Genomic DNA, 55,179 nt, shown 5'->3' with positions numbered 1-55,179 from the left:
CCCTGGCCGATGGAGGCAATGACCGTCTCGCCATCGTACCAGCGAGTGCCGTGCCGCTGCTGTTTCCACTGGCGATCGGGGATCAGCCCGGTTTTTTCCCCTTCGAGGGCGAATCCGAGGGGAATGCCGAGGCCGAAGGCGCGGGCCATGGCGGCGATGCGGTCGATGCCGAGATCGAGAGAAACCTTGTAGAACCAGACATCACAACTCTCCTTGAGCGCCCGCTTCAGATCGACCCGGCCGTGACCGCCCCGCTTCCAGCAGCGGAACCGTCGATTGCCGTGGCTCAGGGCGCCGCCACAGTCGACGGTGGTTGAGGGATAGGCCACTCCGGCCTTGAGCGCCGCCAGGGCGGTGATCATTTTGAAGGTCGAACCCGGCGGATACTGGCCCTGAATGGTTTTATCCTGCAAGGGATGACGGGGGTTCTGCAGCAACTCGATCCATTCCTTGCCGGAGATGCCCCGGGCAAAGAGAGCGGGATCAAAGGCGGGGCGGCTGGTCAGGGCGAGCACCGCGCCGGTTTTGACATGGATCACCACCGCCGCGCCGGCTTCCTCGCCGAAGGCGGCCTCGGCGGCCGCCTGCAATTTCCGGTCGATGGTCAAAAAGACCTTGTTTCCTGGTTGCGGCTCCTGGGTTTTCAGGATGCGTAGCTCCTGACCCTTGACATCCACCTCCAGCAGCCGTTCCCCTTCGATGCCGCGCAGATACTTTTCCAGCAGCTTTTCCAGCCCGCGCTTGCCGACAAAGTCGCCGGGCCGATAGCCGCTGCTGAAGGGCTTGCTCTGCAGCTCCTTCTGGGTGATTTCACCGAGATAGCCGAAGAGATGGGCGCCGAGTTCGCCGTGGGGGTAAGAACGCAAGGGACGCACCTCGGTCAGGACTCCCGGTAGGTTCACGGAATTTTCCTGGATGACTTCAAGGCGTTCGCGGCTCACATCCTCGGCCAGGGGAAAGGGGCGGTAGCGGGGAAAGCGGGAGCCGCTCTGCCAGCGCTTTTCCAGTTCCGCCGGATCTTCCCCGAGAATTTGAGCGAGACGTGCCAGCAGGGCGTCCTTGTCTTCCACCTCTTGGCGCAGCACGGAAATGATGAAGGAGGGGCGGTTGTCGACCAGGATTTCGCCGTTGCGGTCGTAGATCGGACCGCGCGGCGCGGCAACGGGGATGTAGCGGATGCGATTTTTTTCCGAAAGCTCGCGATAGCGGTCGGCGCCGATGATCTGGAGATACCAGAGACGCAGCACTAGCAGCAGGAAGATCAGAACCACCGCCAGGGATAGGAGCATGAAGCGTTTTTTTAGGCCGGGGTTATCTTCCCAGCCGCCGTTGAGGCTCATAGCGAAAATCCGCGGGAGAGGCTTTGCCGTCTGCTCCGCCCTTCCCCGTGGCGGCGCGGCAGACAGCACAGGAAAAGAAGAGCGAAAAAGGTGTTGAGGACCGCTTCAGGCAGGATGATGTGCAGCAGCAGCGGCCATTGCCGTCCGGCATCGGCGAAGAGCAGCAGCAGGACGCTGAGCAGTATCCCTTTTACCATCGTCGCGAAAAAGGCGAGCAGCAGCAACAATAGGGGGTTTTCGGTGTTGAAGCGCCCCGCCCCGGTCTTGACCAGGAGAAAGATGAGCAGAAAGGTGATACCGAAGAGGCCGAAGTCGCTGCCGGCGAAGACGTCTTCCAGGGAGCCCAGGTACCAACTGCACAGGCCGCCGCGCAACCAGTTCTGGGTCAGCCCCAGGTAGGCGACGACCAAAAGGAGCAGGTCCGGTTTAAGATGGTCCGGCAGCAGTCGGGGCAGAACGGCCACTTGCAGAAAGAGCAGCAAGAGGCTGAGCAGAAAAAAGCCCGCTCCGCGCTTCACGGATTCTCCTCCAATAACACGAGCACCTCTTCGAGCCGGGAGAAGTCGACGGCGGGGGCAACCTCGACCTGCTGGAACATGCCGTACTCTTCCCGCTCGACGCGCACTACGCTCCCGATCGGCAGGCCCTTGGGGAAGACTCCGCCATTGCCGGAGGTGATGACCTGATCGCCGACCTCGATATCCTCCTCACGCAGAGCAAACTCGAAGGTGAGGCCGGTGCCGCTCCCCCGGCAGACCCCGCGGCTGCGGTTACGCTGGATGAGGGTCGCGACCGCCGAGGAGGCGTCGGTGATCAGCAGCACCCGGGCCTGGTTGGGGGCGGTGCGGATGATGCGTCCCGCCACCCCTTCGGCGACGACGACCGGCATCCCTTCACGAATGCCGGCGTTGCTCCCTTTGTCGATCATCACCGTGCGAAACCAGCTGGTCGCATCTTCGGTGATGACCTGGGCGGGGAGGGCGGTGAGCGCTTGCCGGTCGCGGAAGTCGAGGAGTTTGCTCAGGCGTTCGTTGGTCAGGCGCAATTCCTGGAGGGTGCCGAGTTCGCTGCGCAACAGGCGGTTTTCTTCTCGCAGGAGCAGGTTGTCCGCTTCGGCTTCGACCAGCCAGAGATACCGGTCCCAGATGCCGACGATACGGTCGATGGCCGTTTTTAGGCCGGTCTGGGCCGGGGCCATGATTTGCAGAATCAACCGCTCGAAAAGATTGGTTCGGTCCTCGACTCGCCGCAGATTTTGCGAATAGAGCAGGAGCGCGGCCAGGACCATGACGGCGACCAAGAGAACGGTTCGGTATTTTCGCAGCAGATCAAACATCCGCGGAAACTTTCTCTACCATGCAAAAGAGGGCCGATGGCCCTCTTCGCGTCAGGATGGATGTAGAGCGGCTTGCGGCCGGATCAGGAGGGGACGGTCACCCGCCGGAGCAAGTCGAGTTCGTCGAGGACCTTGCCGGAGCCGAGGACCACGCAGGAGAGGGGATCTTCGGCGATGACCACCGGCAGCCCGGTCTCATCGCGCAGCAGGGCGTCGAGGTTGCGCAGGTTGGCGCCGCCGCCGGCAAGGACGATCCCCTTGTCGACGATGTCGGCGGCCAGTTCCGGCGGAGTCCGCTCCAGGGCGATGCGTACCGCCTCAACGATGGCGTTGACCGTTTCGGAGAGGGCGTCGCGGATCTCCGTGGAGTTGATTTCCAGGGTCTTGGGGATGCCGCTGACCAGGTCGCGCCCCTTGACCTCCATGGTGTGGACCTCTTCCTCGGGGTAGGCGCTGCCGATCTCGATCTTGATCTGCTCGGCAGTGCGTTCGCCGATGAGCAGGTTGTACTTGCGCTTCAGGTACTGGACGATGGCCTCGTCCATCTTGTCGCCGCCGACGCGGACGCTCTTGGCGTAGACGATGCCGGCCAACGAGATGACTGCGACCTCGGTGGTGCCACCGCCGATGTCGACGATCATGTTGCCCGAGGCCTCGGTGATCGGCAGCCCGGCACCGATCGCCGCCGCCATCGGTTCTTCGATCAGATAGACCTCGCGGGCGCCGGCCGATTCGGCCGACTCCTTGACCGCGCGCTTCTCGACCTGGGTGATTCCCGAGGGGACGCAGATGACGATGCGCGGCCGCACCAGGGTCTTGCGGTTATGAACCTTCTGGATGAAATAACGAAGCATTTCTTCAGTGATGTCGAAGTCGGCAATGACGCCGTCTTTCATGGGGCGGATGGCGACGATACTGCCCGGGGTCCGGCCGAGCATCTTTTTGGCCTCTTTGCCCACGGCCAGAACCTTACGCCCCCCCACACTGTCCTTCTGCACCGCCACCACGGACGGTTCGCTGACGACGATGCCCTTGCCTTTCAGGTAAACGAGGGTATTGGCGGTTCCCAGGTCGATGGCGAGATCATTGGAAAACATCCCCCAGATGGCATCAAATAGATTGAACATAGTGAAAACTTGAACTCCTTTCGGGCGCAGGCGTGCAGCTGGACAAATGGCGTTCACCCTACCAAAAAGCCCCGGGCATTTCAAGCTGGAAAAAGGAAAAAGATATTGCATTTGCGCAGTTGATTGTCTAACATGTTGCGCTGTTTCCAAGCCCTTAAACACACGCAAAGGAGTCATCACCGGCATGCTGGATCTGATCCGGAAAAAGCAAAAATCGGTCTTCATAAAGCTGGCGTTCGCCATTATCATCCTCAGTTTCGTCATCGGCTACGCCATGCTCACTTCGCCCGGCGACAGCGGCGATGCCCAGGGCAACAGCGTGGCGGTGACCATTGACGATGCCGCGATCAGTTTCGCCGACTATCAAACCGCCTACAGCAATCTTTACAGCCTCTACCAGAACATCTACCGGGAACAATTCACCCCAGAGCTGGAAAAACAGCTGGGCCTGCGCCGCCGGACGCTCGATATGCTCGTCGAGCAGGTGCTGCTCTCCCGCGAGGCAACCCGTCTCGGGCTGAAGATCGGGGACAAGGAACTGGTCAGCGCTATCGCCGGCGTTCCTGCCTTCCAAGAAAACGGCGTCTTCAACAAGGACCGTTATCTGCAGGTACTCGCTTATCAGCGGCTGACACCAGAGGAGTTCGAAGGTCGCCAGCGCCAGCAACTGCTGGCGGAAAAGGCGCGCGAGGCGATCATCGGTCAGGTCGAAGTCGGCGATGGCGATATCAACGAAGAGTATCGCCGGCAGAATGAGCAGATTAATCTCGCCTTTGTGCGGCTGACGCCGGCTCGGTTCGAAGATCGGGTGCGGATCGACGAAGAAGAGCTCAAAGCCTTCTACGAAAGCGCCAAGGAAGGCTTTCGCCTCCCCGAAACAGTCGCCCTGCGCTACCTACTTTTCGACCCGGCCCGTTATGCCGGAGAGGTTACCGTCGTCGACGAGGATCTGGAAAAGTACTATCGGCGCAATCTCGACAAATTCGACATTCCCGAGCAGGTCAAGGCCGCCCATATCCTGATCAAGGTCCCCCTTGATGCCGATCCGGCGAGCCGGGAGAGCCAGCGCCAACGCGCCGACAAGGTGCTGGCCGAGGTCAAAGAAGGCAAGGATTTCGCCGCCCTGGTGCGGCAATATTCCGATGACCAGGGGACCGTCCCCAAGGATGGCGACCTGGGCTTCTTCCCCCGTGGGGTCATGGTTCCCGAATTCGAGCAGGCCGCGTTCGCCATGAAGCCCGGGGAAACGAGCGAAATCGTCACTACTCCCTTCGGTTACCACATCATCCGCTGCGACGGTTACATCGAGCCGGGAATCAAGCCTCTGGAGGAGGTGCGGGACGAGGTCCAGGCCGAGGTAGTCGCTGAGAAGAGTCGACAGCTGGCCCTGGAAAAGGCCATGGATGCCTACAATATCAACCGCAAGACCGGCGATCTCGAGAGTGCCGCTCAGGCCAATGGCCTGGAGATTCAGGAGACCGGCTTCTTCAAGCGTGACGGCGCGATCGACGGCCTCGGCGCCTCGCCGGAGATTTCCTCCGCCGCCTTCGCACTCGGGGAAAAGGACCTGGCCCGGCCCCTCACCCTGTCGCAGGGAGTGGTGCTTTTCGGCCTGAAAGAGCGGCAAGCGAGTCGCGTTCCCGAGTTGAGCGAGGTGCGCGGCGCAGTCGAAGAGGCCTATCGCAAGCAGCGGTCCCAGGAATTGGCCCGTGCGGCGGCGGATGAACTCCTTGCCGCCCTGCAAGCCGGTGGTGCGCTGCAGGATCAGGCCGCGGCCGAGCGGCTGAATGTCGAAGAAACCGGTCTCTTCAGCCGGGCCTACGGTGAATTCCTCCCCCGACTCGGCAATGCGCCGGAACTGGCCCAAGCCGCTTTCGCGCTGGAGCAGGAGCAGGCGGTGGTGCCCGCCGTCCATGAAGTCGACGGCACGTTCGTGGTCGCCGTACTCAAGGAGCGGCAGGCCGTCGATCCGGCAACCATCGACGCTGCCGGTCGCGAGGAGCTCAAGGGGATGGTGCTGACCCGCAAGAAAGAAGAGTTGTTCAAAGAGAAGATGGCCGCCCTCAAATCAGAGGCGAACATTGTCGTTTCCCCCGCCATTCAAGCCTCGATCGAAAAGGACATTTAAGGCATGTCAACGACACTGACCCAGAGCACTTTCAGCGATCTCAAGCTCGTCAACCGGGGCAAGGTTCGGGATATCTACGACCTGGGCGAATACCTGCTGCTGGTGACCACCGACCGCATCTCCGCCTTTGACGTCATCATGAACGAAGGTATCCCGCACAAGGGCTTCGTGCTGACCCAGATTTCCAAATTCTGGTTCGAACAGATGGCCGACATCATCCCCAACCATATCGTCGCCACCGAAGTGAGCGATTTCCCCGCCGTCACTCATCAGTACCGCGATCAGCTCGAAGGGCGCAGCATGCTGGTGAAAAAGGCCAAGCCGCTCCCCGTCGAATGCATCGTGCGCGGGTACGTTTCCGGCTCGGGCTGGAAGGAGTACCAGCAGACCGGCAGCATCTGCGGCATTTCCCTCCCCGCTGGGCTGGTGGAGAGCCAGCAGCTCCCCGAGCCGATCTTCACCCCGTCGACCAAGGCGGAGCTCGGCGAGCATGACGAGAATATCCCCTTTTCCAAGGTCGTTGATCTTTGCGGCCAGGAGATTGCCGAGACCATCAGCAACACGACCCTGGAGATCTACAAGCGCGCCCGCGCTCTGGCCGATACCAAGGGGATCATCATCGCCGATACCAAGTTCGAATTCGGCATATTCGAGGATCGGGTGATCTGGATCGACGAAGCCCTGACCCCCGACTCCTCGCGCTTCTGGCCTAAGGATCTCTATCGTCCCGGCGGTCCGCAGCCGAGCTTCGACAAGCAGTTTCTGCGCGACTATCTCGAAACCCTCGACTGGGGTAAAAAAGCTCCGGCGCCGCCGTTGCCGGCGGAGATCGTGCGCAAGACCGGCGAAAAATATATCGAGGCGCTTTATCGCATCACCGGGATGAAGCCCTGACGGAAAGTGATCGAAAAAATCGGGCCGGGGCCATGCTCCGGCCTTTTTTGTTGGAGCGGCCCGTGCCGAGAAGCAAGATTCACCGAAAACTTATTTCCGCCGTGGTTGTTGGCCTGCTGCTTTCGGGGTGTGCTTGGTCGGCGGGAAGCGGTATGACCGTCGAGCAACATCTGGCGCGCGCCGATGCCCTGGTCGAGCAGCGGGATTACCTGGGCGCGGCCGAAGCGGTGGGGCGTGCCTCGCGGCAGCGGCCCGGTGCGATTTCTCTCGTTCTCCGCCAGGGGGAATTGCTGGAAGCCGCCGGTCGACCCGAGGCGGCGCGCAAGGCCTATCTGCGTGGGTTGGACGAGGAGAGCGCCGATCTTGTTGAGAAACAGGAGTTGCACTATCGCTTGTTCTTGCTGCTGACGCTGAAGCTTGCCGATGCGGCGGGCGCCAGGCCGCTGCTGACCCAGTTGCCCGCCGGCTCCCCCCGCCATCTCGACGCCCAAGGGGTGCTGGCTTATGCGGACGGTCGTTATCAGGAGGCCCTGGTCCTCTTCGAACAGGCCCGGGATGCCACCGCCGACCAGGATCTGCGCGCCCGGGTTCTCTATCATACGGCCCTGGCCTATGAGCGGGCCGGGGATGCCGATCTCGCCCGTCTGGCCCTCTTTCACGCCGTCAACCAGGCCCAGAGCCTGGGGGTGCGCAAGGACATCGAACGTTTTTTCTCCCGACTACAAGCCCATAACCCCTGACCCCGCGGAATTCCATGCTCGAACGCCTCTTTCAGTTGCACCGGCACGGTACCACCCCCCGCACCGAAGTTGTCGCCGGCATGACCACCTTTCTCACCGGCGCCTACATCATCTTCGTCCACCCCTCGATGCTCGCCCTGACCGGTATGGACCAGGGCGCCCTGACCACCGTCACCTGCCTGGTCGCCGCGTTCGGCACCCTGCTGGTGGCGCTCTGGGCCAACGCCCCGTTGATGATGGCGCCGGGCATGGGGCTGAACGCCTTTTTCACCTACACCCTGGTTCTCGGTGAGGGGGTGCCCTGGCAGACCGCCCTGGGCGTCGTTTTTCTTTCCGGCCTGTTTTTCCTGGTGCTCACCTGGCTGGGGGTGCGGGAACGCCTGGCCCGGGCCATCCCCCTGACCTTGCGCCTCGCCGCCTCCGTCGGCATCGGCCTCTTCATCGCCTTTATCGGCTTGCAGAATCTTGGCCTGGTGGTCAAAAGCGACGCGGTGCTGGTGCAGTTGGGCACCTTTGACGCTCCCGCCCGCCTCGGGCTTTTCGGGCTCTTTGTGGTCATCCTCCTCGAAGTCAAGCGGGTGCGCGGCGCCATGCTGCTGGGGATTCTCGGCACCGCCGCCCTGGGTATTCTGCTTGGCGTCTCTCCCTGGCCGCAGGGGATTGTCGCTCTGCCGCCGTCGCCGGCGCCCATCGCCCTGCAGTTGGATATCCTCGGCGCCTTGCAGATCTCCCTCTGGGCCAGCATTTTCTCCTTCATGTTCGTCGATCTCTTCGACAGCCTCGGCACCCTGCTGGCGGTCTGCCGGGAGGCGGGCATGGCCGATCCGCATGGGGAAATCCCCCATCTGCCGCGGATGCTCACCGCCGATGCCCTGGCCACGGTCGGCGGCGCCCTGCTCGGCACCAGCACCACCACCACCTTCGTCGAATCGGCGAGCGGCGTCTCCGACGGCGGCCGCACCGGCTTGACCGGGGTCGTTACCGCCGGACTCTTCCTCTTGGCGGCCTTTTTCACCCCGCTGATCGCCGCCGTTCCCGCCTACGCCACCGCCCCGGCCCTGATCATGGTCGGCATCTTCATGATGCGCGGTATCGGCCAGATCGATTTCTACGACTTCGAAGAGGCGGCCCCGGCCTTTCTCACCGTGCTGCTCATGCCCCTGACCTATTCCATCGCCAACGGCCTGGCCTTCGGATTCATCTCCTATGTGGCGATCAAAGTCGCCTTGGGCAAGGCGCGGGAATGCGATCCCTTTCTGCTCGGAACGGCGGCATTTTCCCTGGGCAGTCTGCTTATTTGACGGCACTTCGCGAGGCGGATTATTTTTTCGCGAAAAAGCGTAAAAAAACCTGTTGACACCCTCGCGCCGACTTTGCTATAAGTTGGCTCCGTTGCACGGGGCTATAGCTCAGCTGGGAGAGCGCTTGAATGGCATTCAAGAGGTCGGCGGTTCGATCCCGCCTAGCTCCACCAAACAAAAGTAAAAGGGTTGGCTGATTTCTCAGCCAACCCTTTTTTGTTTGCCCAGCGTAGCGGGCAAACCCGGCCTGTTGCAAGAGACAGGCGTCACCCCGGCCAGGGGGAAGACAATCCGAATCGCAAGGGCGTTGCTGGTAACGGCAGGGTCTGAAGGAAGCGATAGGAAGTGAACTGCACATAGCGCAAGCGAACCTGATTCGGCGCTGCGGGTGGGTGAGCGTGCAAAATAGCGCGAAGCCCGATACCTGGTCAGACCCGTGGCGTGATTGAGGATGGGGTAGTTCACAGGGAGTCCGAGGTAACTGGGGAAGCCTTGCATCGTTTCAGATTCCGAGCGGTGGGACTCTGAATAAGGAGGGGCACAAGGAGAGATCCGAGGCCCGACCGACGCGGTGTGAGGTGGCAGATGAATCCGTAGTAGTGATGAAGTCCCGGCCTGTGAAAGCTGGTAACAGTCTGGAGGGTAAAACCGGGACGACTCACCGCCTGGTCGGTGGGGGCCGCTGCGAGCCAAAAGCCGTATCGGAATGCGAAGGGAGGAAGTTCATTCGAAGGTTTTCGGACACTGCTTTCGAACGTCAAGCCGGACACAAGCCGCCCGACGGGGCGGGACACGTTATTGGCGGTAGGCCGTGAAAGGAATCTGCCGATAATGGTCGTCCACCGAAGTAACCGGGATACGCCGTCGTAGATTGCCCACAGGGATAGAAGGCGAAGGTCTCCCGGCCAAGACCGGAGGCGAGGCGAACGGGGCAGGGGAAGGAAACGCAGGAGCAAGTATGGCGAAGATTTACTACAGTCTCTACGACCGCATGCTGAACGAAAGTGGACTGCTTCAGGCATTTGCCAAGGTGAAATCCAACAAAGGGGCTCCCGGCATCGACGGGCAGACCATCGCGGATTTTGCCGAACAACTGTCTGAAGAGATCGCCCAACTTGCAAGCGAATTGCGGACCAAGAGTTATCGTCCCCAACCGGTCAGACGGGTCGAAATCCCGAAAGACGGCGGCGGGATTCGGTTGCTCGGCATTCCCGCAGTCCGTGACCGGGTTGTACAACAAGCCCTGCTGAACATTCTGCAGCCGATATTTGACCCGGAATTTCATCCATCAAGCTACGGCTACCGGCCAGGGCGAAGCCCGCAACAGGCCATCGCCAAGGCCAGCCTGTTCATCCGGCGTTACGAGCTCAAATGGGTGGTGGACATGGATCTGTCGCGGTGTTTCGACACCCTGAACCATGCCCTCATCCTCAAGAGCTTTCGCCGGAGGATTGCCGATGGAAGCATTCTGGATCTGCTGCGGATGTTTTTGCAGAGCGGGGTGATGACCGGAGAAGGTTGGCAGGCGAGCGAGGACGGCAGCCCCCAAGGTGGGGTCATCAGTCCTCTTGTCGCCAATGTCTACCTTGATGCTTTCGACCAGTTCATGAAGGGTCGCGGGCATCGTATCGTCCGTTATGCGGACGATATTCTGATCCTCACCCGCTCAAAGAGCGCAGCGCACAATGCCCTCACTGTGGCCGGAAACTACCTGGAAGGGGAGCTTCTCCTCACCGTCAACGAGCAGAAAAGCAGTATCGTTCATAGCTTCAAGGGCGTGAATTACCTTGGGGTTACGATCCATACCGGCTACACCCGGATCAAGAGAGAGAAGGTTCGGGAGCTCAAGGACAAGGTGAAGGGAATCACCCGGCGCAACTCACCGGTGAATCTGGAGAAGGTCATCGCCGACCTGAATCCGGTCATTCGGGGATTCGCCAATTACTTCCGCGTAGCGAACTGCCAGGAGGAGTTCAGGGTGCTGATGCAGTGGATCAGGAGGCGCCTGCGCGCCAAGCAGATGAGTAGGCCCAAACGGCTTCACCGCAGGCTGAGACAACTTGGTTACCAGGGGGAGTTCATGGCGATAAAAATGAGTTCCTGGCGAAACTCTGCCGGCAACCTGGCCCATTACGCCATTCCCAACATGTACCTACAGGAATTGGGTCTTTTTGAGATGAGTTCAGTGCAAACCGGGTACCTGCCTCAGACGTACTGAGGGGAAGAATGGACAGGAGCCGTATACGAGGCCCGTACGTACGGTTCTGTGAGAGGGATGAGGCGAGCGTGATCTGCTCGCCTCACCCTACTCGATTGCCCAGAGAAGCGGGTAGCTTTCGCGGAGATTTAGTCTGCTGCTGGTCGTAGCAGGCGGATTTCGTCGGCGGTGATCTTGCCGTTTTCGATTGAACCGGTCACTAGAACCCGGTCGCGCTTTTTGAAGGTGGACAGGTTAATTTCTTTGTCCTGCGCATCAATAAACCGGGTATCCCACACTTTAATCCCTTTCTCGATGTGCGATTTCAGGTGAATTTCCTTTTCGGCAATAATCGCCAGATTATCGTCTGGAACAATGTACATGACTCCTGCGTCCAAGCGGTAAGGTTGTTGACTCGCGGTTTCAGCGGCCATTAAAAGATTTCCTCTTGCGACAATGAGGAGGAAAGCCCCGAGAAACAGGATGAAGATATTTTTTTGAATTTTATGCATGCTGTCTCCTTGATGAAAGTGTGAGTTAATTAAGGTTTAACTGCCGCCAGAAAAATCGCTCAACTACATTTTTCTTCAAGTCTGGCCAAGGGTCAATATCGTCATCCTCATCATCATCTGAGGGGCCTTGTGTTCCGACTAAAACGATCGGCCCCTCTTCTGTCACGATTAGTGTCGGTGCTGGTGGAATGCCGGATTTTGCCAAGGGTAAACGTCGTTCTTCAACGAGGTTAAAGGCGTCTGCGCCGGTAAGATAATCCAACGCATAAAGATAGCCTGTTCCACTGCTGCCTGGGCTGGCACAGGGATCATTCCCGGCGTCACAGCTTCCATCGGCATTTGATTCAGGGACGAAGGTAGTGAAAAGGACAATACCAGAGAAAATAAGAGGTGATGAAACCAGCTTTTCACCTACAGAACTGCCATTTTTCTCGATCAAGCGCAGGAACCATCCCCTGTTGTTTGGTTTCTTAAGAGCAGTCTTTACGAAATTATTAAAATCAATACGCACTTGTTCATCTACTTGCTGGTCATGGATCCGATTGTCAGTGACATCAAGAATGAAATATTCTTCATCAGTAATTATGTGATTGTCGGATTTTGCTTTTACTGTACCATTGTCATTTTTATCGACATAGGCTTCGATGATTGTGGGTGAATTGTCAGGCCACTGCCAGTTGTTTTTTATGGCGTAGAAAACATTAACGGTGCCTGTTTCATTCGGGCGCGAACGGTCGCCGGTGCCAAAGAATACGAAGTCGCCTACTCGGTATTCGGTACGAATCTCTTCGCTAGAGCCGCCGGTTTCGTTGGCGGGGTAGGTAAAATTAACCGGATAATATTCGTAGGTAATTTCTGGAGCGTACCAGATTTTCTTGCCTGGGGCGCTATACAGTTTCAATTTCTGCTCCCAGTTCCCATCTTCTTGGCCGTCGTATTTGCCCTCAAAATCAGCGCTTTTGCTGGCATCACGATTACGATGGAAGATGTCATCTCGGAACGCGAAAAGATTTCCATTCAGATCACCGGCGTAGATGCGGGTGCTGGTTCCTGTGTATGGGCTGGGATAAGCGGCGGCGTCAATAATGGAATGGGTCATAGAAGCATAGTTAGAGTGACTGAACAGGCAGTTACTGAACAACGCGCCCGTCTGTGCGTCAATGGCAAATACGGCGCGGCCTATGCTGTCTTCTGTTGCTTTTTCTTCCCCTTCCTTGTCTTGGTTGATGTCGTAACCGCCTGATAGGAAGAAAACATCCTTGGTTTTGTAGGTAGAGTTATCCATGTAGCCCATGCGGCACGGTTGGGGTTCTGCCCAGGATTGTCCCAAAACCTCTTGGCCACTACCGAGGTGGTCCGCATCGATACTGTATTTATATAGCGGTGCACTGTGATTGGTCACATCCAAAGTGGTGTAGCTGAAACCGCCGCGCCGCTGACCGAAGATGAGTAATTTTTTGTCAGGGGTATTGGCACTACCATCGTCGTCATAGTGATACAGACTGGCGTTGCCATCGACAAAGTAGAGCAGATCATCTGCACTGCTCAGCAGGTTGATATTGGATAACAGATCAGGCGGAATAAAGCCCCAAAGCTCTTCGCCTGTGCTGTCATCAAAACAATGCAGCAAACCATCGTTGCCACCGACAAAAATGACGGATTTGTCGCCGGAACCATCGTAGGCGCCATCGTTGTCGATATCGTAATGTTCTACCAAAGGCTGAAAGTGCAACAGGCTGCCCAAGGGCCAGTCTTCAGCCACGCCTCGATGCACGGCATTGATGTCATCGAGGCTGAGGCCTAAGCCCGGAGGGTCAGCGTCCGTGGCGGCTGTTAAAACCGTGTTGGTGGCCGTGAACATGTTGCTGCTGTGGTTAAGGGCGCTGTTGCTGCCCGTGTAGGTGTACAGTACCCGTTCTGTTGCGCGGTCGCGCAGCAGTTCGCCGGCGCCACCGGCTGCTACATTTGGCCCGTCGGCTGCTGTGCACCAATAGGAGGTGGCGCTGTCGAAAATGGTGCCCTTGTCATTGGCTGCCGGATTACCAAACTTGTCCAAAATGGCACCGTCATCGGAAAGGCCAAATTTTTTCAGATTTCCAAGCCAGTTGCTCTGATTGGTGGGTTGAAACAGGCCAAGATAGATGTGATTTCCTGAAAATACGCCGTCCGCAGTGCTTACGGGCACCGTGGAGGCCGTAAACATTTCATTAAGCTGACCAATGGTATCGATGATATTGGTCAGCGATTCTCCCAGTTCAGCGGCGCTGGTGGCGGTATAGTACTCGCCGCCACCACGGCTGGCGGTGCTTTCCAGAAGATCCTGGTCTGTCTGAAAGCCAACCGTGTAGGTTGTAACTGTCTGATCGGGGAAATCTCCAGCTGAACCGAGTTCTGGTAGAAGATCGTTGGCATTTAAAAATTCGGCGACATCATCCAAATAGCTGTTGTTACCATCAGTTCCACTTTCAGTCAAGTGCTGGTTGATAATGTAGTTTAAGATGTCAAGTTTGTCATCATCGTGCGTTGGCTCTCCATCGGTAACCAAAATAATATAATTTTTCTGACATCGAAATTCGATGGGACTGCTCGCGTTGTAGTTTTGACAACCATCATTGTCTTGTGTACAGGAATAGCTGTATTTCCCAAGGGGATAGCTGCTGCCGGTAGATGTTCCATTGAACCAACTTTGTTTTCCGGCGAAGTAGAGACCCGCTTCTGCCATGGTTTCAGATAACGGTGTCCAGGTTGTGGAATAAAGAGTTCCGACCGCGCCAAAATCATTCTGTTCCTTATCAAGCATGACGGAGGTTCCGGGAGTATATGAACCGATCAGGGTCTGCAACTCTGCACCGCATTTAGCCACGATGTAGCCGCCATTATCGGCGTTGCCCCCTGTATTGAATGCCATCAGACCAAAATTAACTTTTTCATGGTTTTGATAAATCAGATTGGCGACTACCTCTTTGGCCACTTCCATGCGGATACGATAAGCACCGCCTGATGCCAAAAAGTTGCGATAATTACCAAGCCGGTAATCATGGGCTGAGCCCGAGTTTGTGCATGTAACAATTCCTTTTTTTAGGCGGAGCTTTCCTTTCCAGGAACCTGTGGTTTTAAGTTGTGTACGAGCGGGTTCACAGGTCCAGTTCGCCGAGTCAATATCGGAAAAATAGAAATCCCAACTTTTTCCATCCTTTTCATAAACCCGGTTGGTTTCATAGTTCCCTGAATAGGTTACATTGGGATCGTAAGGTTCTCCTGGAACGTCGTTTTCGTCCATGCTGCCTGAATTGTCCAGGATAATCAGCACGTTGGGCTTGAGGCCCTCACCAATGCCGGAAACCCCGTAGATGTCGATATCGTCTGCTTGGGCGGTAAGAGCCATCAGCAGCAGACTGACCAGAAATAAGAATCGTGAGAGTTTCATAGGGTACTCCTTGTTCGGGGTAACGCCTGCCGATGGCAAGGCAGTAAAAAAACCTCATGGTTATGGTGTCTTATTGTGGAAATGCGCGAATCAGGCCCTCTTGAAGAATGACATTACGATCGTTTCTGGGTGAATAAGCGGTTAAAGCATAGCGCCTTAACACATTACCTGCTCCGTAGCCGCTTCCAGGAACTTTGGATGCGTCGGTTTTATGTTCAAGTACCGGAATCTGATTTGCCGGATGATTGGCTGCACTGCCAAATTTGTCCGCATCTTCCCACGTGCTTATAATTGCTGCTGGAGAGTCAATTTTACGAGCTTTGTAGATGGCGATAACCTCCCCAGCGCTGTTGGTGATTTCACTGCGATCATCAATGCCGTTTCCGTTAGCATCTGTACTCAGGGTGCCGGATTCTGGGAAATAAGCGGCCGTTGTACTGTCTTTAACAAACTCACTGGTCATCCAATCTTGGTAATTTATTTTTGCAATCGTCAAGCCCATTTCCTGGTTGTAAAAGTCTTCTCTAGTGATGCGGTCATTGGCGGAAATCTGCAATTCCACCGTGGTCATGTTGGTGGCTAGAATGCCAATCGTGGTCAGGATGATCAGAAACAGCATGGCGCTGATCAGTACAAAGCCTTTTTCGTTGGTTTGTAGACGGTCGTTCATGAAATCCTCGTTTGGCGGAAATGCCATTATGGGGTCTTTATAGTGGACAGGATGAGTGCCTTGCTCTGCCCCTTGTCAAACCAGATGACGGTGACAGCTACAGTTTTGCTGTCCGCTACCGGGGTATTTTCCTGAACATTCCAGATGATGTCATAGTTGCCACCGGCATCCAATCGATGGCCGTCGGCAACTTGATCTGCGCCATTGGTGAGGGTATAGGTGCCGTTCGTGTCTTCTTCAAGGCGGTTGTCGTTATAATCCCAGCTGAAAATCTGTTCGATTTGATCACTGGCGATGTTGGCTGCTTCTGTAACCCGGTTGGCAACGGAGTTGCCCTTGATGGCCGAAATCTGCATCAGGGCCAGCCCCAGAATGCCGACGGCAAAGATCACCAGGGTGATGAGTACCTCAATCAGGGTGAAACCGGAAGAATCGGACAAAAGTTTTGGGTACATGATTCATCACTCCATGTTGCGGCATTGCACCGTGATGATTTGGAAGCGTCGGCGGAAGTTGTCGTTGTATGGCCCCCAGACGGCGCCGGATGCCGTGGTATAGGTTTGGGTATTGGTGAACTGCATGTCAGGCCGATCTGCGCGGGCCAACACTGAAAGCTGGACACTGCGGATGTCGCGCTCATTCGCAGTTACCTCGCCATCTTCGTCTAAATACCGAAATTCCAGTTGATCGATATTTTCGGCAATGGCTCGTTTTGTATTAGAGTCGTTGCCGACTTGTCGGCCAATATCGGTATCACCATCGTCGTAGGCATCGTAGAGTTCGAAGGTTACACTTTTCAACTCACCGACCTCATCCGCACCCGTCGAACTTTCATCATCATTATCTGCGTTGTCATTATCAATGCCATCATCATCGGCGACCTGGGTAAAGGTTATACTTGTCGCTTGGGCATCCGTAATGCCAACGTTGCCTGATCTGTACGGATCATATCCCGCCATACGTAGTTCCTGAATCAGCGAGCTTATTCCGGCGCGAATATTTTGCTGAACTTCCGCAACCTGGTCTTGGGTCAGGTAGCTCTTCTGCTGCGACTGGAAGGCCGCATAAACTGCTGTCAGCAACAGGCCGGATATGGCCAGAGCGATAAGAACTTCAACCAGAGTGAAGCCGCGTTGTTCCATGTGCGAAATTAAGGGTTTATTCTTCATGATATTCATTCCTGTTTTGGTTATTGCCAGCTGCCGTCAACCCCTGTGGAACTTCGTCTAATTTTGGGATAGCCAGAGGTCGAAAAATCCATTCTGAACCAGCGTGACCTGTCGTTTCTTATGACGGCATGGCCAATCCTTCCCCCTAAAGGAAGACCTTGGGAGTTGTAGCCCGCGCTTGCAATGCCACCAAAGGTTGCAGTAACCAGCGAGCATTTGGGCGGCATGGTGACTTGGAACAGCAATCGTTCACCGCCGTCTTGAACGGCATTAGCGGGGGTGCCTCCACCTTCACCGTCATCGATAAAAACGGTGTAGCCGCCGCCCGTAGCCGGAAACACAACGGTGGTGAATGCGATGCCGACACTGGTGTTGCGTTTGACGGCCTCAGATTTTGCTTTCTGCATGTTGGAAAATAGTTCGCGCGCGGCGCCACTCAACCGGTAGTTCGGCAGCCAGTTCATGATGCCAGGAATGGCGATGGCTGCGCTGATGGCGATAATGGCGACCACGATGATCAGTTCCATCAGCGTGAACCCGGCCTGTCGGTTGTGTTGTTTCATGGCTTGTGTCCTTTTTGAATCGCTCATCATCACAAGAGGGCTGTGGCCAACTTTTATGAAAGTTTTGTGCCAGCGGCCAAGTTGCTGATTTTTTTCGTTTTGGGGTGCGCGAATCGTGCAATTACTGCATAGTGTGCGCAATCTTTGCACAATAAGGCCTGTGCCGGTTCGGGGGTTTGCGGAATTTGGGGATTTTGAGACGGGAAGGGTGAAAAGCGCAGTCCTGCCTCAGGCATCCACGCACTTCGTCCCTTAGGTAACCTCGGCGAGCAAATTTATACGCCGTGACGGTGATCGCCCTGGGGTTACCAAAAGGGCTTTTAGTCCTTCAGATAAACGCCCAGGGCGCTTTGAGATCAGAACAGACTGGGAGGTCTGTGGAGGGAGCAACCATGAGAGCGGATTTTGTGTTACTGCACCAATTGCAGCCAGGCACGCCCGCTGCCATTTTCCTGTTCATTGAGCAACAGAAGAACGGCTAAATCTTTTCCCGAACGTTCGACCAGAGCAAAGTCGATGATAATGAGGAAAAGAGGGGACGCCCTTAAGAAATTAATTTGACTGCCGATGGCGCTGTTGAACTGCCCGTCCCCTGCCAAAATCCATTCACACCCGTAAGGAAATTCCCCGCAATGGACATCCCCCGCATCTTCAACATCACCGAAAGCGCTCACCGCATCCACAACCCGATCACCCCCGAAAAGCTCGCCACTCTCGGCGAGGCGCTGCGGCTGGAAGCGGGTGCTCGGGTGCTCGACCTCGGCAGCGGTTCGGGGGAGATGCTGTGTACCTGGGCGCGCGATCACGGTATCGTCGGCACCGGCATCGACCTGAGCCGGCTCTTTACCGATCAGGCGAAACACCGTGCCGAAGAACTCGGCGTTGCCGATCAGGTCCGGTTCATCCATGACGATGCCGCCGGCTATGTTGCCGACGAGAAGGTCGAGGTGGCGGCCTGTGTCGGCGCCACCTGGATCGGCGGGGGCGTCGCCGGCACCATCGAGCTGCTGGCGCGGAGCCTGCGCCCCGGCGGGATCATCCTCATCGGTGAGCCCTACTGGCGGCAGTTGCCGCCGACGGAAGCGGTCGCCCAGGGCTGTCTCGCCCACGCCATCTCCGACTTCCTCTCCCTTCCCGAACTCCTCGCCTCTTTCTGCTCCCTGGGCTGCGACGTTGTCGAAATGGTGCTGGCCGACCAAGACGGCTGGGACCGCTACGAGGCGGCCAAATGGTTGACCATGCGCCGCTGGCTCGAAGCCAATCCCGACGACGAGATGGCCCAGGAAGTTCGCACCCAACTGACCTCGGAACCCGAGCGCTACGCCGCTTACACCCGCGAATACTTGGGCTGGGGCGTGTTCGCACTGATGCCGCGATGAAGGGGGCTGCTGAGGATCGGCGAAGGTCGACTTGGCAACTTGGATGCTTGGTCATGGTTATGAGTCCGTAGTTGAGACCTGATCCTTTTGTGCCCTTTCGTGATAAATAGGCAAAACGGGGTCGTGTCTGTGGAGACACGACCCCGTTTGCGTTGTCCCTGTAGATTTTTAAATCACATAAAGCTAAGCCCAGATTTCTTCGTCGGTTGGAATCGGTCTGTTTTTCTGGGGATAACCGACTCTTGAAATATTGATCAAATGCTTGTAATCGAGATTTTCCGAGATGGAATTGTTTCCCCAGGAACCGCAACCGAGCGTCGTGGTCGGCGCAAAACCATTATACAGGCTGCCGCCGGCTGTGGTCGAACTTGGCTCATTGACGACCAGACGGCTGATGGGGAGTTCAATGCCGGCAGCTTCGATGTGGTTATTATTATTTGAATGAATGGCTGCCGAGTGACCGGCCCCTTCAATAAATAGATTCTTTTTGGCGATGGCAAGGCCTTCTGCAAATGAGTCATATTTGAATGCGACCATGACGGGGAACATCTTCTCTTTGCGCAAAATATCATCATCTCTATCGTTCGAACGCAGCATAATGATTTTTGTGTTTTCAGGGATTTCAACCCCCGCAAGCTCACCCATTTTTGCCACGCTCTGTCCAACCGCATCGGCGAATAGATGTCCGTCTACAAATAGCGCATTTCTGAATTTATCGACGATGGCTTGATCGTCGACATAGAAGGCGCCATTCGATTTAAATGCTGCGATAACTTCTTCATATCGATCCGCCGGGGCAATAATCGACTGTTCCCCAGAGCAAATAATCCCATTGTCGAATTTTCGCCCATAGATGATCTTTTGGGCCGCATCGTTATAGTCGATATCGATGTCGATCAATACCTGAACGTTTCCGGGGCCGACGCCATAGGATGGCTTGCCACTGCTGTATGCGGCAGCAACCATTGCGGGCCCGCCCGTTGCTACCAGCACATCGACCGACTTCATAAGTTCTTGAGTTAACTTGATTGATGGCTCTTCGATACATTGGATAAGATTTTCAGGACCGCCGAGTTTTGCGATTTCTTCTTTGATCAGGCGGGTCGTTTTACAGGTGACGGCTTTTGCCCGTGGATGCGCTGCGATAATGATGGCATTACGCCCCTTGAAAGCCAACATGGCATTGCACATGAGGGTGACAACAGGATTTGTGGTGGGCATTATCGCGCCCACAATCCCCTTGGGTTTGGCGACGAACACCAGACCGCGGCTCTCATCTCGGCCGATGATGCCGACGGACTTTTTATCTTTCAAGTGGTTCCAGATGACTTTCGATTTGCCGATGCATTTGGCCACCTTATCTTCATAAACGCCCATTCCGGTTTCGGTTGCGGCGTCGTAAGCAAGTTCCTCCGCATGGTCATAAACAATCTTCGCAACGGCTCTGACAATTGCATCCACACCCGCCTGATCAAAAGGTTCAAAGGCCTGTTGGGCAATGCGTGCCTTTTTCATCATTTCTTCGATTTGGATTTTTTCAGACATCTCACACATCCTTTCTTTAGCCAGCGTCTGTTTCGAAACGCGTCCAACGAAAACGCACACTCACGTTTACTTTTCTCTCCCTAAAATCACTAATGTGATAATTATTACCATACCCTAAAGTGCAGGGGTGGTAAATATTCTGGTTGGCAAGAAAAAAATAGAGATGGTCCCCATCTTTAGGAAGGAAATGAGGGACGCTCTTAGGGAAGGAAATGAGGGACGCTCTTAGGAAATTAATTTGACTGCCGCCGACGCTGTGCTAGTCTTCCCAAATGCCACGAACCGCACGCCTTGACGCGCCCGGGGTTTTCCATCATGTGATGATCCGGGGCATAGAGCGTCGCAACATATTCCGCAACAAAGCCGATAGGGACGATTTTCTCCAGCGCCTGGAGAAATTACTTCCGGAAACCAGAACCGCCTGTTATGGCTGGGTTCTGTTAACCAATCATGCGCACTTTCTTTTTCGGACCGGCGATGTCCCGCTGTCCAATCTCATGCGCCGATTACTGACCGGCTATGTCGTCGGATTCAACAAACGCCACTCCCGCAGTGGCCAGCTTTTCCAGAACCGTTTCAAATCCATCGTCTGCCAGGAAGAGGTCTATCTCAAGGAACTGGTCCGCTACATCCATTTGAACCCTCTCAGGGCCGGCTTGGTCGCCGATCTGGCCGGATTGCAACGTTACCGGTATTGCGGTCATGGTGCGCTGATCGGCGTTGCTGAAGTGGCGTGGCAGGATGTGACACATGTTTTAGCCTTTTTCGGCAACAGAACGTCCACCGCCAGGCAAGCTTATTTTGCTTACATGGAGGAAGGGCTTCAACAGGGAGAGCGTAAGGATTTGACCGGGGGAGGGCTGATTCGAAGCTCCGGCTGCTGGGCGGAAGCAAAGCACTGTGGCCGGGGCCATGTGATGAGCGATGAGCGTATCTTGGGCGAATCGGATTTTGTGGAGACTATTCTTTCGCGGGCCGGCGAGTCGCTGAATCGGCAGTATGTCTTGAAATCCTCCGGTTACGACCTGCAGCGACTTGCCGAGAGGGCCGCGGCGCTTTTGGGGATTGAAGTCGCTGACATCTTCTCCCGCAGTCGCCAGAGCACTAGGGTCAAAGCAAGAAGTCTCGTTTGCTTCTGGGCTGCAAAGGAGTTGGGCATGTCGCTGTCCGAACTTTCTCGCGCCTTCGGTTTGAGCATACCGGGCATCAGCTATGCCGTTGCGCGCGGAGAAGTTCTTGCACGGGACTACGATTTCAAGCTGGAGGGGTAGTTCTTTATTTTTTAAGAGCGTCCCTTGTGGCCTTACAGTGGTTAGATTTAGGAAATAAAATGCATCCATCAGACCGTATTAAATACATAAAGGGTATTGCCGAAGAATTGGCAAAAGAAGAGTGGGAATTTATTGACCTTACGCTTAAGCAGTTTGGTCTGCCTTGGACTGATCAATGGAATGGAAACAAAGAGACTTATGTAATACAAATGCTGGGAGACGCTGCTGCCAAACCTCTTTTAGAACTCGCAAAACACTTCGGAGTGGCAAGCCAGCTTGCATCCACTGTGAATCCAGGGTTCTGGGGTGAGCAAGATGCCCGATTGTTTCTTAGCCATCTTGCAAAAATGAAAAAAGAAACAAAATCCTTAAAAGACGAACTTGCAAAATATAGCATTTCTGCTTTTGTCGCCCACGAAGACATTGAACCAACTAAAGAGTGGCAGTCAGAAATTGAGTCGGCCCTTTCTACAATGGACGGCTTAGTTGCACTATTGTCCCCTGGTTTTAAAGAAAGCAATTGGTGTGACCAAGAAGTTGGTGTAGCAATAGGCAGAAAGCTCCCTATTATTTCTGTTCGGTTGGGTCTGGATCCATACGGTTTTATTGGAAAATATCAAGCATTGCAAGGTGTGGAGAAAACCCCGGCACAGATCGCTCAAAATCTTTTCGATTTACTCCTCATCAATCCAACTATTGGACCGAAAATTACAGGGGCCTTGGTGGGTAAGCTTATCCTTGCGGAAACATACGCAGAGTCTAAAAGGCTAATTGCTCTAATTGAACAGTCAAAATTTTTAAATTCAAAGCATATATCAGCAATGAAAGAAGCAGCAAAGAACAATAGTCAGGTTTATGACTCTTGGGGTGTTCCAGAAAAAATAAACAAAATTGCGAAAGAAATAGAAAACTAACGACTTTCTGAGCCCGTAAGAGTGACAACCGCAATGGACATCCCTCGAATATTCAACATCACTGAAAGTGCTCACCGCATCCACAACCCGATCACCCCCGAAAAGCTCGCCACTCTCGGAGCGGCGCTGCGGATGGAAGCGGGTGCTCGGGTGCTCGACCTCGGCAGCGGTTCGGGGGAGATGCTGTGTACCTGGGCGCGGGATCACGGCATTGTCGGCACCGGCATCGACATGAGCCGGCTGTTCACCGAGCAGGCGAAACGCCGGGCCGAAGAGCTCGTCGTCGCCGATCAAGTCAACTTCATCCATGGCGATGCCGCCGGCTACGTCGCCGACGAGAAGACCGAGGTGGCGGCCTGTGTCGGCGCCACTTGGATCGGTGGGGGCGTTGCCGGCACCATCGAGCTGCTGGCGCGGAGCCTGCGCCCCGGCGGGATCATCCTCATCGGTGAGCCCTACTGGCGGCAGTTGCCGCCGACGGAAGCGGTTGCCAAGGGCTGTCTCGCCCACGCGATCTCCGACTTTCTCAGCCTTCCGGAACTTCTCGCGTCTTTCCGCCACCTCGGCTTCGACGTCGTGGAAATGGTGCTGGCCGACCAGGACGGCTGGGACCGATACGAAGCGGCCAAATGGCTCACCATGCGCCGCTGGCTGGAAGCCAATCCCGCCGATGAACTCGCGAATGAAGTTCGCGCCCAACTGACCTCGGAACCCGAGCGCTACACCACTTACACCCGTGAATACCTGGGCTGGGGCGTGTTCGCGCTGATGCCGCGGTGAAGGGGGATGCCGAGAGTCAGCGAAGGGGCTGGCAGCTTGGAAGCCGGACCCTTTATACCGAAGCCCAGAGCCGGTTCAGCGTCCCTTCGAGGATGGCGTTGTTGACGCCCATGCCCATGTAGCCGGTTTGGCCGTAGGTGTCGTAATCGTTGACCTGGCCGATCAGCTCGCGGATTTCCTTCTCCCGGGCGCGAAACAACTCCGGATTATCGAGAATGGCGAAGATCTTCGCCGCCAGCGGGTCGGGTAGATCCTGTTCCCGTTGCGCCGCTTCCGTGACGGCGCGCAGTTCCGTAAAAAGTTCCATTATTCTCCCTCCTTGAGCCAGCCCAGGGTGCGTTTCAGATCCTCGTGGTCGTAGGCCCATTTGCAGCAGCCGGTTTCGGCGTAGACGTCGTACTCGCGAACCTGGGCCAGCAGCATCTCCACCAGATATTCCCTGTCACCGTATTTCTCCGGCTTTCGGGCCACCTCCAGCACCGGATCGGCCAGCCATTGGGGAAGATCCCCGTCGTTGTACTGCTCCAGGGTCGCGGCCTCCAGATCTTTGAACAGTGGATTCATTGTCGTCTCCTTTAGGATGGGCGTAGTTGGCGCAGAATTTCCGTTACCCGTTGCCAATCCACCGCCGGGGTGAGGTGGCACCAGGAAAGGCGCAGGGAGCATTCCGCCCGTTCGGGGGGGATGCCCATGGCCGCCAGCACGTGGCTGGGGGTGCGGGTGTGGGAGGTGCAAGCCGAGGTACTCGACAGGGCGATCGTTCCCTTCAGGGCGTGAATGGCCTTATCCGAGGGGATGCCAGGGAGGGAGACATTCAGCACGTGGGGGAGGGTGTAGCGCTCGTCGCCGTTCTGCCGGGCGCCGAGTTCGGCGAAGGCCTGCAGCACCTCCGCGCGGAAGGTGCGGCAGGCCTCCCGGCGTTGTTCGTGGTCGCGCAGGGCGAGCTTGGCCGCCTCGCCGAAGCCGGCGATGAGCGGCACCGGCAGGGTGCCCGGGCGCAAGCCCTGCTCCTGGCCGCCGCCGAACATGAGCGGTTTCAGTGGCGGCAGGCGGCCGTCCCGTTTGCGGGCGACGAGGGCGCCGATCCCCTTGGGTCCGTAGATTTTATGGCCGCTGACGGCGATCAGGTCGATGCGTGGATTTTGCAGCGGTTCGAGCTCCTTGCCGAAGCCCTGGGCGGCATCGACGTGCCACCAGGCTCCGTGCCCGGCGAGGATGGCCGCCGTCTCGGCGAGGGGCTGGCTCACCCCGGTTTCGTTGTTGACCTGCATGGTCGAAACCAGCGCCGTGTCGGGGCGCAGGGTGGCGGCCAGTTGCTTCGGATTGAAACGGCCGTCGGCGCCGACGGGGAGCACCGTCAGCTCGAAGCCGAGGCGTTGCAATTCTTCGCAGGGTTCGAGCACTGCCTTGTGCTCGACGGCGGTGGTGATGATGTGGCACCGACCCTCGCGCCAGGCCGTTTCGGCCAGGCCGAGCAGGGCGAGATTGTTGGCCTCGGTGGCGCCGCTGGTGAAGATCACCTCGTCGGGGCGGGCGGCGACGACCTTGGCGATCTGGGCGCGGGCATGCTCGACGGCGGCCCGGGCGAAGAGCCCGTAGTCGTGGATGGGGCTGGCCGGGTTGCCGAAATCCTTTTCAAGGAAGCGCGCCGCCAGGGCCGCGACCGAAGGTTCCACCGGAGTTGTCGCGTTGCAGTCGAGATAGACGGCCATGGGGATTCCTCGCTGTTGGTTTAATCCAAGTATAAGGGCAAGTTTTTTATATCGAAAATATATTGTTTTTATCAGTATTATATATTTTAGATATGACAAACAGGCGGGGAGGGTGTCGATGGATTTGCGGCAATTACGGTTTTTTCTCGAAGTGGCCCGTTTCGGCAGTTTCACCCGGGCGGCGGAACGGCTGAACATCGCTCAGCCGGCCTTGAGCATCGCCATCCGCAAGCTGGAGGAGGAGTTGGAGGTTCGGCTCTTCAACCGCCGCGACCGGAAAATTACCCTTACCGCCGAGGGGGAAGTGCTGGCCCGTCACGCCGAGGAGATTCTGCGCAAGGTGGCGGGGGCGCGCCGGGAGCTCGACGAGCTGCGCGGGCTGATCAAGGGGGAGGTGCGGGTCGGGCTCACGCCGATGCTGAGCAGTTTCTTCTTTCCCGGAATCCTGTCGGCCTTCAAGCGCCGCCATCCCGCCCTGAATCTCTCCATCCTCGGCGACAGTGCCTGGAACCTGCAGCGGCGGATCGAGCAGGGGGAGCTCGATATGGGCATCATCGCCGGCGCGGTGCCGGAAGGGCTCGAATCCCATCCGCTGCTGCGCGAGGAGGTGGTGGCCTGCGTCCGCCGCGACCATCCCTTCGCCGGAGGGAAGAAAGTCCCCTTGCCCGAACTGCTCGGCGAGCCCCTCATCCACTTCACGGCGGGCTATCACCTGCGTGAACTGATCGACGAACTGGCGGCCCAGGCGGGTTGCGTGCCGACGGTGGCGGCGGAATCGAACCTCTATTCCCTCATCGCCGGACTGGTGCGGGAAGAGCTCGGCCTGGCTTTCATGCTCAAGACGGTGGTGGTGCGCGAGACGGAGCTGGCGGCGGTTTCCTGCGATCCGCCCCTGTTTATCGACCTGGCCATCGCCTGGAAAAAGAACGCCGGGCTCTCCGCCGCCAACCGCGCCTTCGTCGATTTTCTCATGGAAGAGGTGGACGATTACTACCTGCTGGCGCGGGTGGCGGGCACCTTTCCGCTGCCGTAGGCGTCACACCCGGTTGGCGCGCAACTGGTCGAGGGGATAGAAGGTGCCGCGCCAGGTGATGCCCCCCTGCCAGTGGTTGAGGATGACCGTGCGCAGGACAATGTAGGCGAAGAGGGTGGAGGTCAGGGGAAAACCGACGGCGTACCAGGGGCTGAAACCGTGAAAGCGGGCGCTGTCGGCGATGAGCAGGCTGAGCAGGAGGACGACGGCGAGGTAGACCAACCGGGTCGGCCCCGCGGTGACGAAGAGGGCGAGATAGGGCCAGACGCCGCCGAGCAGCTGGAAGACCACGCCGCCCAGGGCCAGCCACAGGCGGTAGTCGGTGCCGGCGTAGACGTTTTTTTCGAGGCCGCGAATCAGCTGGCCGACGCTGGCGTACCACTCGACCTGGAGCAGGCCGGTGCCGTAGGCGAGATCCTGACGGTAGCCGGCTTTTTTCAGGATTTTTCCCAGTTTGAGGTCATCGTCGGGGCGCAGGGCGATGGTCCGGTGGCCGCCGACTCGGGCGTAGGCTTCGGCCCGCACCAGGTTGAAGGCGCCGATGCCGATATGGCGGGGGCTCTTCGGGTCGCGGGCCTGCCAGGGGCGGGTGAAGACCCCGAAGACAAAGCCGAAGGCGGCCATGAACAGATTGAGCAGCAGCTTCGGCATGTGCGCTTCGGGGGTGGCCGCGAGATGATCGAGCCCGGCGCTTTCCAGCAGATGGACCGCCCGGCGCAGGACATCGGGGCGCATCAGCACGTCGGCATCGGTGAAGAGCAGCAGTTCCCCCCGGGCCTGGCGGCTGCCGAGCCACAGGGCGTGATTCTTGCCGAGCCAGCCCGGCGGCAGTTCGGCGACATGCAGTACACACAGGCGCCCGTCTTCCCGCGCCAACTGGTCGAGGATCGCCCCGGTGCGGTCCTCGCTGCGGTCGTTGACGAGAATCAGTTCCAGTTCCGGATAGTCGAGCTTCAGCAGCGACCGCACCGCCGCCTCGATGTTTCGCTCCTCGTTGCGGGCGGCGGCGATCAGCGAAACCCTCGGCGGCCGCTCCGGCAACGTGGTGGGAACCTCCCGCAGAAAGCGCAGCTTGCGGCTGCCGCTGAAGACATCGACGGCGATGACGGCGTAGGCGGCCAGGGTCGCGAGGGCGAGCCAAAAGAGCCAGCCCATCAGGGCGCCCCGAGCGGATCGCGGCTGGAAAAAACCGGGGGAGAAGCGTCCATCCGGATGTTGTTCATGGCCGGCTCTGAAAATTTGTCGAAGAGGATCTGGCTTCTCGCCCCGCTTGGATTTCCTCAAGGGCCAGGGCCACGGCCCGGTCGTAGGGGATCAGCGATTCGGGGATCAGTTCGCGGAGGCGGTTTTCCCGGCAGACTACCTCGTTATTCAGTCCTTTGAGCAAGGCCAGCGCCACCTCGCTTTTGACCGGCGAGAGCAGGCCGATCAGCCGCGAGGTCAGCCAGGCCGAGAAGACCGGGGTGGGGAAATAGAGATTGACGTGGCCGGCGACCTGGGCCAGATGTTCGAGCATCTCCCGGTAGCTGAGGATCTCCGGCCCGCCGATGTCGAAGGTGGCTCCGGCGGTCGCTTCCGCGTTCAGGCAACCGGCCAGGTAGCCGATCACGTTGTCGACGGCGATGGGTTGACAGCGGGTCCGCAAGCCGGGCAGGTCGGGGATGACCGGTTGGGTGCGGACCAGGAAGCGCAGGATTTCAAAGGATGAGCCGCCGGCGCCGATGATGACGGCGGCGCGCAGGACAGTGGTGGCGAAGTTCCCCCGGCGCAGGATTTCCCCCACTTCGTGGCGGCTGCGCAAATGGTCCGAGAGCTCTTCGTGGGCGCCCAGCCCCGACAGGTAAATGACCCGCCGCAGCTTCGCCCGTTCGGCGGCGGCGACGAAATTTTCCGCCGCCGCCCGATCCCTGGCGGCGAAATCCTTCTCTCCGGCGTCGAGGGAATGGACCAGATAGTAGGCGGTTTCGATGCCGTCGAGGGCGTCCCTCAGGGAGTCCGGGTCGAGCAGGTCGGCGATCACGTTTTCCACGCCGCCCGACGATGCGGCGACTTTCCGTCGCGACAGACAGCGCGGCAGGTAGCCTTCGGCCAGGAGCCTGGCGACCAGTCGCCGGCCGATGAAGCCGCTCGCTCCGGTCACGAGAATTTTTGGCTTGTCCGCCATCGCAGCCTTTCCTTTCTCTCTTCCGCTTGGCCCAAACACGTAAAGGGCACGTGGGATGAGAACAGAATTGTAGCCGGACAGGCGCCGGCGGTCCACCCGACGACCGACGCCCCCGGAAAGTTTTTCCCGAGGGCGTCGGCTGGTTCATGGATTTCCGCTTGGGGGGGAGAGCGCCGGTCAGCGGGGCGCCGGCATCATCAGGTCGAGGTCTTCGAGCAGCGCCTGGAGATCCTCTTCGTGTTCGACCTCCTGGGTGAGGATGGTCAGGGCCATGTTATAGGTGAGGGGGTCCTTGCCCTCGGTCAGTTTCATCATCCGGTCATAAACGCCGATGGCGCACTGTTCGGCCTGGATGTTCTGCTGCAGCAGGGTGCGAACGAAGGGGTCGTCGGGCGCGTCGTAGCCGCAGTTGCTCCAGTCGAACCAGACCTTGGGCGTGGTGAGCGGGGTGCCGCCGAGCTGGATGATGCGGTCGGCGACCAGGTTCGCATGCCCCAACTCCTCGGTGGCGTGCTGGAGCAGTTCGGCGATGACGGCGTCCTTCATCGGTCCCTTGGCGACCTTGGCGCCGACCCAGTACTGGTAGTAGGCCAGCCACTCGTCGGCGAAGGCCTTGTTGAGCAGTTTCAACAGTTCCTCGACATCCAATCCGATGATTGCCCTGCCTTTGGTTCCCATGGGCCACCTCCTTTTCCGCGCGCGGGTAAAAAATGTTCTTTATCCGTTTATCGCGTCGGCGGCGTTTGTCAACGGGGCCGGATAGGCGAAATGCAGTTGTCGATGCCCGCGCGGGTGTCGCCACCGTATCGCCACCATCCGGACGCTGGACCGTTCAGCTTTTTTTGATTGCTTTTGCTTTTTTGTTGGGCTACTCAGCGTGCATGAGCAAAGGGGAAAGGCGGGATGAAGGGATCATGGCGGCAATGAAAAGGATTCCCCTCGGACCGGGCTTCTGGCTGGTGCTGGTCGGACTGCTCTTTTCCGGTCTGCTCGGGGCCTTCGGGGTGAGCAACTACCGCAGCGCCCGGCCCATCGCCGAGGGAACCCTTCGCGGTTTGGCCCTGTCCCTGGCGTCGACCTTCGAGGCGCTGGCCAACCAGGATCCCTCCCTGGTCCTGCTGCGCCGGGTGAGCAGTCCGGATATCGCCTTTTATGCGGTCAGCGACCCCGCGGGGCTGCTTCTTTTTCACAGCAATCCCGACCTGGTCGGCACGCTGACGGCGGATGACTACACGCCGCCGGCCTTTACCGCCCGGGGTTTTTGGGAAGGGCGCATCGTGCTCGGCACCGGCGAGGAAGTTTACGAATTCCTCGCCCCCCTGCACCTGCCCGACCGGCAACTGATCCAGCGGTTGGTGCTGCACACCTACCAGGCCGACGCCGTGGTCCGGCGGGCGCGCAACGGACTCATGGTCCTCGGCCTGCTGCTGGCGGCGGGCTGGGGCATGGGCATCGTCCTTTACCTCCAGGCGCGCCGCGCCGCCCGCCACCGTCGGGAAATGGCCCGGCAGCAACATCTCGCCCAACTCGGCACCCTCGGGGCGGTGCTGGCGCACGAGGTACGCAATCCCCTTTCCGGCATCAAGGGCTACGCCCAACTGCTCGAAGAAACCCTGGGGCATGAGGAACAGCGCCAGTTCGCCCGGCAGGTGGTGACCGAGTCGGTGCGCCTCGAAGAGCTGGTCAACGATCTGCTCGCCTATGCCCAGCCCTCCCTTCCCAAGCTCGCCCCGGTCGCGCTTCCGGCTCTGGCGCAAGAGGTGTTGGCCCTGGTCGAAGGGAGTGCCCGCGCCGCCGGGGTGCGCCTGGAATGCGCCGAAGACGCGAGTCCGCCGGTACTGGCCGACGCCGACCGCCTGCGCCAGGTGTTGCTCAATTTGCTGGTCAATGCCGTGCAGGCGACGGCGGCGGGCGGCGAGGTGCGGCTGACGGCGTGGGAGCGCGGGGGGAAAGTGGAGCTGCAAGTGAGCGACACCGGCCAGGGAATCGCCGCCGAGGATCTGCCGCGCATCTTCGAGCCCTTTTTCACCCGGCGGGCGCGGGGGACCGGTCTCGGCCTGGCCATCTGCAAGAAATATCTGGATGAAATGCACGGAACCCTGACCGTCGAAAGTGTTCCCGGGCAGGGGAGCGTCTTCACGGTCACCTTGCCGACGGCGAAGAGGAGCGGACAATGAGCGCGCGGATTCTGATCGTTGAAGATGACCGGACCTTTCGGGGGTTTCTCCAGACCGTTCTGCGCGGCGCCGGGCATGCGCCGGAGGCGGTGGAGACGGCGGAGGAAGGGCTCGTTCTTTTGGCCCGGGGTCAGTACGATCTGATCCTCTCCGATCTCAAGCTGCCGGGGATGAGCGGGCTCGACTTTTTCCGCGCCGCGCGCGGGGAGGGGAGTGCCGCCCCCTTTATCCTTCTCACCGCCTTCGGCACCATCGAAGAGGCGGTGGCGGCGATCAAGGAGGGGGTGGCCGATTTTCTCACCAAGCCCCTCAAGGATCCCGAAACCCTGCGGACCCTGGTCGGCAAGCACCTGCACGCCGGCAGCCGCGAGCGGGACTATCTTGCCCTCAAGGAGACCGAGGCCGCCGGCCTGCCGCCGGTCGAGCTGATCTTCGCGGGAAAGGTCATGGCCGAGGTCCATGGCCTGGTACGGGAGGTGGCGGCGACCGCGACCACCGTCCTCTTGCAGGGGGAGAGCGGCACCGGCAAGGAGCTGGTGGCGCGCTCGATCCATCTCTACAGCCCGCGCCGGCAGGGAGCCTTCGTCGCCGTCAACTGCGCGGCAATCCCGGAAAACCTTCTCGAAAGCGAGCTCTTCGGCCACGAGCGCGGCGCTTTCAGCGGCGCCGTCCAGACTCGGCGCGGCAAGTTCGAGCTGGCCCAGGGGGGCACCCTCTTTCTCGACGAAATCGGCGAATTGCCCTTGCCCTTGCAGGCCAAGCTGCTGCGGGTGTTGCAGGAGCGGCGCTTCGAGCGGGTCGGCGGCAGCCGCGAGATCCTCTCCGACGCGCGGGTGGTGGCGGCGACCAACCGCGATCTCGGCGAGGAGGCGCGGGAAAAGCGTTTTCGCGAGGATCTCTTCTATCGCCTCAATGTCTTCCCCATCGAGCTCCCCCCGTTGCGGAGCCGTCTCGACATCCTGCCCGGGCTGGTCGACTATTTCATCCGCCGTTTTGCCCGTCTTACCGGCAAGGAACTTTCCGGCATCGACCCCGAGGCGCTCGAATACCTGCGCCGTTACCACTGGCCGGGGAATATCCGCGAGTTGCAGAATGTCATGGAGCGGGCGGTGATTCTCGGCCGGGGACGGGTTCGCCGGGAGCAGCTGCCGGATTTTTCGGCGAGGGCGCAAGCGAGTGCGCCGACTGAGGCTCCCCGCTTGGAAGAGGTGGAGCGCCAGGCGATTCTCGACGCCCTGGAGGCCTGCGGCGGCAACCGGCGGCTGACGGCGGAGAAGCTCGGTATTTCCAAGCGCACCCTGCAATACCGGCTGAAGCGCTATGGCTTGATCGGGGATGAAGAATGATGGGTGCAAAAATGGTGTCAGTAGATGCAATCTTTGCACCTTGCGGTTTGCACCAATGCGTCGTCTCACTATTTAAGTGAAGTGATTCCATGTGGTTGTGAATCTTTTTCCGGTTGGCACGGTCTGTGGATTACTGAGGCTTGCGCGCATTAACCCACAACACACCAACACGGAGGATTCATCATGAAAAAGCAGTTTGTTAAAGTTGTTGTTCTGGCCGCGGCCTGTACCCTGGCCCTGGGCGGTTACGCTTTCGCCGGCAAGGGCGCCGGGGCCGGCGGTGCCGGCGGCAAGGGCTTGCAGACCCGCACCGCGACCAAGGTCCAGACCCAGAGCAAACTTCAGACCCAGTCCCGGCAGCAGTTGCATGTCAACACCGGCGACGGCCTGACCACCCCCGCCGGCAGCGCCCAGGGCAGCCAGCGCAAGCTCGGGCTCGCCGACGGCTCGGAACTCGCCCCCCGTCCCCAGGACGGCACCGGCTTCGGCAGCTCGAAGCGGACGGTGGAATAATTCTTGATTCCGGGGGGCCGGAGCTCGGACTCCGGCCCTTTTCGGGATCAGGTTTCACGCAGGAAAGGTATCGTCATGACCGGCCGTTTTTTTCTCATTCTGCTTGCCCTTGGCCTCTGTTGGTCCGCGCCGTCCCCGGCCCGCGCCGGATGGTGGTTCGGCTCCGACAGCGCTTGGGAGAAGAGCGGCCTCGATCTGCATCAGGGCTATGACGAAAATACGGTGATTTCCCTCAGCGGAACGGTGGTCGAAATTTCCCCGGGGCAGGGGCGGGAACCGGCCCTGGCGGTGGTGGAGAGCAGCGGGGAGCGGGTCTCGCTGGTCCTCGGTCCCGGCGATTACTGGCGGGAGCAGGGATTGGAACTGCGTCCCGGCGATGTCGTTTCGGCGCGGGGCTCCAAGGCCCTAGGGAAGGACGGCGTCGCCTATCTCATGGTGCAGAACATCGCCCGCGCCGGGGACAGCCGGGATATCGCCTTGCGCCAGCGCGATACCGGCCGCCCGGCCTGGTCGGGCGGGCAGCGGCCCATGCACCAACGCCCGATGCCGATGCGGCAAATGCGCGGCGGAGGCCGCAACCATTAAGGGTTAACGGCTGATGAAAAACGCCCATCTGCGACGATCCAGGGGCGCCTCACCTTTAACTCCTCACCCCTCACGGTTTCCCCCCCTTTTGCGCCGGACGGCGTCAGGACTTTTCTCTATGAACAGACTGTTTTCGGCCGCTCTGGCCACACTGATGATCTTCGCCGCGTCGGCCGGCGCGGCGCGGGCTTCCGACCCTACCGAATATCGCATGGCCGAGCGTCCCCTTTTCTCTCTGGGGATCGGGCTGGACTACGAAACCGGCGATTACGGCACGGGCAGCGACAGCGATTTCGTTTCCGTCCCCCTCTATATCGATTTCTATCCCAGCGAGCGTCTCGACTTCGAGCTGATCATCCCCTACGTCTACCAATCCCTGGAGGACGGCGACGTTTCGACGGTGGTCTACCGTACTTCCGGCGGTTCCGCCGCCGGGGCGGTGCGCGGCAGGCGGGCGGCGGCGACTACCGATTCGACGACAACCACCACCACGACGACCACCACCACGAAAAGCCGTGATACTTCCGAGAGCGGCCTGGGGGACATCACCCTGACCGCCGGTTATGTGCTGATCGAGGAAAATTCGGGGACGCCCCAGATCCGCCCCACCTTCTACCTCAAGTTTCCGACGGCGGACGAGGACAAGGGGCTCGGCACCGGCGAGTTCGATTTCGGTCCCGGTCTAACCGTCGCCAAGTGGCTGGGCGACTGGCATCTTTTCGCCGAAGGGGTTTACGTCGTGCAGGGGGATTCGGATCTGTACGATAGTCAGGATTATTTCCGTTACAACGGCGGCCTCGGTTATCAGTTGAACGACGGCCTCTACGGCGCCGTGCAGGCCGTGGGTGCGACCGCCCCCGCCGACGGTGCCGACGAAGCGCTGGAAGGTCGCCTCAAACTGGTCTGGCGCCCGGTCGCGGATGTGGCCTTCGAAGGCTATGTCGGCACCGGCTTGTCGGACGGCAGCGCCGATTTCACCTCCAGTCTGGCGGTCTTTTTCGACTTCTGACAAAAAAGGGGGGCGCCCGTCGGCGTCCCCCCGATTCCGTTCCATCTTTTCCTTTTCTTGCCACACTCCCCTGTCTTCATCAATCGACGATGACCTGCCCCAGTTGCGTCTCCGGAATCAGTTGTCGCTCCAGAAGGGCGTTTTTGAAGCGCTCCGTGATATCGCTCGCCAGCAGCCGTTCAAAGCGGATGTCGAGAACATAGGCCTTGATCGTCAGCCGGGTCAGGAAGGTGCGGTCGAAGCGGTCTTCGATCAGCACCCGGATCGGCTTTTTGAGATAGACGTAAGGAGAACTGCTCGCCGATTCCTGGGCCAGATTTCGTACCAGGGTGAGATCGAGATGGGCGGGAAGGGTGAAGTGGACCTCGACCATTTCATCAAGGGCGCCCGAGTTGGAGTTGGAGACGGCCTGCCCCAGCACCAGGGCGTTGGGCAGGGTCACAGTGCTGTCGCCGAAGGTTTGCACGCGGATCGAGCGCAGGCCGATATTGGTCACCTCTCCATAGTGATCGCCGACCTCGATCATGTCGCCGACGCGGAAGGGGCGGTCGAAGAGGATCAGAATCCCGGCGATGACATTCTTGATCAGATCCTGGGCACCCAGGCCGAGTGCCAGTCCGGCCGAGGCGCTGATGGCGACGAGAGTGTTCATCGGCGGATTGAAAACGGCGAAGATGATGAAGACGACGGCGCCGATCCAGATCAGCAGGCGCAAGACGGGAAAAACACTGGCGATGAAGAGCCGATGCCGGCCGAATTTTTTTTGCAGTCGTTCTGCGCCAAGCCGCAACAGGGAGACAAAGAGCCAGGTCGCGGCAAAACAAGCGATCGCCAGCAAAAGTCGCCCCGGGGAGAACTGATGGAGGAGGTTCTGAATCGTTTCTTCTTGCATGGCCTTTTCCGTTCAATAAAGGATATTCATGACTTCCAGTGTTTTGACAACCGGCGTGTAGTAGACGGGATTGAGCCGGTAGCGGACGTCTCCTCCCGCTCCCCGTGGGGGTTCGACCAGCAGCAGTCCGAGGCTCGCCAGGTATTCCAGGCGCAGGCGGCCGGTCAGGGGATCGCAGTGGAAGATGCGCTGGTGTTCCTCGGCCGAAAGCCCGCCGTGACCGAGAACTTCCGCCAGGGTTAAGCGCTGGTCGCCGTCCAGTTCCCGAAGAAAGGAAAAGTCGATCTTTCCCAGGGGACAGGCGTGAAAGCTCTCGCTTTCGGCATCGTAGCCGAGGCAGAGGAGCCAGTAGTGGAACGCTGCGTCGAGGTTGCCACCGCTGGCCGTGAAAAGTTCGCGGAAGAAGCGGTTTTCCCGCTCGCGCCCGTCGCCGGTGGTGCCGTTGCTCTCTTTCCCGTTTCCTTCGCCGGAGAAGGTTAGCGGATAGCCGGAAATGCGCTGACGCAGCAGCAGGACCTGGCGAATCTCCTGCTGGCCGGCAAGCAAGGTCGAAATCTGGTGGGTGAAGAAGCGGTTGATCTGGTACTGGTAATCGAGGCGTTCCCAGGGGACTTTGCGAAAGGTGACCAGCCAGAGAAAATGTCGGCGGGTGGCCAGCAGCAGGTAGCACAGGGCCTCTACCGCGCGGCCGCCGCCCACCACGCGCAAGGCCAGGTTGTGTCCGCCCTCGACCAGCACCATGCCTTTTGGGCGGGTCAACAGCTCCCCGATCAGTTCGTCGAGGGTGGCGAGCGGTTTTTTGATATCGAATCCTTGCCGGAACAGTTCGATGACATCCTCCGGGGATTGCAGTCGCTTGTCGATTTCGAGACGCAGCAGTTCCCCCTGAGCGCCGTATTCGCTGGCGAAACAGTTGACCAGCGACGTTTTGCCGCTCCCCTCCGGCCCGATCACCGCCAGGCTGCACGCCTGCCCCTGTTCCCAGCGGGTGAAGAGATCATCCAGCACCTCCAGTTCCTCGTCGCGGGCGACGAGGAATTCCCGGGTCTTCAGCGGGCCGAGAGTGAAAAGCCGGCGATGCAGAGGGGGGAAGGTTTCGCTGCGGCGCAGCACTTCCTGGGCGGAGGGCAGGTCGGTGAGGCTCAGGAGTTTTTCCTGCGGGGCCGCTTCCTTGTGCAGAACCTCTTGCAGGTTGCTGAACATTTTGTGTGAAGCGGCGCGCAGGAGGGAGGTCTCTTCCTGGTCGGAGATGTCGAAATAGTGGCGGAATGCCTTTTTCCCCCGACGCTTGAGGCTCTCGCCCAGATCTTGCCAGGGCTGAGATCCGGAATATTTCCCCCCGGCCAGTTTCTGGCCGCAGACTTCCAGGCGTTCGGCCAGCCCGGCCCAGTAGTCGTCCAGGGGGGCGAAGAGTTCGGCGATCTGCTGTTCGGCAGTGGCGAGGACACCGCAGGCGAGCTGTTCGGCCTCTTCGACCCCCTTGCCGAAGTCGACGGCAGACTTCTTTTCCTCTTCGGAAACAACGAGACGGGCCAGCTCTTCCTCGGCAACCTGGAAATGAAAGCGGATGCTCGGCCAAAGGTCGGCCACGCGGCTGTGCAGGCGCGCGCTCAGTTCGCTGAGTTCTTCGACCAGTGGATGGTACTCCAGTTCTTCGGTCGTCGGCAGGTTTTCGGCCGGGCTGTTGAGCAGGCCCCGGGCTCGGGCGGTTTCCCGCAAACGGAAGGCGAGCTGAGCCGACAGGCCGGCGTCCGCGGGGAGGGGGAGGGCGTCCCTTTCGGCCTGGTAACGTTCGAGCTGTTTCCGGGCGCTGTCGGTAAGCTTTTCGAGCAGGGCGAGGACGGTTTTTCTCCCCGCGAGCCGCCCCTTGGTGGCCTGTTCGAACTGGGGTCGAACCTTTTTCAGCAGCCAGGTGCGCTGGGCGGTCAGTTCCGTTTGCAGACGCTTGACGAACTCTTTCGCCTCTTCCGGCGGCGGGTTCTTCGGCCGCTGCGCGAAGGATTCGGCCAGCTGTCGCCGACCTTTGGCGAGGGACTCCAGTAACCGGGTGATGGCTTCGGCCTGAGCGGCGCGAAAGGTGACGCCGTCGGCCCGACACTGCCCCAGGACCTTTTCATCCAGGACCGGCGGCTGGGGCGAGGATGGGGCGGCGGGATTGGGAGGATCTTGCAAGTCTGTTTCCGACATGGGAACTCCGGGGGTTGATGGACAATCTGCGAGTTTTTGTGACGCCATCAATCATAACCGAACTTCCCGGCGATTGAAGCAAGAAATCCAATCCTGCAGAGTCGCCCGTGCGCGCACGAAGAAGCTCGACCCGTCGCCGTGATTCAGCTATCATGCCGTTCATGACGACTCTTCTGCTTTTGTTGTATCTCTTCACACTCCTGGCCGGGCTGTTGCTGCGCGCCCTCAATCTGGCCTATCTGAAAATCCATGGCGCTGTTGTTCCCGCCGGATTCGAGGGAGTGATCGACGGCGAGGTGTTGCGGAAAGCCTCGGCCTACACCCTCGACAACAGCCGACTCGGCCTGATCGAAAGCCTTTTCGACAGCACAGTGCTGCTACTCTTTCTTTTCGCTGGGCCGCTGCCCCTCTACGACCGCTGTATCGAAAGCCTGGGTCTCCCGCCCGTTGCCGCCGGAACCCTCTTCTATCTGCTGCTGCTTACGGCCAAGACCCTGCTCGACATCCCTTTCAGCCTCTATCGAACCTTCGTTCTCGAGGCCCGTTACGGCTTCAACACCCAGACCCTGGGTTTGTGGATCGCCGATCTGCTCAAGGGCCTGGCGATCAGTCTGGTGCTCCTCGGTCTGCTTTTGGCGGGGGGCTTCTGGCTGGTCGAGGTCAGCCCGCAGTCCTGGTGGCTCTGGGGGTGGGGGCTCTTTGCTCTGTTCACCCTCTTTGTCATGCTGATTTCCCCGTACGTCATCGAACCGCTCTTCTTCCGTTTCGAGCCGGTGCGCAAAGAAGGGGTAGAAGAGGGGGTGAAGGCGTTGATGGCGCGGGCCGGACTGGCCGCCGGGCGGGTTTTTCAGGTCGACGCCTCGCGCCGCAGCCGTCACGGCAACGCCTATTTCACCGGCATCGGCCGGGTCAAGCGCATCGTTCTCTTCGACACCCTGATCGAACGCTTGCAGGCCGGAGAAATTCTCGCCATTCTCGCCCACGAAATCGGCCACTGGAAAAAACGGCACATCTTCAAGCGTCTGCTCGTCACCGAACTGCTGGCTCTGGGCAGCTTTTATCTGGCCTATCGACTCATCGGCTGGGGCGGGGTGCCGGGGCTGTTTGGTATCGACAGCCTCTCCTTCGCGGCCCAGTGGCTGCCGCTGGCCTTTCTCGGTTCCCTGGTGTCTTTTCCCTTCACCCCCGTGAGCGCCTGGTTCTTCCGCCGTGACGAATGGCAGGCCGACCGCTATGCCTGTGAACTGCACGGCAACCCCGAGGATCTCGCCTCGGGCCTGGTCACCCTCGCCCGGGACAATCTCGCCAATCTGCACCCCCATCCCTGGTACGCGGCCTTCTACTTCTCCCATCCGCCGGTCGTGGAGCGGGTGCGGCGTCTGCGCGAGGCGGGGAAATGACGAAGGGATTTACGGCGTTGTTCCTGATGCTCTGGCTGCTCTGCTCCGGGGCGGCCTGGGCCGGGGAATTCGCTGATCTCGAAAGGGGACTGGTGCGCTGGCTGAAGGCCAACCGCGACCCCGGCACGGGGCTGCCCTACAGTCATGTGGGGGATGCGCGTTTCGCCGGCTGGACCTTCACCTACGATGCGGCGGTAACGGCGCTCGCCTGGCTGGCGGTGGGGGAGGTTTCGGAGTCGCGGCGGATCGTCGATTTCTATCTGCGCGCCCCGGAGGTTTGGCGTCTCGGCGGGGTGATCGAGGCGGTCAGTTTCAGTGAAGGGCGACCGGTTGGGCGGGACTGGTCGGTGCGCAGCGGCGCCAATCTCTGGTTGGGGCTGGCTGCCGGCCATCTCTACCGGCGCACCGGCGAGCAGGCCTATCTGCATCTGGCGCGCAAAATCGCCGATGCCGCCCTCGCCCTGCAGGAGAAGCGCCGGGAGAATGCCAATTACGGCGGCATCGCCATGGGGCCGCCTGGCGACCCGGCCAACCCGAAGGATCAGCATTTCAATTACGATCCGGCCCTTCCTCGTTACGCCGACAGTTACGCCACGGAAATCAATCTCGACGCCTATGCCCTGTTCGGGCTGCTGGCTGCCGAACCCGGCGGGGAAATCTATCGGCAAGGGCGCGCCGAGGTGCTGGACTGGCTTAAACGCCAAGGCTTCAACGCCGTGGAAAAGCGCTTCAATCGCGGCTTTGGCGATGCGACCGTGGCCACCGATGTGCAGTCCTGGGGCGTTTCGGCGCTGGGTCGGGAGGTGCTGGAGACCTTCGCGCCCGATGCCGCCCGCGCCCTTCTCGCCTATGTCGAAAATCACTGTCAGGTCCGCATTCCTCTCGACGGCAAGGACTGGGCCGAAGGGGTCGATTTCATCCACCACGCCCATGCCACCGCCCTGGGGCGTAAGCCGCTGATTTCCCCGGAGTGGACCTTTCAGCTGGCGAATGCCTGGCAACGGTTGAGCGCCGATGCCGCGAGCCGTGGCGAGAACGAGGCGGCCCGCGACTTCGCCGAAAAACGCCATCATCTGCTGCGGCAGATGACGAAGTTGACGGTGCCGGTGGGTAACACCCTGGGCTTTCCCTACGCCACCCTGCCAGATGCCCTGCTCGGTCACGAAAACCGCACCCCCGCCGCCGGCAACCTGAGCGCCGTCGGTGTCGCCTACGGTCTGCTGGCGCTGCGGGGGTTCGATCCGCTGGGGGAGTTTCCGCCGCCGCAAAAGCCGGAGGGAGACTGACTCTCGGCGAAGAATTTTGTGCCCTTGTCCCTTGACAGCCCGGGTTCCTCAGAGTACAAGTTGACATTTGTATCCTCCCTGACGAAAGGAAATAAATTCATGAAACAGATTGTTGGCGCGGTTTTGGCGGTTCTGCTGGTGGCGGCCGGTTGTACGGCCGGGGAAAAGAGTGGCGAAAGTAAAAAAGTGGAGCTGACCAGCGTCAAGGACAAGGTCAGCTACGGTATTGGCATGAGCATGGGGCGTGATTTCGCCAACCAGAAGATCGAAGTCGACCCCGCCATTCTCGCCCAGGGGATCAAAGATACCCTCGCCGGCGGTCCGACCCTGATGACCGATGAAGAGGCGCAGACCACCCTGATGAACTTCCAGCAGGAGATGATGGCCAAGCAGGAAGCCGAGGTCCAGGCCATGGGTGAAAAGAATCAGGCGGCGGGCGCCGCTTTTCTCGCTGAGAACGGCACGAAGGAAGGGGTTGTGACCCTGCCCAGCGGTCTGCAGTACAAGGTTCTCAACGAAGGCACGGGCAAGTCCCCGGCCAAGGAGGATACGGTCACCGTCAACTATCGCGGTACCCTGATCGATGGCACCGAATTCGACAGCTCTTACAAGCGCGGCGAGCCGGCGACCTTCCCGGTCGGTGGCGTGATTCCCGGCTGGACCGAGGCGTTGCAACTGATGAAGGAAGGGGCCAAGTGGCAGCTCTTCATCCCGGCGGATCTCGCCTATGGGGAGCGGGGCGCCGGACCGGTCATCGAGCCCAACTCGACCCTGCTTTTCGAGGTTGAGCTGATTTCCATCCAGAACGATAAATAATACGAAGTCTTTTAGATTCGGCTTACCACAAGGCCTCCGGGAGAGCGACACGCTCCCTCCGGAGGCCTTGTCCGCCTCGGCGTGGAGGGTTTGTCGGAGGTTTTCGTGGAAGGAGCAGGATATGGCAGGGGCGAAAAAAGGAGATCAGGTCAAGGTTTTCTATGTGGGGCGCTTAGCTGACGGCAGCGTTTTCGACAGCTCGGAAGGGCAGGCCCCTTTGGAATTCATCGTTGGGCGCAAGGAGGTCATCCGCGGCTTCGATCAGGCGGTGCTGGGCATGACTCCCGGCGAGGTCAAGACCCTGACTCTGCCGGCGGAACAGGCCTATGGACCCTATCAGGAAGATATGGTCGCCGAGGTCCAGCGTGCCGACGTCCCCGCCCAATTGAAGTTGGTGGTCGGTAATCATTTGGAGTTGACCCGGGAAGATGGCGAGCCGATTGTGGTCAAGATCATCGCCCTGGACGAGACCAAGGTAACTCTGGATGCCAACCATCCTCTGGCGGGTCAGGATCTGACCTTCGAAATTCGCCTGCTGGATATTCTCTAACGGACGGATCTATTAGGGGAAATTCGAGTTCTGGAGCAGTAAATGAAAAAGATTCTCATCGTTGATGATCAGGCCGATGTGCAAAAGCTTTTGGCGATTGTGCTCAGTCGTAAGGACCGCCAGCTCTTTTACGCCGCCAGCGGCGAGGAAGCGATCGCTATTGCCCGCGTCGAAATTCCCGATCTGATTCTGCTCGACGTGATGATGCCGGGGGGGATGGACGGCTATCAGGCGGCCCGGATTCTCAAGGCAGAGGAGGCGACGCGCGACTGTCCGATCATCGCCATGACCGCCAAGGCTCAGGAGGAGGATCGCCAGGAGGCTTTCGCCGCCGGCGCCGATGCCTATGTAAGCAAACCCTTCGATATGGGGGATCTGCAAGTCAAGGTCGAAACCCTACTGGCTTGATCTCCAGCGTTCGTTACAAAAAAAGCCGGCTCCCCAAGGAAGGGGAGCCGGCTTTTTTTGGCGATGGCGTTTGTTTAGCCTTGGGCAGCCCAGTGGCCGTGCAGGTTGCAGTATTCGCGGGCGCTGACCTTCTCGGCGGTGATGGGGAAGGTCGCTTCCGGTTTGTCGCCGGGCTTGAGGAACTGCCGGTAGACCTTGCCGTCGGCGATCAGTTCGATCCACTCGATGTAGTGCTTCTCCTCCATCGGGTGGGCAACGCTGCCGACCTTGACGGTGATGGAGCCTGCGCCTTTTTCGATCACCGGGACATGCTTTTCCTTGGCGGCGTCGACGGTGTTTTCCGTCAATAGGGCCATCGATTGCCCGCAGCAGACGAGTTCGCCGGGACCGCCGTGAAGCACTTCAACGATATTGCCACAGACGGAGCATTTGTAAACTTCGAGTTGTTTCGCCATTTTAAACCTCCTTAAATGATCAGTAGTTTTCGCCGAGCAGCTCAAAGTGGGCCTGGGCATGGGCGCAGGCCGGGCATTTATCCACGGCGGTCGTCCCTTCATGGATGTAGCCGCAGTTGCGGCAACGCCAGACGGTCGGTTTTTCCCGTTTGAAAACCCGGTTGTTTTCGATGTTGGCGAGCAGGTCGAGATAGCGCTTTTCGTGTTGCTTCTCGGCCACGGCAATGGCCATGAAGACATCGGCGATCTCGTTGAGTCCTTCTTCGCGGGCGATCTTGGCGAAGGAAGGATACATCTCGGTATGCTCATGGTTTTCGCCAGCCGCCGCTTCGCGCAGGTTTTCCGCCGTGGTGCCGATCACGCCGGCGGGGAAGGACGCGGTGACTTCCACCTCGCCCCCCTCAAGCATTTTGAAGAGACGCTTGGCGTGCTCTTTTTCCTGGTTGGCGGTCTCCTCGAAGATGTCGGCCATCTGCACATAGCCTTCCTTCTTGGCTTGGGCCGCGAAGTAGGTGTAGCGATTACGGGCCTGGCTTTCACCGGCGAAGGCGGTGAGGATGTTTTTTTCGGTGCGGGTTCCTTTCAAGGACATAAATCAGAACTCCTTTGTGATTGAGATAATGTTGCATTGATGGCAACAAAAAGAACTATAACAGGGTGGGTCAGCTTTGCAAGAGGGACGGAACGAGTTTTTCGCAGAAAACAAAAAAGGCCCCGAATCGGGGCCTTTTTTGTGAAACCTTGGTGATTGAGCAATTACTTCTTGACGTGACAATCGTTACACTTGGTGGGGCCGCCTTTTTCGGTGTGACAGTTTTTGCAGACGTCCTTGTGAGCGGAGTCTTTGGTCACTTCGATTTTGGCCGGCTCGCCCTGATGGCAAGCTTCGCAACCCAACTTGTCGGCATGGCCTTTGTGGTCAAAGGTCACGACCCCTTTGCCTTCGTAGGTGTAAACGTCGGCAGCAAAAGCAGGGGCAGCGGCAAAGGCGGCGAGCATGGCAACAACCAGCAGTTTTTTCATGGTGGGAAAACCTCCTATAAAGGGAAATAAGGGGTTAAGCAATGCCGAATGTAACGGATTTATTAGTCCCAGTCAAGGGAATTCTGCAACAGGGAATTCTGCATCAGGGGGTCTGTCTGGGGGCACTGGCGTCGTAGAGGCATGCGCCGGAATAAAAGCCTTGTTCGCTTGTAAGGCTTGTATTACTATTTTCCCGCCCTTTCACGAAAAGGACGGCGAAATGAAGACGATTATGATTGTGGACGATCAGCCCCATGTCCGCCAGTTGGTGGAAATCTCTCTGCGTCGCGACGATTGGCGCGTCGTCGCCGTCGAATCGGGCGAAGCCGCCATCGTTCAGGCCCCGGCTCAACCGCCGGACCTGATCATCATGGATATCATGATGCCCGGCGGCATGGATGGCTTCCAGGCCATCGAAGCGCTGAAGAAGCATCCCGCCACGGCCGCTTGCCCGGTGCTGGTCTTGACCGCCAAGAGTCAGGAATCCGAGCGCCGACGTTCCCTGGAGTTGGGCGCCGCGGGGTACCTGGCGAAACCTTTCAAACTGGCGACGCTCATCGCCCAAGTTGAAGAGCTGCTGCAGGGGACGTCCCCTTTATCATGATGTCGACTCCCTTATGAAGCTCGACTGAATTCCGGAGGTTTTGATGAAAAAAGATATTCTCGAAAAAGGCGCCATCATCCAGCGCGACAAGGAAACCTACGCCGTCGCCCCCCATATCCCCGCCGGCATCACCAGCCCCGCCCAGTTGCGGAAGATCGCCGATGTCGCCGAGAAATACGGTGCCCAGGCACTGAAGCTGACCAGCGCTCAGCGTATCGCCATCGTCGGCCTCGACGAGAGTAAGCTCGATGACATCTGGGGCGAGTTGGACGAAAAGCCCGGCGCGGCCATCGGCATGTGCGTGCGCTCGGTGAAGGTTTGCCCCGGCACCACCTTTTGCAAGCGCGGCCAGCAGGATTCCGTCGCCGTCGGTCTGGCGATGGATGAGAAGTATCACGGGCTGGAGTTGACCTGGAAGTTCAAGATGGGGGTTTCCGGCTGCCCCAACGACTGTGGCGAGGTCTGTATCAAGGATCTTGGTGTCATCGGTTCTCCCCGGGGCTGGAACATCCTGGTCGGCGGCAACGGCGGCAGCAAGCCGCGCCTCTCGATGCGCCTGATCGAGGATGTGCCGACCAACGAGGAGGCCCTGGCGATCGTCGACAAGATTCTGGAATGGTTCAAGTCGAAGAACCAGCGTTCACGCCTCGGCAAATATATCGAGGATGTCGGTTTCGAGGCCTTCCGGGAAGAAGTCCTGGCGGCGATCAAAGCGTAATTTTAAAAGGGGAGCCAAATGGCTCCCCTTTTAAGTTTTCCCTTGGCGGGTAAAGCGGTAGCCGCGGCCGCGGACGGTGTGAAAGTGCGTGGGGTTGGCGGGGTCGGCCTCAAAGTATTTGCGCATGCGCACGATGAAGTTGTCGAGGGTGCGGGTTTCCGTGTCCGGCGCCATGCCCCAGACCGCTGCCAGCAGTTCGGCGCGGCTCAGCGTTTCTCCTTCCCGGCGGAAAAAGGTCCGCAACATCCTCACCTCCAGTTCGGTCAGGCTGATCTCTCCCCGCGCCGTTTTGGCTTTCTGCTCTGTCAGGTCGATTTCGTTGTCGCCGAAGCGGTAGGTCCGTCCCGCCCTCCCGCCCGAACGGTACCATTCGGAGCGGCGCAGCATCCCCTTGATGCGCAGCAGAAACTCATCCAGGCTGAAAGGTTTGGTCAGATAGTCGTCGGCGCCGGTCGCCAGTCCTTCAATCCGGTCTTGCTCCTCGCCGCGGGCGGTGAGCATGATGATCGGCAGGCGTGGGTCGTGGCGGCGGATTTCCTCGCAGACCTCCATGCCGCTGATACCCGGCAGCATCACATCCAGCACCAGCAGATCGAAATTTTCCTCCCAGACCAGATCCAGGGCTTCTTCGCCCGTTTCCACATGGGTCACCCGAAAGCCGTCTTCTTCGAGATTGAAGACCAGGCCGCGGGCGATGCCCGGTTCATCTTCGACCAAAAGCAGGTGCGGTTTCGACATTCAGGCGTCCTCTCCCGTTGGCGGCTTACGTAGGGGGAGCAAAAGGTGGATGCTGGCTCCCTTGCCGACCCCCTCGCTGGTGAGCCAGACCTTGCCGCGATGCATGCGGGTCAGCGCCTGGACGATAAAGAGGCCGAGGCCCGAACCGCGAATCGTCTCCCCGGGATGCTTGACCCGGTAGAACATGCGGAAAACCTTCTTCTGTTCGTTCCGGGGAACCCCCTTGCCATGGTCGGTGAAGGTCAGGTGGGCCTTCCGCCCCTGGCTTTTCAGGGCGACTTCGACGACGGGGGAGCCGGAGGCGTAGAGGATGGCATTTTCCAGCAGGTTGCGGAAAATCGTTTCCAGCGCCTCGGAATCGAGATCGGCGTACAGGTCCGGTTCGATGTCGAGATGCATGGTTCCGGCTTTCGGCAGGGAAAACTGGCGGGGGCGGAAATAGTCGGTCACCCGTTCGGAAAGATTGTCCCTGACCAGGTTGAGCTTGATCCCTTTCTGGTCGAGGCGCTGCGCCGAGAGCAGATTGTTGATCAGGGTATCGAGGCGGTCGGTGTCGCCGAGCATGGTGTCGAGAAAGGTCGACAGCTTCTCCGGCGAGAGCCGGCGGCGGCGGATGGTTTCCAGGTGTAATTGTAAGGAAGCGAGGGGGGATTTGAGTTCGTGGGTCACCTGAGCGATGAAGTTGCGCTGTGCCCGGTAAAGCTCCGCCTGACGGCGCCAATAGAGGAAGATGACATAGACCCCGGCGAGAATGGCGCAGAGCAGCAGGATGCCTTCGACCAGAATGAACCAGTCGGTCCCCCCCTGCAGCAGTTCCGGGCTGTAGGTTTCCGCCACGGCGCGCAGTCGCGAGTGGCTTTTCATGAACCAGGCGATCCAAAAGACCACGACCACCACCCAGAGCAGCTGAATGCCGATCAGGGCGAAGAGCGGAGTAATGAAGCGTTTGATATCTTTCATAGTTTCTCTTTACCACGGGCGCGGAACGACGGACAAGGGAATTGTCAAGGCGGGTTTTACAGAACTGTTACAATGCCCTTAACGATTTTTTGCTAGTCTTGCCGTGAACCAGCGTTTCACCCGGAATTGACCTGATGAACTTCTGGCGGCAAGGAGCACCCCCTATGTATTCCCCCCTGACCATCGGCAAGCATACCGTTCCCTTCCCTCTCATTCAAGGAGGCATGGGGGTGCGCATCTCGGCCGCCAATCTGGCCGGGCACGTCGCCCTCTGCGGCGGCGTGGGCCTGATCGCCACTGCCGGTATCGGCCTCAACAGCCCCCATTACGACGGCAAGAACTTTTTCACCGCCGACCCCCTGGCGCTCAAGGATGAACTGCGCAAGGCCTACGCCATCGCCCCCGCGGGAGTTATCGGCACCAACTGCATGGTGGCGGTGACCAACTACGATGAAATCGTCCGGGTCTCCTGCGAAGGGGGCGCCAAGGTCATCGTCAGCGGCGCCGGTTTGCCCCTCAACCTTCCCGGCCTGACTGCCGACTATCCCGATGTCGCGCTGGTCCCCATTGTTTCCTCGGTCAAGGCGGCGGAACTGATCGCCAAGAAGTGGCATCGCGGCTTCAACCGCCTGCCCGACGCGGTGGTGGTGGAGGACCCCGACACCGCCGGCGGCCATCTCGGCGAAAAAATTGAAAATATTGGTAACGGCGACTATGACCAGTACGCCACGGTGCGTGGGGTCAAAGCCTACTTCCGGGAGACCTGGAATCTCGACATCCCCATTATCGCCGCTGGCGGCATCTGGGATCGTGCCGATCTGATCCATGCTCTGGAGCAGGGGGCCGACGGGGTGCAGATGGCCAGCCGCTTTGTCTGCACTGAAGAGTGCGACGCCTCCGACGCCTTTAAGCAGACGTATCTCGATTGCCGCCAGGAGGACATCGGGTTGATCATGAGCCCGGCCGGTCTACCGGGGCGGGCGATCCTGAAAGATTTCGACAAGGTTCGCGAGCGGGATGTGCGGCTCAATGTGCGTTGCCCTTCCGCCTGTTTGAAAAAGTGTGCGTACAAATCCGGACAGGAGCGCTTCTGCATCGTTCACGCTCTGGATCGCGCCCAGCGCGGCGATGTGGAAACCGGCTTGGTCTTTTGCGGTACCAACGCCTGGAAGGCCGATCGCATCACCACGGTCCGGGCGATTTTCGACGAACTCTTCGCCGAACAGCAGGTCGCGCAGGATCCTGAAGTGGTCAATGCCTGACCGCTTCCAACTCTCATAAGATAAGCACAAGGGGCGGGCCGTGACGGTTCGCCCCTTGTCTTTAAGCGCCGGCGGTGGGGGAACCGCTGTGGCTTAATACTTGGCATTCTGGACGAATCTGGGTTAAGATCGGGAAATTTCAGGCCTGGCCTCAACGTGCCGGGATAAAGGAGAGTGCATGACGGACGCCGCCGAAAAGTTCATCCCCAAATGGATCGCCTGGGAGTCGACCCAGCGCTGCAATCTCAACTGCGTACACTGCCGCTGTTCCTCGGACATGAACTCGTCCGCGGGCGATTTCAATACCGAGGAAGCCTTCAAGCTGATTGACGACATCTGCGAGGTGAGTAAGCCGGTCATGGTCCTCTCCGGCGGCGAGCCGCTGCTGCGCGAGGATATCTTCGAGATCGCCCGATACGGCACCTCCAAGGGCTTGCGCATGTGTATGGCGACCAACGGCACCCTCATCACCGATGCCGTTTGCGCCGAGATGAAAGAGGCGGACATCAAGATGGTGTCGCTGTCTCTGGATGGCTCCACCGCCGCCATCCACGATGATTTCCGCTCCTGCCCCGGGGCCTTCGAGGGGGTGGTTCGCGCGGCCGAGGCCCTCAAACGCAACGGTATCAAGTTTCTCATCAATTCCTCCTTCACCAAGCGCAACCAGCACGACATTGCCGCCACCTTCAAGCTGGCGAAAAGTCTCGGCGCCACCGCCTGGTACATGTTCATGATCGTTCCCACCGGCCGCGGCGAGGAGATCATGAACGAGCTGATTTCCAAGGAGGATTACGAGGAGATTCTCGCCTGGCATTACGAGCAGGAAAAGGGCGAGGAAGACATCCTCATGCGCCCGACCTGCGCCCCTCACTACTACCGCATCGTGCCGCAGATGGCCAAGGCTGAGGGGGTCGATTTCCAGCGCCGCAGCCTGACCTTCTCCACCGGCGGCGGCAAGGGCTGCATCGCCGCCCAGACCATCTGCCTGATCGACTGCTTCGGCAATCTCAAGCCCTGTTCCTATTTCCATTCGTCCGTGGGCAACGTCAAGCAGATTCCTTTCAAAGAGCTCTGGTTCAACTCCAAGGTCTTCAACGACCTGCGCGATTTCAAGAAATACACCGGCAAGTGCGGCGAATGCGAGTTCATCAACGTCTGCGGCGGCTGCCGCGCCCGCGCCGACGCCGTCTACGGCGACTACATGGCCGAAGAGCCCTTCTGCAACTACATCCCGGCCCGCACCCGCAAACGCATGGAACAAGAAGCAGCGGAGAACGCGGCGAAATAATTGATTTGCCGATAGGACAGCATCCGCCCGAGGCGGATCGAACCCGCCTCAATTCACCCAGGGAGCAAGCCATGCTGGTAATCCATCCGCAATATCTGACCGATGAAAACAATCGGCGCCAAGCGGTGGTTGTTCCCGTAGATGAATGGGAACGGATTCTCGAAGCCCTCGAAGAGTTGGAGGATGTGCGCGCCTATGAACAGGCGAAAGCTGGTCGGCAGGAAGCGATTCCCTTTGAACAGGCCGTTCACGAAATCGAGGACGGCTATCGGCTGCGATTGACCTGCGAATAACCAAAACCTTTCCACAGGAGGATTCATCGATATGACCACCGAATACAATTTCATCAAGGCCTGCTGGGGCCAGCCCGTCGACCGCACTCCCGTCTGGCTGATGCGTCAGGCTGGTCGTTATCTGCCTCAGTACATGGCGGTGCGCAAAAAATGTACCTTTCTTGAGTTGTGCAAAACCCCGGAACTCGCCGCCGAGGTGACGATCCAGCCCATCGACTATCTCGGCGCCGACGCCGCCATACTTTTCTCCGATATTCTCACCCCGGTGGAGCCGATGGGCATGAAGCTCGATTTCGTCCCTGGGCCGGTCTTCGAGAATCCGGTGCGCACCCAGGCCGATGTCGATGCCCTGCGCATTCCGGTGATGGAGGAGGACGTTCCCTACGTGCTCGAAACGATCAAGATCCTGCGCCGCGAGTTCGAAGGCCGGGTCCCCTTGATCGGCTTCGGCGGCGCCCCCTTCACCCTCGCCTGCTACATGGTCGAAGGGAAGGGGAGCAAGGATTTTGCCCAGATCAAGCGCATGATGTACGGCGCGCCCGAGCTCTATGCCTCGCTCATGGAAAAGATCACCGAGATGGACCGCCAGTACCTCAACGCCCAGATCGCGGCGGGCGCCCAGGCCATCCAGATCTTCGACACCTGGGGCGGCATCGTCTCGCCCCTCGATTACGAGAAGTACGTCCTGCCCTACACCACCAAGCTGATTGACGGCCTCAACCGGGACGGCATCCCTATCATCCACTTCGTCAAAGGCGCCGGGACGATGCTCAAGAGCGTGCGGAAGGCCGGTTCTGACGTCGTCGGTCTCGACTGGCACGTCAACCTCGGCAAAGCCCGGGACATGCTCGGTCCCGAGATCGCCGTACAGGGGAACCTCGACCCGACCGTACTCTACGCCCCCAAGGCCCACATCGAGCGGGAAGTGAAGCGGATTCTCGACGAGAACGCCGGTCGCCCCGGGCACATCTTCAACCTCGGCCACGGCATCCTGCCGACGGTCGACCCCGAGCACGCCAAGTTTATGGTTGAGTGCGTGCATCGACTCAGCCAGAAATAAAAGGAGGTAGGGGCGCAGCATGCTGCGCCCCTACTGCGTTGATATGCTGTCTACCGAGAATAAACCGATTGGCCTCGTTCTCCTCAATATGGGCGGCCCCGACAGCTTGAAGGCGGTGCGTCCCTTTCTCTACAACCTCTTCTCCGACCGCGACCTGATCCAGCTGCCGCTGGGGAGCCTGCTGCAAAAGCCCTTCGCCCGGCTGATTTCCACGGTGCGTTCGCGCAAGGTGGTGGAAAATTACCGGGATATCGGCGGCGCTTCGCCCCTGCTTCATTGGACGCAAAAGCAGGCCGAGGGGATTGCCGCCCGCCTCGGTCCCAACTATCGCCCTTACGTGGCGATGCGCTACTGGCATCCCCGAGCCGAGGAGACCTTGCGGCAAATGGCCGCCGATGGTGTCGAGGAAGCGGTGGCCCTCTCCCTGTACCCCCACTACACCAAGGCGACGACCGGCAGCAGCGTCAAGGATTTCCGTCGCGCCGCCGCGGAGTTCCATCCGGGCCTGCGTTTTTCCGTCATCGAGCAGTGGTATGACTGGCCCGGTTATCTCGATGCCCTGGCCGGGCGCATCCGCGCCGGTTTGGACTACTTTCACGAGTTGGTGCGGGATGACGTCCAGATTCTTTTCTCCGCCCACGCCCTGCCGCAGAAGTTCATCGATCGCGGTGATCCCTATCTGGAGCAGGTGATGAGCACGGTCAAGGGGACGATGGCGCGTTTCCCTGAGCGCTCCTGGCGCATCGCCTTCCAGAGCCGCAGCGGCCCGGTTAAGTGGATGGAGCCGGGGACCGAGGAGATTATCGAGCAACTCGCCGGTGAGGGCTGCGAGAACCTGCTGATCGTTCCCGTCTCCTTCGTCTCCGATCATATCGAGACCTTGCACGAGATCGACGCCGAGTACATTCCCCACGCCATCGAGCGCGGCATCCGGACCGTCTTCCGCAGCCCCTCCCTCAACGCCGAACCCGATTTTCTCGACGGACTCGCCGCCCTGGTGCGCGAGCATTCGGCCAACCGATGATGAAGACCTGTGCCGTCTGCGGCAAGGAATTCGACCCCGAGCGGCTGCCGGCAACCCCGGCCGAGGAGGCCGGCGCCTTCATGGCCCGGGAACTCTGGGCCGACGCCGGCGAGCTCTGCCCCGAATGCCTGGCCAACCGGGGCACGTTGGGGATGATGTACTGCCGGGAACTGTTTGGCTGAAACGAAAAAATCGCGAAAACATCCATTTCGTAAGCGGTTCAGCCAGGGGGGGACCGAACGCGCTATCTGAGGAGACGGTGGTTTTGAACTGTTTATTTTGAGAGATGGTTGCATGTCAACAGAAAGCCGGATCGAACAGGCCCTGATCGAGAAACTGGTCGAGCTCAAATACACCTACCGTCCGGATATCCGCGACCGCGCCTCGCTGGAAACCAACTTCCGCCGGCACTTCGAGGCGCTCAACCGCGTCCATCTCACCGACAGCGAATTTGCCCGCCTGCTCGATTCCATCGTCACTCCGGATGTCTTCGCTGCCGCCAAACATCTGCGCGAGCGCAACAGCTTCGAGCGCGACGACGGTACGCCGCTGTACTACACCCTGGTTAATATCAAGGACTGGTGCAAGAACAATTTCGAGGTGGTCAACCAACTCCGCATCAACACCGATTACAGCCACCACCGCTTTGACGTGATCCTGCTCATCAACGGCGTGCCGGTGGTGCAGATCGAGCTGAAGACCTTGCAAATCAGCCCGCGCCGGGCCATGCAGCAGATTGTCGACTACAAGAACGACCCCGGCAACGGCTACGGCAAAACCCTGCTCTGCTTCCTGCAACTCTTCATCGTCAGCAACCGCAGCGATACCTGGTACTTCGCCAACAACAACAGCCGCCACTTCAGCTTCAATGCCGACGAGCGTTTCTTGCCGCTCTACCAGTTTGCTGACATTGACAACAGCAAGATCACCCATCTCGACGACTTCGCCCTGCGCTTCCTCGCCAAGTGCACTCTGGGCGAGATGGTCAGCCGCTACATGGTGCTGGTCGCCAGCGAGCAGAAGCTCATGATCATGCGCCCCTATCAGATCTATGCCGTTCGGGCGATTGTCGATTGCATCCACCAGCACTCCAGCAACGGCTACGTCTGGCACACCACCGGCAGCGGCAAGACCCTCACCTCGTTCAAGGCCTCCACCCTGCTCAAGGACAACCCCGACATCGACAAATGTCTCTTCGTGGTCGATCGCAAGGACCTCGATCGGCAGACGCGGGAGGAATTCAACAAATTCCAGGAAGGCTGCGTCGAGGAGAACACCAACACCGAAACGCTTGTAAGGCGTCTGCTCTCCGACGACTACGCCGACAAGGTGATCGTCACCACCATCCAGAAACTCGGCCTGGCCCTGGATGACAGCAACACGAACGGCTCGAACAAGCGCAACTACAAAGAGCGCCTCGAACCGCTGCGCCAGCAGCGTATGGTCTTCATCTTCGACGAATGCCACCGCTCGCAATTCGGCGACAACCACAAGGCGATTAAGGAGTTCTTCCCCAACGCCCAGTTGTTCGGCTTTACCGGCACGCCGATCTTCGAGCAGAACGCCAGCTATCAGCAGATCGAAGGGCAGCAGGCAAGTTACAAGACCACGGCCGACATCTTTCAGCAGCAACTGCACGCCTACACCATCACCCACGCCATCGAAGACCGCAACGTGCTGCGTTTCCATGTCGATTACTACAAGCCCGAAGGTAAAAAGCCGCCCAAGCCGGGCGAACCGCTGGCGAAGCGCGCCATCGTCGAAGCCATTCTTGCCAAGCACGACGCCGCCACCAACCGACGCAAGTTCAATGCCGTACTGGCCACCGCCAGCATCAACGACGCCATCGAGTACCATGCCCTGTTCAAGACCGTGCAGGCCGAAAAACAGGCCGCCGATTCGGACTTTCAGCCGCTCAACATCGCCTGCGTCTTCTCGCCGCCCGCCGAAGGCAACAAGGACGTGCAGCAGATTCAGGAAGACCTGCCGCAAGAGAAGGCCGACAACGAGCAGAATCCCGATCAAAAGAAGGCGGCTCTCAAGGCGATCATCGCCGACTACAACGCCCAATACGGCAGCAACCACAGAGTCGGCGAGTTCGACCTTTACTATCAGGACGTGCAAAAGCGGATCAAGGATCAGCAATACCCGAATAGCGATCTGCCCCACGCGCAGAAGATCGACATCACTATCGTGGTCGACATGCTCCTCACCGGCTTCGATTCCAAGTTCCTGAATACCCTCTACGTCGACAAGAACCTCAAGTTCCACGGCCTGATTCAGGCCTTTTCGCGCACCAACCGCGTGCTCAACGACACCAAGCCCTACGGTAACATCCTCGACTTCCGCCAGCAGCAGGACGCGGTCGATACCGCCATTGGCCTCTTCTCCGGCGAGGCGAGCAAGCCCGCCAAGGAAATCTGGCTGGTGGACCCGGCCCCGGTGGTGATTGAAAAATACCAAAAAGCCGTCGCGGCGATGGAGCAGTACATGACGCAAAGTGGCCTGGTGTGCGAACCACAAGCCGTCTACAACTTAAAAGGTGATGCGGCGCGCATCGAATTCATTCGCCGTTTCAAAGAAGTGCAGCGCCTCAAGACCCAACTCGACCAATACACCGACATTGATGAAGTGCAAAAGCAACAAATCAATGACATTTTGCCCGAAGATGAGCTGCGTTCCTTGCGCGGCTCCTACCTGGAGACCGCCCAGCGCCTCAAGGCCCAGCAGGGCAAAACCGGTAAGGACGCCGACGTCGCGCAAGACGCCATCGATCAACTCGATTTCGAGTTCGTGCTCTTTGCTTCCGCGGTGATCGATTACGACTACATCATGGCGCTGATTGCCCGCTATTCACAACAAACACCGGGCAAGCAGAAGATGAGCCGCGAGCAGCTGATTGGCCTGATTCAGGCCGATGCCAAATTCATGGATGAGCGTGACGACATTGCTGAGTACATCGGCACCTTGGAAGCGGGCAAGGCGCTGGACGAAAAAGCCATCCGCACCGGGTTCGAGAGCTTCAAAGCCGAGAAACACGCCCGCCAACTGGCCACTATTGCCGAAAAGCACGGGTTGGATGCTGCCGCCCTGCAAACCTTCGTGGATGGCATTCTGCGCCGCATGATCTTCGACGGTGAGCAATTGAGCGACCTCATGGCCCCTCTGGAACTTGGCTGGAAAGCCCGCACCAAGGCCGAACTGGCGCTGATGGAAGAGCTGATTCCGCTGCTGCACAAGCTTGCCCAGGGGCGCGAGATTTCGGGGCTGGGGGCGTATGAGCAATAAGATCAAAACATCCGTGGCGCGTTCGTCGGCGGCCGAATATCTGACTTTTGTCGCCGCCAGTGGTCAGGGCGGAGTGCAGGCGATTTATGCCGATGAAAACGTCTGGCTCACCCAGAAGATGATGGGGCAGCTCTACGACGTGGATGTCAGAACCATCAGCTATCACCTGAAAAAGGTCTTTACCGACCACGAGTTGGAGGAACATTCAGTTATCCAATATTTTCGGATAACTGCCGCTGACGGCAAAACCTACAACACCCAGCACTACAATCTGGCCGCCATCATCGCCGTCGGTTACAAAGTCAACTCCGAGCGTGCCGTACAGTTCCGCAAATGGGCCACTTCCATCGTTGAGTCGTTCACCATCAAAGGCTTTGCCATGGATGACGAGCGTCTGAAAAATGACGGCTCGGTACTCGGCAAAAAATACTTTGAAGAACAGTTGCAGCGCATACGGGAGATTCGCCTCTCCGAGCGCAAGTTCTACCAAAAGATTACCGACATCTACGCCACCTCCATCGACTACGACGTCACGGCGCAGGCCACCAAGCGTTTCTTCGCCACCGTACAAAACAAATTGCATTGGGCCATCCATAGGCAAACGGCGGCGGAACTCATTGTCAACCGCGCCGACGCCGAAGCGCAGAACATGGGGCTGACGACGTGGAAAGATGCCCCCCAAGGAAAAATCCAGAAGTTCGACGTGAGCGTCGCCAAGAACTATCTGACCGAAACCGAAATGGCCCAATTGCAGCGGCTGGTCTCCGCTTATCTGGATATTGCCGAAGACATGGCGCTGCGCCAGATACCGATGACCATGCAGGATTGGGAAACCCGCCTCAATAAATTCATCGAAGCGACCGATCGGGAAATCTTGCAGGACGCGGGCAAAGTCACGGCGGAAATCGCCAAAGCTCACGCCGAAAGCGAGTTCGAAAAATACCGCATTGTCCAGGATCGGCTGTTTGAAAGTGATTTTGACAAGATGCTGAAGCAGATCGGCGAGCCGGGAGCGGGGGAAGCATCATGACCTCATCTGAAAAACGCGGATTGGTGCCTAAGCTGCGCTTTCCTGAGTTTCGGGAGGCGGGGGAG

The 55,179-nt window shown here is 59.1% G+C and carries 56 protein-coding genes and 1 tRNA gene (2 of these 57 running past the window's edge); 32 read left to right on the top strand and 25 right to left on the bottom strand.

Annotation, left to right across the window (positions count from 1 at the left end; translation table 11 throughout):
• The 4 genes from mrdA to BQ4888_RS16210 form a co-directional block, all read right to left on the bottom strand.
• A protein-coding gene (mrdA, locus tag BQ4888_RS16225; protein ID WP_092058577.1) for a penicillin-binding protein 2 crosses the window boundary here: on the bottom strand, positions 1-1,340 show its 5' portion. It extends 799 nt beyond the left edge of the window; 1,340 of the gene's 2,139 nt are visible here — the first part of the coding sequence; the start codon lies at positions 1,338-1,340; its stop codon lies off the left edge, out of view.
• Positions 1,337-1,858: a rod shape-determining protein MreD gene (mreD, locus tag BQ4888_RS16220; RefSeq protein ID WP_170232917.1), complete on the bottom strand. Its 522-nt coding sequence runs from the start codon at positions 1,856-1,858 to the stop codon at positions 1,337-1,339. Before mreD ends, mrdA begins: the two co-directional genes overlap by 4 nt.
• A complete protein-coding gene (gene mreC, locus BQ4888_RS16215; protein WP_092058573.1) occupies positions 1,855-2,676 on the bottom strand; it encodes a rod shape-determining protein MreC in 822 nt (273 codons plus the stop codon). Before mreC ends, mreD begins: the two co-directional genes overlap by 4 nt.
• Before the next feature lie 83 nt (positions 2,677-2,759).
• Complete coding sequence (locus tag BQ4888_RS16210; protein ID WP_092058571.1) at positions 2,760-3,803, bottom strand: rod shape-determining protein; 1,044 nt, start codon at positions 3,801-3,803, stop codon at positions 2,760-2,762.
• A gap of 184 nt (positions 3,804-3,987) precedes the next feature.
• Here BQ4888_RS16210 and BQ4888_RS16205 point away from each other — a divergent pair, with 184 nt between their 5' ends.
• The 6 genes from BQ4888_RS16205 (at position 3,988) to ltrA (ending at position 11,084) form a co-directional block, all read left to right on the top strand.
• Positions 3,988-5,931 carry a SurA N-terminal domain-containing protein gene (locus BQ4888_RS16205; RefSeq protein WP_170232916.1) on the top strand — a complete coding sequence of 648 codons (1,944 nt, stop codon included), beginning with the start codon at positions 3,988-3,990 and terminating at the stop codon, positions 5,929-5,931.
• Between the two features lie 3 nt (positions 5,932-5,934).
• The gene (locus BQ4888_RS16200; protein WP_092058567.1) at positions 5,935-6,825 is read left to right on the top strand and encodes a phosphoribosylaminoimidazolesuccinocarboxamide synthase; all 891 of its coding nucleotides are present in this window, start codon (positions 5,935-5,937) and stop codon (positions 6,823-6,825) included.
• 152 nt (positions 6,826-6,977) lie between these two features.
• The gene (locus BQ4888_RS16195; protein ID WP_170232915.1) at positions 6,978-7,565 is read left to right on the top strand and encodes a tetratricopeptide repeat protein; all 588 of its coding nucleotides are present in this window, start codon (positions 6,978-6,980) and stop codon (positions 7,563-7,565) included.
• A 14-nt stretch (positions 7,566-7,579) separates the two neighbouring features.
• On the top strand, positions 7,580-8,866 hold the full coding sequence (locus tag BQ4888_RS16190) for an NCS2 family permease (RefSeq protein ID WP_092058562.1): 1,287 nt from the start codon (positions 7,580-7,582) through the stop codon (positions 8,864-8,866).
• Between the two features lie 97 nt (positions 8,867-8,963).
• Positions 8,964-9,039, top strand: a tRNA-Ala gene (locus tag BQ4888_RS16185).
• Between the two features lie 785 nt (positions 9,040-9,824).
• The gene (gene ltrA / locus BQ4888_RS16175) at positions 9,825-11,084 is read left to right on the top strand and encodes a group II intron reverse transcriptase/maturase (protein WP_092058558.1); all 1,260 of its coding nucleotides are present in this window, start codon (positions 9,825-9,827) and stop codon (positions 11,082-11,084) included.
• A gap of 128 nt (positions 11,085-11,212) precedes the next feature.
• Here ltrA and BQ4888_RS16170 read toward each other — a convergent pair whose 3' ends face one another.
• The 7 genes from BQ4888_RS16170 to BQ4888_RS17650 all read right to left on the bottom strand — a co-directional run bounded on the left by BQ4888_RS16170 (position 11,213) and on the right by BQ4888_RS17650 (position 18,003).
• Positions 11,213-11,575: a hypothetical protein gene (locus BQ4888_RS16170; RefSeq protein ID WP_092058556.1), complete on the bottom strand. Its 363-nt coding sequence runs from the start codon at positions 11,573-11,575 to the stop codon at positions 11,213-11,215.
• Between the two features lie 25 nt (positions 11,576-11,600).
• Positions 11,601-15,002: a pilus assembly protein gene (locus tag BQ4888_RS16165; RefSeq protein WP_092058554.1), complete on the bottom strand. Its 3,402-nt coding sequence runs from the start codon at positions 15,000-15,002 to the stop codon at positions 11,601-11,603.
• A 70-nt stretch (positions 15,003-15,072) separates the two neighbouring features.
• The gene (locus BQ4888_RS16160; RefSeq protein ID WP_140396692.1) at positions 15,073-15,672 is read right to left on the bottom strand and encodes a pilus assembly PilX N-terminal domain-containing protein; all 600 of its coding nucleotides are present in this window, start codon (positions 15,670-15,672) and stop codon (positions 15,073-15,075) included.
• A gap of 26 nt (positions 15,673-15,698) precedes the next feature.
• Positions 15,699-16,127, bottom strand: a complete 429-nt coding sequence (locus tag BQ4888_RS16155; RefSeq protein ID WP_092058550.1) for a type IV pilus modification PilV family protein — start codon at positions 16,125-16,127, stop codon at positions 15,699-15,701.
• A 6-nt stretch (positions 16,128-16,133) separates the two neighbouring features.
• Positions 16,134-16,841, bottom strand: a complete 708-nt coding sequence (locus BQ4888_RS16150) for a prepilin-type N-terminal cleavage/methylation domain-containing protein (protein ID WP_170232914.1) — start codon at positions 16,839-16,841, stop codon at positions 16,134-16,136.
• 20 nt (positions 16,842-16,861) lie between these two features.
• Positions 16,862-17,404, bottom strand: coding sequence for a GspH/FimT family pseudopilin (locus tag BQ4888_RS16145; RefSeq protein ID WP_205748035.1), 543 nt, complete (start codon positions 17,402-17,404; stop codon positions 16,862-16,864).
• A 410-nt stretch (positions 17,405-17,814) separates the two neighbouring features.
• Positions 17,815-18,003 carry a hypothetical protein gene (locus BQ4888_RS17650; RefSeq protein ID WP_170232913.1) on the bottom strand — a complete coding sequence of 63 codons (189 nt, stop codon included), beginning with the start codon at positions 18,001-18,003 and terminating at the stop codon, positions 17,815-17,817.
• Positions 18,004-18,036: 33 nt separating this feature from the next.
• Here BQ4888_RS17650 and BQ4888_RS16140 point away from each other — a divergent pair, with 33 nt between their 5' ends.
• The gene (locus tag BQ4888_RS16140) at positions 18,037-18,783 is read left to right on the top strand and encodes an SAM-dependent methyltransferase (RefSeq protein ID WP_092058546.1); all 747 of its coding nucleotides are present in this window, start codon (positions 18,037-18,039) and stop codon (positions 18,781-18,783) included.
• Between the two features lie 183 nt (positions 18,784-18,966).
• Here the strand turns inward: BQ4888_RS16140 and BQ4888_RS16135 are convergent, their stop codons facing one another.
• Complete coding sequence (locus tag BQ4888_RS16135) at positions 18,967-20,328, bottom strand: aldehyde dehydrogenase family protein (RefSeq protein ID WP_092058544.1); 1,362 nt, start codon at positions 20,326-20,328, stop codon at positions 18,967-18,969.
• Positions 20,329-20,600: 272 nt separating this feature from the next.
• On the opposite strand from BQ4888_RS16135, the gene BQ4888_RS16130 reads away from it, so the two are divergent.
• Genes BQ4888_RS16130 through BQ4888_RS16120 form a run of 3 tightly spaced genes read left to right on the top strand, consistent with a single transcriptional unit; the run spans position 20,601 to position 23,293 of the window.
• Positions 20,601-21,599, top strand: a complete 999-nt coding sequence (locus BQ4888_RS16130; protein ID WP_092058542.1) for a transposase — start codon at positions 20,601-20,603, stop codon at positions 21,597-21,599.
• A gap of 26 nt (positions 21,600-21,625) precedes the next feature.
• On the top strand, positions 21,626-22,513 hold the full coding sequence (locus tag BQ4888_RS16125) for a toll/interleukin-1 receptor domain-containing protein (protein ID WP_205748034.1): 888 nt from the start codon (positions 21,626-21,628) through the stop codon (positions 22,511-22,513).
• Between the two features lie 33 nt (positions 22,514-22,546).
• Positions 22,547-23,293 (top strand): SAM-dependent methyltransferase, encoded by a 747-nt coding sequence (locus BQ4888_RS16120; RefSeq protein WP_092058540.1) that lies wholly within the window; start codon positions 22,547-22,549, stop codon positions 23,291-23,293.
• 52 nt (positions 23,294-23,345) lie between these two features.
• Here BQ4888_RS16120 and BQ4888_RS16115 read toward each other — a convergent pair whose 3' ends face one another.
• Genes BQ4888_RS16115 through BQ4888_RS16105 form a run of 3 tightly spaced genes read right to left on the bottom strand, consistent with a single transcriptional unit; the run spans position 23,346 to position 25,005 of the window.
• Positions 23,346-23,600: a GSU3529 family protein gene (locus BQ4888_RS16115; protein ID WP_092058538.1), complete on the bottom strand. Its 255-nt coding sequence runs from the start codon at positions 23,598-23,600 to the stop codon at positions 23,346-23,348.
• Positions 23,600-23,857: a GSU3529 family protein gene (locus BQ4888_RS16110; RefSeq protein WP_092058535.1), complete on the bottom strand. Its 258-nt coding sequence runs from the start codon at positions 23,855-23,857 to the stop codon at positions 23,600-23,602. Before BQ4888_RS16110 ends, BQ4888_RS16115 begins: the two co-directional genes overlap by 1 nt.
• An 11-nt stretch (positions 23,858-23,868) precedes the next feature.
• Positions 23,869-25,005, bottom strand: coding sequence for a cysteine desulfurase family protein (locus BQ4888_RS16105; protein WP_092058533.1), 1,137 nt, complete (start codon positions 25,003-25,005; stop codon positions 23,869-23,871).
• 118 nt (positions 25,006-25,123) lie between these two features.
• On the opposite strand from BQ4888_RS16105, the gene BQ4888_RS16100 reads away from it, so the two are divergent.
• Positions 25,124-26,038: a LysR family transcriptional regulator gene (locus BQ4888_RS16100; protein ID WP_092058531.1), complete on the top strand. Its 915-nt coding sequence runs from the start codon at positions 25,124-25,126 to the stop codon at positions 26,036-26,038.
• Positions 26,039-26,041: 3 nt separating this feature from the next.
• Here BQ4888_RS16100 and BQ4888_RS16095 read toward each other — a convergent pair whose 3' ends face one another.
• The 3 genes from BQ4888_RS16095 to BQ4888_RS16085 form a co-directional block, all read right to left on the bottom strand.
• Positions 26,042-27,193 carry a glycosyltransferase family 2 protein gene (locus tag BQ4888_RS16095; protein ID WP_092058529.1) on the bottom strand — a complete coding sequence of 384 codons (1,152 nt, stop codon included), beginning with the start codon at positions 27,191-27,193 and terminating at the stop codon, positions 26,042-26,044.
• 64 nt (positions 27,194-27,257) lie between these two features.
• Positions 27,258-28,202, bottom strand: a complete 945-nt coding sequence (locus BQ4888_RS16090) for an NAD(P)H-binding protein (protein ID WP_092058527.1) — start codon at positions 28,200-28,202, stop codon at positions 27,258-27,260.
• Between the two features lie 177 nt (positions 28,203-28,379).
• Positions 28,380-28,880, bottom strand: coding sequence for a ferritin-like domain-containing protein (locus BQ4888_RS16085; RefSeq protein ID WP_092058525.1), 501 nt, complete (start codon positions 28,878-28,880; stop codon positions 28,380-28,382).
• Between the two features lie 236 nt (positions 28,881-29,116).
• Here BQ4888_RS16085 and BQ4888_RS16080 point away from each other — a divergent pair, with 236 nt between their 5' ends.
• From BQ4888_RS16080 to BQ4888_RS16060, 5 genes are all read left to right on the top strand, one after another.
• On the top strand, positions 29,117-30,379 hold the full coding sequence (locus tag BQ4888_RS16080) for a two-component system sensor histidine kinase NtrB (protein ID WP_240746371.1): 1,263 nt from the start codon (positions 29,117-29,119) through the stop codon (positions 30,377-30,379).
• Positions 30,376-31,725, top strand: a complete 1,350-nt coding sequence (locus BQ4888_RS16075; RefSeq protein WP_092058523.1) for a sigma-54-dependent transcriptional regulator — start codon at positions 30,376-30,378, stop codon at positions 31,723-31,725. The genes BQ4888_RS16080 and BQ4888_RS16075 overlap by 4 nt, the downstream gene beginning before the upstream one ends.
• Before the next feature lie 183 nt (positions 31,726-31,908).
• Complete coding sequence (locus tag BQ4888_RS16070) at positions 31,909-32,238, top strand: hypothetical protein (protein WP_092058521.1); 330 nt, start codon at positions 31,909-31,911, stop codon at positions 32,236-32,238.
• A gap of 75 nt (positions 32,239-32,313) precedes the next feature.
• Entirely contained in the window at positions 32,314-32,823 is a 510-nt protein-coding gene (locus BQ4888_RS16065; RefSeq protein ID WP_092058519.1) for a MamS/MamX family magnetosome protein, read from the top strand.
• Between the two features lie 118 nt (positions 32,824-32,941).
• On the top strand, positions 32,942-33,832 hold the full coding sequence (locus BQ4888_RS16060; protein ID WP_170232912.1) for a transporter: 891 nt from the start codon (positions 32,942-32,944) through the stop codon (positions 33,830-33,832).
• A gap of 79 nt (positions 33,833-33,911) precedes the next feature.
• Here the strand turns inward: BQ4888_RS16060 and BQ4888_RS16055 are convergent, their stop codons facing one another.
• Positions 33,912-34,724, bottom strand: a complete 813-nt coding sequence (locus BQ4888_RS16055; protein ID WP_092058515.1) for a mechanosensitive ion channel family protein — start codon at positions 34,722-34,724, stop codon at positions 33,912-33,914.
• A 12-nt stretch (positions 34,725-34,736) separates the two neighbouring features.
• Positions 34,737-36,911, bottom strand: a complete 2,175-nt coding sequence (locus tag BQ4888_RS16050; protein ID WP_170232911.1) for an ATP-binding protein — start codon at positions 36,909-36,911, stop codon at positions 34,737-34,739.
• 161 nt (positions 36,912-37,072) lie between these two features.
• Here BQ4888_RS16050 and BQ4888_RS16045 point away from each other — a divergent pair, with 161 nt between their 5' ends.
• The 5 genes from BQ4888_RS16045 to BQ4888_RS16025 all read left to right on the top strand — a co-directional run bounded on the left by BQ4888_RS16045 (position 37,073) and on the right by BQ4888_RS16025 (position 41,371).
• Positions 37,073-38,311: a M48 family metallopeptidase gene (locus BQ4888_RS16045; RefSeq protein WP_092058663.1), complete on the top strand. Its 1,239-nt coding sequence runs from the start codon at positions 37,073-37,075 to the stop codon at positions 38,309-38,311.
• On the top strand, positions 38,308-39,597 hold the full coding sequence (locus BQ4888_RS16040; protein ID WP_140396690.1) for a hypothetical protein: 1,290 nt from the start codon (positions 38,308-38,310) through the stop codon (positions 39,595-39,597). The genes BQ4888_RS16045 and BQ4888_RS16040 overlap by 4 nt, the downstream gene beginning before the upstream one ends.
• A gap of 99 nt (positions 39,598-39,696) precedes the next feature.
• A complete protein-coding gene (gene bamJ / locus BQ4888_RS16035; protein WP_092058509.1) occupies positions 39,697-40,413 on the top strand; it encodes a BamJ family beta-barrel-assembly machinery protein in 717 nt (238 codons plus the stop codon).
• A 121-nt stretch (positions 40,414-40,534) separates the two neighbouring features.
• A complete protein-coding gene (locus BQ4888_RS16030; RefSeq protein WP_092058507.1) occupies positions 40,535-40,963 on the top strand; it encodes an FKBP-type peptidyl-prolyl cis-trans isomerase in 429 nt (142 codons plus the stop codon).
• A 42-nt stretch (positions 40,964-41,005) separates the two neighbouring features.
• The gene (locus BQ4888_RS16025) at positions 41,006-41,371 is read left to right on the top strand and encodes a response regulator transcription factor (protein WP_092058506.1); all 366 of its coding nucleotides are present in this window, start codon (positions 41,006-41,008) and stop codon (positions 41,369-41,371) included.
• A 74-nt stretch (positions 41,372-41,445) separates the two neighbouring features.
• On the opposite strand, the gene BQ4888_RS16020 is transcribed toward BQ4888_RS16025, so the two are convergent.
• From BQ4888_RS16020 to BQ4888_RS16010, 3 genes are all read right to left on the bottom strand, one after another.
• Complete coding sequence (locus BQ4888_RS16020; protein WP_092058504.1) at positions 41,446-41,826, bottom strand: desulfoferrodoxin; 381 nt, start codon at positions 41,824-41,826, stop codon at positions 41,446-41,448.
• Between the two features lie 19 nt (positions 41,827-41,845).
• The gene (gene rbr / locus BQ4888_RS16015) at positions 41,846-42,418 is read right to left on the bottom strand and encodes a rubrerythrin (protein WP_092058502.1); all 573 of its coding nucleotides are present in this window, start codon (positions 42,416-42,418) and stop codon (positions 41,846-41,848) included.
• A gap of 164 nt (positions 42,419-42,582) precedes the next feature.
• Positions 42,583-42,849 (bottom strand): cytochrome c3 family protein, encoded by a 267-nt coding sequence (locus BQ4888_RS16010; protein WP_092058500.1) that lies wholly within the window; start codon positions 42,847-42,849, stop codon positions 42,583-42,585.
• A 220-nt stretch (positions 42,850-43,069) separates the two neighbouring features.
• Here BQ4888_RS16010 and BQ4888_RS17645 point away from each other — a divergent pair, with 220 nt between their 5' ends.
• Both BQ4888_RS17645 and BQ4888_RS16000 read left to right on the top strand, forming a co-directional pair.
• On the top strand, positions 43,070-43,453 hold the full coding sequence (locus BQ4888_RS17645; RefSeq protein WP_170232910.1) for a response regulator transcription factor: 384 nt from the start codon (positions 43,070-43,072) through the stop codon (positions 43,451-43,453).
• A gap of 43 nt (positions 43,454-43,496) precedes the next feature.
• Positions 43,497-44,171 (top strand): ferredoxin-like domain-containing protein, encoded by a 675-nt coding sequence (locus BQ4888_RS16000; protein ID WP_092058496.1) that lies wholly within the window; start codon positions 43,497-43,499, stop codon positions 44,169-44,171.
• A 30-nt stretch (positions 44,172-44,201) separates the two neighbouring features.
• On the opposite strand, the gene BQ4888_RS15995 is transcribed toward BQ4888_RS16000, so the two are convergent.
• Entirely contained in the window at positions 44,202-44,909 is a 708-nt protein-coding gene (locus BQ4888_RS15995) for a response regulator transcription factor (protein WP_092058494.1), read from the bottom strand.
• Positions 44,910-45,869, bottom strand: a complete 960-nt coding sequence (locus tag BQ4888_RS15990; protein ID WP_092058492.1) for a sensor histidine kinase — start codon at positions 45,867-45,869, stop codon at positions 44,910-44,912.
• Between the two features lie 164 nt (positions 45,870-46,033).
• On the opposite strand from BQ4888_RS15990, the gene BQ4888_RS15985 reads away from it, so the two are divergent.
• The 9 genes from BQ4888_RS15985 to BQ4888_RS15945 all read left to right on the top strand — a co-directional run.
• Complete coding sequence (locus tag BQ4888_RS15985) at positions 46,034-47,131, top strand: NAD(P)H-dependent flavin oxidoreductase (RefSeq protein ID WP_092058490.1); 1,098 nt, start codon at positions 46,034-46,036, stop codon at positions 47,129-47,131.
• A 178-nt stretch (positions 47,132-47,309) separates the two neighbouring features.
• Positions 47,310-48,419 (top strand): radical SAM/SPASM domain-containing protein, encoded by a 1,110-nt coding sequence (locus BQ4888_RS15980; RefSeq protein ID WP_092058488.1) that lies wholly within the window; start codon positions 47,310-47,312, stop codon positions 48,417-48,419.
• A gap of 71 nt (positions 48,420-48,490) precedes the next feature.
• The gene (locus BQ4888_RS15975) at positions 48,491-48,712 is read left to right on the top strand and encodes a RelB antitoxin-like protein (protein ID WP_092058486.1); all 222 of its coding nucleotides are present in this window, start codon (positions 48,491-48,493) and stop codon (positions 48,710-48,712) included.
• 31 nt (positions 48,713-48,743) lie between these two features.
• Positions 48,744-49,772, top strand: coding sequence for a uroporphyrinogen decarboxylase (gene hemE / locus BQ4888_RS15970; RefSeq protein ID WP_092058484.1), 1,029 nt, complete (start codon positions 48,744-48,746; stop codon positions 49,770-49,772).
• 19 nt (positions 49,773-49,791) lie between these two features.
• Positions 49,792-50,796: a ferrochelatase gene (gene hemH, locus BQ4888_RS15965; protein WP_240746370.1), complete on the top strand. Its 1,005-nt coding sequence runs from the start codon at positions 49,792-49,794 to the stop codon at positions 50,794-50,796.
• Positions 50,793-50,978: a hypothetical protein gene (locus tag BQ4888_RS15960; RefSeq protein WP_276609570.1), complete on the top strand. Its 186-nt coding sequence runs from the start codon at positions 50,793-50,795 to the stop codon at positions 50,976-50,978. Before hemH ends, BQ4888_RS15960 begins: the two co-directional genes overlap by 4 nt.
• Positions 50,979-51,090: 112 nt before the next feature.
• The gene (locus BQ4888_RS15955) at positions 51,091-54,084 is read left to right on the top strand and encodes a type I restriction endonuclease subunit R (protein WP_092058482.1); all 2,994 of its coding nucleotides are present in this window, start codon (positions 51,091-51,093) and stop codon (positions 54,082-54,084) included.
• The gene (locus tag BQ4888_RS15950; protein ID WP_092058480.1) at positions 54,074-55,114 is read left to right on the top strand and encodes a virulence RhuM family protein; all 1,041 of its coding nucleotides are present in this window, start codon (positions 54,074-54,076) and stop codon (positions 55,112-55,114) included. Before BQ4888_RS15955 ends, BQ4888_RS15950 begins: the two co-directional genes overlap by 11 nt.
• Positions 55,111-55,179 carry the 5' portion of a restriction endonuclease subunit S gene (locus tag BQ4888_RS15945; RefSeq protein ID WP_092058478.1) on the top strand. The gene runs 1,209 nt beyond the window's last position, so the window shows 69 of its 1,278 coding nt (coding positions 1-69); it begins with the start codon at positions 55,111-55,113; its stop codon lies off the right edge, out of view. Before BQ4888_RS15950 ends, BQ4888_RS15945 begins: the two co-directional genes overlap by 4 nt.

It is taken from the genome of Desulfuromonas acetexigens, from assembly GCF_900111775.1.
Classification (GTDB): domain Bacteria; phylum Desulfobacterota; class Desulfuromonadia; order Desulfuromonadales; family Trichloromonadaceae; genus Trichloromonas; species Trichloromonas acetexigens.
This window is presented reverse-complemented; position numbering and strand designations above follow the sequence as displayed.

Excerpts from the sequence above, each read along its gene's own strand:
- mreC (WP_092058573.1), bottom strand. The coding sequence starts at position 2,676 with ATGTTTGATCTGCTGCGAAAATACCGAACCGTTCTCTTGGTCGCCGTC.
- BQ4888_RS16210 (WP_092058571.1), bottom strand. The coding sequence starts at position 3,803 with ATGTTCAATCTATTTGATGCCATCTGGGGGATGTTTTCCAATGATCTC.
- BQ4888_RS16205 (WP_170232916.1), top strand. The coding sequence starts at position 3,988 with ATGCTGGATCTGATCCGGAAAAAGCAAAAATCGGTCTTCATAAAGCTG.
- BQ4888_RS16200 (WP_092058567.1), top strand. The coding sequence starts at position 5,935 with ATGTCAACGACACTGACCCAGAGCACTTTCAGCGATCTCAAGCTCGTC.
- BQ4888_RS16195 (WP_170232915.1), top strand. The coding sequence starts at position 6,978 with ATGACCGTCGAGCAACATCTGGCGCGCGCCGATGCCCTGGTCGAGCAG.
- BQ4888_RS16190 (WP_092058562.1), top strand. The coding sequence starts at position 7,580 with ATGCTCGAACGCCTCTTTCAGTTGCACCGGCACGGTACCACCCCCCGC.
- ltrA (WP_092058558.1), top strand. The coding sequence starts at position 9,825 with ATGGCGAAGATTTACTACAGTCTCTACGACCGCATGCTGAACGAAAGT.
- BQ4888_RS16170 (WP_092058556.1), bottom strand. The coding sequence starts at position 11,575 with ATGCATAAAATTCAAAAAAATATCTTCATCCTGTTTCTCGGGGCTTTC.
- BQ4888_RS16165 (WP_092058554.1), bottom strand. The coding sequence starts at position 15,002 with ATGAAACTCTCACGATTCTTATTTCTGGTCAGTCTGCTGCTGATGGCT.
- BQ4888_RS16160 (WP_140396692.1), bottom strand. The coding sequence starts at position 15,672 with ATGAACGACCGTCTACAAACCAACGAAAAAGGCTTTGTACTGATCAGC.
- BQ4888_RS16155 (WP_092058550.1), bottom strand. The coding sequence starts at position 16,127 with ATGTACCCAAAACTTTTGTCCGATTCTTCCGGTTTCACCCTGATTGAG.
- BQ4888_RS16150 (WP_170232914.1), bottom strand. The coding sequence starts at position 16,841 with ATGAAGAATAAACCCTTAATTTCGCACATGGAACAACGCGGCTTCACT.
- BQ4888_RS16145 (WP_205748035.1), bottom strand. The coding sequence starts at position 17,404 with ATGAAACAACACAACCGACAGGCCGGGTTCACGCTGATGGAACTGATC.
- BQ4888_RS16140 (WP_092058546.1), top strand. The coding sequence starts at position 18,037 with ATGGACATCCCCCGCATCTTCAACATCACCGAAAGCGCTCACCGCATC.
- BQ4888_RS16135 (WP_092058544.1), bottom strand. The coding sequence starts at position 20,328 with ATGTCTGAAAAAATCCAAATCGAAGAAATGATGAAAAAGGCACGCATT.
- BQ4888_RS16130 (WP_092058542.1), top strand. The coding sequence starts at position 20,601 with ATGCCACGAACCGCACGCCTTGACGCGCCCGGGGTTTTCCATCATGTG.
- BQ4888_RS16120 (WP_092058540.1), top strand. The coding sequence starts at position 22,547 with ATGGACATCCCTCGAATATTCAACATCACTGAAAGTGCTCACCGCATC.
- BQ4888_RS16115 (WP_092058538.1), bottom strand. The coding sequence starts at position 23,600 with ATGGAACTTTTTACGGAACTGCGCGCCGTCACGGAAGCGGCGCAACGG.
- BQ4888_RS16110 (WP_092058535.1), bottom strand. The coding sequence starts at position 23,857 with ATGAATCCACTGTTCAAAGATCTGGAGGCCGCGACCCTGGAGCAGTAC.
- BQ4888_RS16105 (WP_092058533.1), bottom strand. The coding sequence starts at position 25,005 with ATGGCCGTCTATCTCGACTGCAACGCGACAACTCCGGTGGAACCTTCG.
- BQ4888_RS16100 (WP_092058531.1), top strand. The coding sequence starts at position 25,124 with ATGGATTTGCGGCAATTACGGTTTTTTCTCGAAGTGGCCCGTTTCGGC.
- BQ4888_RS16095 (WP_092058529.1), bottom strand. The coding sequence starts at position 27,193 with ATGGGCTGGCTCTTTTGGCTCGCCCTCGCGACCCTGGCCGCCTACGCC.
- BQ4888_RS16090 (WP_092058527.1), bottom strand. The coding sequence starts at position 28,202 with ATGGCGGACAAGCCAAAAATTCTCGTGACCGGAGCGAGCGGCTTCATC.
- BQ4888_RS16085 (WP_092058525.1), bottom strand. The coding sequence starts at position 28,880 with ATGGGAACCAAAGGCAGGGCAATCATCGGATTGGATGTCGAGGAACTG.
- BQ4888_RS16080 (WP_240746371.1), top strand. The coding sequence starts at position 29,117 with ATGGCGGCAATGAAAAGGATTCCCCTCGGACCGGGCTTCTGGCTGGTG.
- BQ4888_RS16075 (WP_092058523.1), top strand. The coding sequence starts at position 30,376 with ATGAGCGCGCGGATTCTGATCGTTGAAGATGACCGGACCTTTCGGGGG.
- BQ4888_RS16070 (WP_092058521.1), top strand. The coding sequence starts at position 31,909 with ATGAAAAAGCAGTTTGTTAAAGTTGTTGTTCTGGCCGCGGCCTGTACC.
- BQ4888_RS16065 (WP_092058519.1), top strand. The coding sequence starts at position 32,314 with ATGACCGGCCGTTTTTTTCTCATTCTGCTTGCCCTTGGCCTCTGTTGG.
- BQ4888_RS16060 (WP_170232912.1), top strand. The coding sequence starts at position 32,942 with ATGAACAGACTGTTTTCGGCCGCTCTGGCCACACTGATGATCTTCGCC.
- BQ4888_RS16055 (WP_092058515.1), bottom strand. The coding sequence starts at position 34,724 with ATGCAAGAAGAAACGATTCAGAACCTCCTCCATCAGTTCTCCCCGGGG.
- BQ4888_RS16050 (WP_170232911.1), bottom strand. The coding sequence starts at position 36,911 with ATGTCGGAAACAGACTTGCAAGATCCTCCCAATCCCGCCGCCCCATCC.
- BQ4888_RS16045 (WP_092058663.1), top strand. The coding sequence starts at position 37,073 with ATGACGACTCTTCTGCTTTTGTTGTATCTCTTCACACTCCTGGCCGGG.
- BQ4888_RS16040 (WP_140396690.1), top strand. The coding sequence starts at position 38,308 with ATGACGAAGGGATTTACGGCGTTGTTCCTGATGCTCTGGCTGCTCTGC.
- bamJ (WP_092058509.1), top strand. The coding sequence starts at position 39,697 with ATGAAACAGATTGTTGGCGCGGTTTTGGCGGTTCTGCTGGTGGCGGCC.
- BQ4888_RS16030 (WP_092058507.1), top strand. The coding sequence starts at position 40,535 with ATGGCAGGGGCGAAAAAAGGAGATCAGGTCAAGGTTTTCTATGTGGGG.
- BQ4888_RS16025 (WP_092058506.1), top strand. The coding sequence starts at position 41,006 with ATGAAAAAGATTCTCATCGTTGATGATCAGGCCGATGTGCAAAAGCTT.
- BQ4888_RS16020 (WP_092058504.1), bottom strand. The coding sequence starts at position 41,826 with ATGGCGAAACAACTCGAAGTTTACAAATGCTCCGTCTGTGGCAATATC.
- rbr (WP_092058502.1), bottom strand. The coding sequence starts at position 42,418 with ATGTCCTTGAAAGGAACCCGCACCGAAAAAAACATCCTCACCGCCTTC.
- BQ4888_RS16010 (WP_092058500.1), bottom strand. The coding sequence starts at position 42,849 with ATGAAAAAACTGCTGGTTGTTGCCATGCTCGCCGCCTTTGCCGCTGCC.
- BQ4888_RS17645 (WP_170232910.1), top strand. The coding sequence starts at position 43,070 with ATGAAGACGATTATGATTGTGGACGATCAGCCCCATGTCCGCCAGTTG.
- BQ4888_RS16000 (WP_092058496.1), top strand. The coding sequence starts at position 43,497 with ATGAAAAAAGATATTCTCGAAAAAGGCGCCATCATCCAGCGCGACAAG.
- BQ4888_RS15995 (WP_092058494.1), bottom strand. The coding sequence starts at position 44,909 with ATGTCGAAACCGCACCTGCTTTTGGTCGAAGATGAACCGGGCATCGCC.
- BQ4888_RS15990 (WP_092058492.1), bottom strand. The coding sequence starts at position 45,869 with ATGAAAGATATCAAACGCTTCATTACTCCGCTCTTCGCCCTGATCGGC.
- BQ4888_RS15985 (WP_092058490.1), top strand. The coding sequence starts at position 46,034 with ATGTATTCCCCCCTGACCATCGGCAAGCATACCGTTCCCTTCCCTCTC.
- BQ4888_RS15980 (WP_092058488.1), top strand. The coding sequence starts at position 47,310 with ATGACGGACGCCGCCGAAAAGTTCATCCCCAAATGGATCGCCTGGGAG.
- BQ4888_RS15975 (WP_092058486.1), top strand. The coding sequence starts at position 48,491 with ATGCTGGTAATCCATCCGCAATATCTGACCGATGAAAACAATCGGCGC.
- hemE (WP_092058484.1), top strand. The coding sequence starts at position 48,744 with ATGACCACCGAATACAATTTCATCAAGGCCTGCTGGGGCCAGCCCGTC.
- hemH (WP_240746370.1), top strand. The coding sequence starts at position 49,792 with ATGCTGCGCCCCTACTGCGTTGATATGCTGTCTACCGAGAATAAACCG.
- BQ4888_RS15960 (WP_276609570.1), top strand. The coding sequence starts at position 50,793 with ATGATGAAGACCTGTGCCGTCTGCGGCAAGGAATTCGACCCCGAGCGG.
- BQ4888_RS15955 (WP_092058482.1), top strand. The coding sequence starts at position 51,091 with ATGTCAACAGAAAGCCGGATCGAACAGGCCCTGATCGAGAAACTGGTC.
- BQ4888_RS15950 (WP_092058480.1), top strand. The coding sequence starts at position 54,074 with ATGAGCAATAAGATCAAAACATCCGTGGCGCGTTCGTCGGCGGCCGAA.